Source organism: Weizmannia acidilactici (genome assembly GCF_008974185.1).
Lineage (GTDB): Bacteria > Bacillota > Bacilli > Bacillales > Bacillaceae_C > Weizmannia > Weizmannia acidilactici.
Genome location: NZ_BKZP01000001.1, coordinates 115344 through 173014, shown reverse-complemented (window position 1 = coordinate 173014; position 57671 = coordinate 115344). Strand labels below are relative to the sequence as shown.

General features: G+C 47.0%; 53 protein-coding genes (2 of these 53 cut by a window edge). 1 reads left to right on the top strand and 52 read right to left on the bottom strand.

Annotated features, from left to right (window positions below):
* The 47 genes from BpJC4_RS00845 to uppS form a co-directional block, all read right to left on the bottom strand.
* Positions 1–141 carry the 5' portion of a peptidase U32 family protein gene (locus tag BpJC4_RS00845; protein ID WP_151679205.1) on the bottom strand. It extends 1110 nt beyond the left edge of the window, so 141 of the gene's 1251 nt are visible here — the first part of the coding sequence; the start codon lies at positions 139–141; its stop codon lies beyond the left edge, outside the window.
* Between the two features lie 12 nt (positions 142–153).
* Positions 154–1062: a peptidase U32 family protein gene (locus tag BpJC4_RS00840; protein WP_253724274.1), complete on the bottom strand. Its 909-nt coding sequence runs from the start codon at positions 1060–1062 to the stop codon at positions 154–156.
* Positions 1063–1368: 306 nt separating this feature from the next.
* The gene (gene spoVS, locus BpJC4_RS00835) at positions 1369–1629 is read right to left on the bottom strand and encodes a stage V sporulation protein SpoVS (RefSeq protein ID WP_013859169.1); all 261 of its coding nucleotides are present in this window, start codon (positions 1627–1629) and stop codon (positions 1369–1371) included.
* A 386-nt stretch (positions 1630–2015) separates the two neighbouring features.
* Positions 2016–2816: a TIGR00282 family metallophosphoesterase gene (locus BpJC4_RS00830; RefSeq protein WP_151679203.1), complete on the bottom strand. Its 801-nt coding sequence runs from the start codon at positions 2814–2816 to the stop codon at positions 2016–2018.
* A gap of 189 nt (positions 2817–3005) precedes the next feature.
* Entirely contained in the window at positions 3006–4568 is a 1563-nt protein-coding gene (gene rny, locus BpJC4_RS00825; protein ID WP_151679202.1) for a ribonuclease Y, read from the bottom strand.
* Between the two features lie 461 nt (positions 4569–5029).
* Positions 5030–6076 carry a recombinase RecA gene (gene recA / locus BpJC4_RS00820; RefSeq protein WP_151679201.1) on the bottom strand — a complete coding sequence of 349 codons (1047 nt, stop codon included), beginning with the start codon at positions 6074–6076 and terminating at the stop codon, positions 5030–5032.
* 280 nt (positions 6077–6356) lie between these two features.
* The gene (locus BpJC4_RS00815) at positions 6357–7595 is read right to left on the bottom strand and encodes a competence/damage-inducible protein A (RefSeq protein WP_151679200.1); all 1239 of its coding nucleotides are present in this window, start codon (positions 7593–7595) and stop codon (positions 6357–6359) included.
* Between the two features lie 184 nt (positions 7596–7779).
* Positions 7780–8358: a CDP-diacylglycerol--glycerol-3-phosphate 3-phosphatidyltransferase gene (gene pgsA, locus BpJC4_RS00810; protein ID WP_151679199.1), complete on the bottom strand. Its 579-nt coding sequence runs from the start codon at positions 8356–8358 to the stop codon at positions 7780–7782.
* A gap of 64 nt (positions 8359–8422) precedes the next feature.
* Positions 8423–9331 carry a helix-turn-helix domain-containing protein gene (locus BpJC4_RS00805; RefSeq protein WP_151697421.1) on the bottom strand — a complete coding sequence of 303 codons (909 nt, stop codon included), beginning with the start codon at positions 9329–9331 and terminating at the stop codon, positions 8423–8425.
* 16 nt (positions 9332–9347) lie between these two features.
* On the bottom strand, positions 9348–10139 hold the full coding sequence (locus BpJC4_RS00800; protein ID WP_151697420.1) for a DUF3388 domain-containing protein: 792 nt from the start codon (positions 10137–10139) through the stop codon (positions 9348–9350).
* Positions 10140–10356: 217 nt separating this feature from the next.
* A complete protein-coding gene (locus BpJC4_RS00795) occupies positions 10357–10617 on the bottom strand; it encodes a DUF3243 domain-containing protein (RefSeq protein WP_151679196.1) in 261 nt (86 codons plus the stop codon).
* 84 nt (positions 10618–10701) lie between these two features.
* The gene (gene ymfI / locus BpJC4_RS00790; RefSeq protein ID WP_151697419.1) at positions 10702–11424 is read right to left on the bottom strand and encodes an elongation factor P 5-aminopentanone reductase; all 723 of its coding nucleotides are present in this window, start codon (positions 11422–11424) and stop codon (positions 10702–10704) included.
* A 48-nt stretch (positions 11425–11472) separates the two neighbouring features.
* Positions 11473–12759, bottom strand: coding sequence for an EF-P 5-aminopentanol modification-associated protein YfmH (gene yfmH, locus BpJC4_RS00785; RefSeq protein ID WP_151679194.1), 1287 nt, complete (start codon positions 12757–12759; stop codon positions 11473–11475).
* Positions 12759–14033, bottom strand: coding sequence for an EF-P 5-aminopentanol modification-associated protein YfmF (yfmF, locus tag BpJC4_RS00780; RefSeq protein WP_151679193.1), 1275 nt, complete (start codon positions 14031–14033; stop codon positions 12759–12761). The genes yfmH and yfmF overlap by 1 nt, the downstream gene beginning before the upstream one ends.
* A 197-nt stretch (positions 14034–14230) precedes the next feature.
* Positions 14231–15190 carry an ABC transporter permease gene (locus BpJC4_RS00775; RefSeq protein ID WP_151697418.1) on the bottom strand — a complete coding sequence of 320 codons (960 nt, stop codon included), beginning with the start codon at positions 15188–15190 and terminating at the stop codon, positions 14231–14233.
* On the bottom strand, positions 15191–16234 hold the full coding sequence (locus tag BpJC4_RS00770) for an ABC transporter permease (protein WP_151679191.1): 1044 nt from the start codon (positions 16232–16234) through the stop codon (positions 15191–15193). It abuts the gene before it with no gap.
* Positions 16227–17762 carry an ABC transporter ATP-binding protein gene (locus tag BpJC4_RS00765; RefSeq protein ID WP_151679190.1) on the bottom strand — a complete coding sequence of 512 codons (1536 nt, stop codon included), beginning with the start codon at positions 17760–17762 and terminating at the stop codon, positions 16227–16229. Before BpJC4_RS00765 ends, BpJC4_RS00770 begins: the two co-directional genes overlap by 8 nt.
* 175 nt (positions 17763–17937) lie before the next feature.
* Positions 17938–19002: a BMP family lipoprotein gene (locus tag BpJC4_RS00760; protein ID WP_151679189.1), complete on the bottom strand. Its 1065-nt coding sequence runs from the start codon at positions 19000–19002 to the stop codon at positions 17938–17940.
* Between the two features lie 184 nt (positions 19003–19186).
* A complete protein-coding gene (locus BpJC4_RS00755) occupies positions 19187–21547 on the bottom strand; it encodes a DNA translocase FtsK (protein WP_151679188.1) in 2361 nt (786 codons plus the stop codon).
* Between the two features lie 128 nt (positions 21548–21675).
* The gene (locus tag BpJC4_RS00750) at positions 21676–21888 is read right to left on the bottom strand and encodes a YlzJ-like family protein (RefSeq protein WP_151679187.1); all 213 of its coding nucleotides are present in this window, start codon (positions 21886–21888) and stop codon (positions 21676–21678) included.
* Entirely contained in the window at positions 21885–22619 is a 735-nt protein-coding gene (locus tag BpJC4_RS00745; protein ID WP_151679186.1) for a ClpP family protease, read from the bottom strand. The genes BpJC4_RS00750 and BpJC4_RS00745 overlap by 4 nt, the downstream gene beginning before the upstream one ends.
* Before the next feature lie 125 nt (positions 22620–22744).
* Positions 22745–24415, bottom strand: coding sequence for a ribonuclease J (locus tag BpJC4_RS00740; protein WP_151679185.1), 1671 nt, complete (start codon positions 24413–24415; stop codon positions 22745–22747).
* Between the two features lie 595 nt (positions 24416–25010).
* Positions 25011–25889, bottom strand: a complete 879-nt coding sequence (gene dapA, locus BpJC4_RS00735; RefSeq protein WP_151679184.1) for a 4-hydroxy-tetrahydrodipicolinate synthase — start codon at positions 25887–25889, stop codon at positions 25011–25013.
* A 73-nt stretch (positions 25890–25962) separates the two neighbouring features.
* Positions 25963–27201, bottom strand: a complete 1239-nt coding sequence (gene dapG / locus BpJC4_RS00730) for an aspartate kinase (protein WP_151679183.1) — start codon at positions 27199–27201, stop codon at positions 25963–25965.
* A gap of 290 nt (positions 27202–27491) precedes the next feature.
* Positions 27492–28538, bottom strand: a complete 1047-nt coding sequence (gene asd / locus BpJC4_RS00725) for an aspartate-semialdehyde dehydrogenase (RefSeq protein ID WP_151679182.1) — start codon at positions 28536–28538, stop codon at positions 27492–27494.
* Between the two features lie 116 nt (positions 28539–28654).
* Positions 28655–29254, bottom strand: a complete 600-nt coding sequence (locus BpJC4_RS00720) for a dipicolinate synthase subunit B (protein ID WP_151679181.1) — start codon at positions 29252–29254, stop codon at positions 28655–28657.
* On the bottom strand, positions 29254–30153 hold the full coding sequence (gene dpaA / locus BpJC4_RS00715) for a dipicolinic acid synthetase subunit A (RefSeq protein WP_151679180.1): 900 nt from the start codon (positions 30151–30153) through the stop codon (positions 29254–29256). The genes BpJC4_RS00720 and dpaA overlap by 1 nt, the downstream gene beginning before the upstream one ends.
* 124 nt (positions 30154–30277) lie before the next feature.
* Entirely contained in the window at positions 30278–30523 is a 246-nt protein-coding gene (locus BpJC4_RS00710; RefSeq protein ID WP_151679179.1) for a YlmC/YmxH family sporulation protein, read from the bottom strand.
* A 65-nt stretch (positions 30524–30588) separates the two neighbouring features.
* Positions 30589–31827 (bottom strand): M16 family metallopeptidase, encoded by a 1239-nt coding sequence (locus tag BpJC4_RS00705; RefSeq protein ID WP_151697417.1) that lies wholly within the window; start codon positions 31825–31827, stop codon positions 30589–30591.
* Between the two features lie 25 nt (positions 31828–31852).
* A complete protein-coding gene (locus BpJC4_RS00700) occupies positions 31853–32866 on the bottom strand; it encodes a polysaccharide deacetylase family protein (protein WP_151679177.1) in 1014 nt (337 codons plus the stop codon).
* A gap of 94 nt (positions 32867–32960) precedes the next feature.
* A complete protein-coding gene (gene pnp, locus BpJC4_RS00695; RefSeq protein ID WP_151679176.1) occupies positions 32961–35081 on the bottom strand; it encodes a polyribonucleotide nucleotidyltransferase in 2121 nt (706 codons plus the stop codon).
* Between the two features lie 240 nt (positions 35082–35321).
* The gene (gene rpsO, locus BpJC4_RS00690) at positions 35322–35591 is read right to left on the bottom strand and encodes a 30S ribosomal protein S15 (RefSeq protein WP_151679175.1); all 270 of its coding nucleotides are present in this window, start codon (positions 35589–35591) and stop codon (positions 35322–35324) included.
* A 130-nt stretch (positions 35592–35721) separates the two neighbouring features.
* Positions 35722–36672: a riboflavin biosynthesis protein RibF gene (gene ribF / locus BpJC4_RS00685; RefSeq protein ID WP_151697416.1), complete on the bottom strand. Its 951-nt coding sequence runs from the start codon at positions 36670–36672 to the stop codon at positions 35722–35724.
* Positions 36673–36760: 88 nt separating this feature from the next.
* Complete coding sequence (truB, locus tag BpJC4_RS00680) at positions 36761–37684, bottom strand: tRNA pseudouridine(55) synthase TruB (RefSeq protein ID WP_151679173.1); 924 nt, start codon at positions 37682–37684, stop codon at positions 36761–36763.
* Between the two features lie 157 nt (positions 37685–37841).
* Positions 37842–38189 carry a 30S ribosome-binding factor RbfA gene (gene rbfA, locus BpJC4_RS00675; RefSeq protein ID WP_151697415.1) on the bottom strand — a complete coding sequence of 116 codons (348 nt, stop codon included), beginning with the start codon at positions 38187–38189 and terminating at the stop codon, positions 37842–37844.
* A gap of 14 nt (positions 38190–38203) precedes the next feature.
* On the bottom strand, positions 38204–38482 hold the full coding sequence (locus tag BpJC4_RS00670; protein ID WP_151679171.1) for a DUF503 domain-containing protein: 279 nt from the start codon (positions 38480–38482) through the stop codon (positions 38204–38206).
* Positions 38479–40659, bottom strand: a complete 2181-nt coding sequence (infB, locus tag BpJC4_RS00665) for a translation initiation factor IF-2 (protein ID WP_151697414.1) — start codon at positions 40657–40659, stop codon at positions 38479–38481. Before infB ends, BpJC4_RS00670 begins: the two co-directional genes overlap by 4 nt.
* 14 nt (positions 40660–40673) lie before the next feature.
* Positions 40674–40982: a YlxQ family RNA-binding protein gene (locus BpJC4_RS00660; RefSeq protein WP_151679169.1), complete on the bottom strand. Its 309-nt coding sequence runs from the start codon at positions 40980–40982 to the stop codon at positions 40674–40676.
* Positions 40979–41272: an RNase P modulator RnpM gene (gene rnpM / locus BpJC4_RS00655; protein WP_151679168.1), complete on the bottom strand. Its 294-nt coding sequence runs from the start codon at positions 41270–41272 to the stop codon at positions 40979–40981. Before rnpM ends, BpJC4_RS00660 begins: the two co-directional genes overlap by 4 nt.
* A 12-nt stretch (positions 41273–41284) precedes the next feature.
* A complete protein-coding gene (nusA, locus tag BpJC4_RS00650; RefSeq protein ID WP_151679167.1) occupies positions 41285–42502 on the bottom strand; it encodes a transcription termination factor NusA in 1218 nt (405 codons plus the stop codon).
* A gap of 67 nt (positions 42503–42569) precedes the next feature.
* The gene (gene rimP / locus BpJC4_RS00645; protein WP_151679166.1) at positions 42570–43037 is read right to left on the bottom strand and encodes a ribosome maturation factor RimP; all 468 of its coding nucleotides are present in this window, start codon (positions 43035–43037) and stop codon (positions 42570–42572) included.
* A gap of 162 nt (positions 43038–43199) precedes the next feature.
* On the bottom strand, positions 43200–47528 hold the full coding sequence (locus tag BpJC4_RS00640) for a PolC-type DNA polymerase III (RefSeq protein ID WP_151679165.1): 4329 nt from the start codon (positions 47526–47528) through the stop codon (positions 43200–43202).
* Between the two features lie 152 nt (positions 47529–47680).
* Positions 47681–49387 (bottom strand): proline--tRNA ligase, encoded by a 1707-nt coding sequence (locus tag BpJC4_RS00635; RefSeq protein WP_151679164.1) that lies wholly within the window; start codon positions 49385–49387, stop codon positions 47681–47683.
* Between the two features lie 209 nt (positions 49388–49596).
* Positions 49597–50856, bottom strand: a complete 1260-nt coding sequence (rseP, locus tag BpJC4_RS00630) for an RIP metalloprotease RseP (RefSeq protein ID WP_151679163.1) — start codon at positions 50854–50856, stop codon at positions 49597–49599.
* A gap of 72 nt (positions 50857–50928) precedes the next feature.
* Positions 50929–52074 (bottom strand): 1-deoxy-D-xylulose-5-phosphate reductoisomerase, encoded by a 1146-nt coding sequence (dxr, locus tag BpJC4_RS00625; protein ID WP_151679162.1) that lies wholly within the window; start codon positions 52072–52074, stop codon positions 50929–50931.
* Between the two features lie 21 nt (positions 52075–52095).
* A complete protein-coding gene (locus BpJC4_RS00620; RefSeq protein ID WP_151679161.1) occupies positions 52096–52902 on the bottom strand; it encodes a phosphatidate cytidylyltransferase in 807 nt (268 codons plus the stop codon).
* Positions 52899–53696 (bottom strand): undecaprenyl pyrophosphate synthase, encoded by a 798-nt coding sequence (gene uppS, locus BpJC4_RS00615; protein WP_151679240.1) that lies wholly within the window; start codon positions 53694–53696, stop codon positions 52899–52901. Before uppS ends, BpJC4_RS00620 begins: the two co-directional genes overlap by 4 nt.
* A 314-nt stretch (positions 53697–54010) precedes the next feature.
* On the opposite strand from uppS, the gene BpJC4_RS15985 reads away from it, so the two are divergent.
* On the top strand, positions 54011–54148 hold the full coding sequence (locus BpJC4_RS15985) for a hypothetical protein (RefSeq protein ID WP_172967426.1): 138 nt from the start codon (positions 54011–54013) through the stop codon (positions 54146–54148).
* Positions 54149–54196: 48 nt separating this feature from the next.
* On the opposite strand, the gene frr is transcribed toward BpJC4_RS15985, so the two are convergent.
* The 5 genes from frr to BpJC4_RS00590 all read right to left on the bottom strand — a co-directional run.
* Positions 54197–54754: a ribosome recycling factor gene (gene frr, locus BpJC4_RS00610; protein ID WP_151679160.1), complete on the bottom strand. Its 558-nt coding sequence runs from the start codon at positions 54752–54754 to the stop codon at positions 54197–54199.
* Positions 54754–55479 carry a UMP kinase gene (gene pyrH / locus BpJC4_RS00605; RefSeq protein ID WP_151679159.1) on the bottom strand — a complete coding sequence of 242 codons (726 nt, stop codon included), beginning with the start codon at positions 55477–55479 and terminating at the stop codon, positions 54754–54756. The genes frr and pyrH overlap by 1 nt, the downstream gene beginning before the upstream one ends.
* Positions 55480–55627: 148 nt before the next feature.
* Complete coding sequence (tsf, locus tag BpJC4_RS00600; protein WP_151679158.1) at positions 55628–56512, bottom strand: translation elongation factor Ts; 885 nt, start codon at positions 56510–56512, stop codon at positions 55628–55630.
* Between the two features lie 136 nt (positions 56513–56648).
* Positions 56649–57413 (bottom strand): 30S ribosomal protein S2, encoded by a 765-nt coding sequence (gene rpsB, locus BpJC4_RS00595; protein WP_151679157.1) that lies wholly within the window; start codon positions 57411–57413, stop codon positions 56649–56651.
* 144 nt (positions 57414–57557) lie between these two features.
* A protein-coding gene (locus BpJC4_RS00590) for a hypothetical protein (protein ID WP_151679156.1) crosses the window boundary here: on the bottom strand, positions 57558–57671 show its final stretch. It continues 438 nt past the right edge of the window; the window shows 114 of its 552 coding nt (coding positions 439–552); the start codon falls outside the window, past its right edge; it ends in the stop codon at positions 57558–57560.

Here is a 57671-nt window from a genome sequence, read left to right as displayed (position 1 = left end):
AAAATTACCTGCCCTTGAACGCAAACCGTAAGCCTGTCCACCGATATAAACAGCATCTGCACCATAGCGGATCGCCATTTTGAGTTTTTCCAAGTTCCCGGCCGGCGCCAGAACTTCCGGTTTATTGATAATTTTCCTCATGTTGTCTCCTCCTTACTGTACTTCATCCGGCTTTCTTAAGAAAAACCCGGTGCCAAGTTTCCGTGTTTTCGGTTGCAGATCCGAAAGTTCTGCTGAAAATCGGGCCGCATCAAACATGCCGGAAAGCAGCGCTTCTTTTGCCCGGACATAAAGTGCGGCTATATCTACAAATTGCTGCCCGCAGGTTAATATCCCGTCAAGCTTCCACGTATCAAGACCCGCGTTATGCAGTTCAGGCAAATAGGCGATCAGCGCAATATCCTCTGCTGAAAAAATATGGGTCCCGTTTTCATCCTGATAGATCGGATACTGGTATTCCGGGTCTTTCATTTCCCGGATGTTTAGGCCTGCTTCCCGGGACGTTGCGGCATAGAGATGCGTAAATTGATAGTAATTCGTCAGCAGTCTCCGTTTCGAGTGATGGATGCATGTCGGCCCGTACACCTGCACTTCCACTGGTTTATCCAGTTGCGACTGGATTTCTTTTAATTCAATAAACGTACATTCTCTTGCCGCAACTGCGCCTATTGCCCCGCGCTCCAACCAAAACCTGATTTGGTTTGCAGATGTGACGAGTGTCTGCGCATCATAAATATACGGGAGGTTAAGCTCTAACTCCTTTAACAGCATAATGACGCCCGGATCTCCGGCAATGATAGCGTCCACGCACGCATTTTCAAGAAATGCCAAGTATTTTGGGAGCTCTTCAATGTGATCATTATGCATCAGCCCGTTTACGGCTGCAACTACTTTTCTATTGTATTCATGCGCAAGTTCTGCGATCTTACGGATATCTTCATTCATTAATGCTCCGGGCATGCGCAGCCCGAAACGGTTTCCCCCGATGTAGAGGGTATCAATCCCCGCATTGATCAGCGCTTCAGCCTGTTCGACTGATTCAGCGGTCGCAATGATATTAATCAACTTTATCCCTCCGTTTTAGCGCCCGTTTTCCAGGCTGTCCTCTATGTACATAAAAATAGCGCAAAAAACATAGCGCCGCAATTATACTTTACCATGTTTCCAGTATGATTTTGGTGACAAGTTATGACATTTTCCGCAATCTTGCCGGGCCGCCGAAAATACTGCAATATCGTTTGCATTACTTTGGCTGTGAAAAGGAACGAAAGGCCCGCTTTTGCTTCCCCCGCTTCCTGACCGTTTATCCCGCAGAATCATAAAAAAATCGCTGCCTGCAGCTGCAAACAGCGTACTCTTCCATCTATATCAGCGGGGTTCAACGATTAGTTTAATTGCAGTTCTTTCTTCCCCTTCAATCTGAATGTCCGTGAAAGCAGGTATGCAGATTAAATCCACGCCGCTCGGAGCCACAAATCCTCTTGCGATCGCGACCGCTTTCACGGCCTGATTGATGGCGCCTGCCCCGATTGCCTGGATTTCCGCTCCCCCTCTTTCACGAAGAACACCGGCAAGAGCACCAGCTACAGAATTAGGATTAGATTTTGCTGAAACTTTTAATATTTCCATTCCTTCTCCTCCTTGTTTACTTCCGTTAACCGAATGTCCGTTCAGAGTGACAATTCATGCCCAAACGCAAAGTTTTTCTGCTTGCCCGATGGCCATTTCAGTTGAAATGCACTCGCTGTAAACGGGGTGCTGCGCTAAAAGTGCAGCAGAACCGTCCCCGTCATGTTAGGTTGCTGATTTTCCTATGGATCCGTGCGGGCAAATGAACGTCTCTTGCTCAAGTTCTTCCCGGGGGAGATGCCGCCCGCACAGCAGGGAAAATCATTCCACTGCTACTATATTCCCCGTCTACGGGAGTTATGCAAGTAAATACAAGTACACCGTGGTTTTTCAAATGGAAGATTACGCAAATTCCACGCCTAAATAGATGTTGCAAAAAAACCCGCTTATTCTGAAATAAATGGGTGGTCTTCATTGATTAAAATATTTTTGATAGAAACTGCTTTACCGGTTTTTTTATCGAGTTCAATGACACAAGCGCTCAATATTTTTCTTCCAGATTTCGCTACTTCAAAACGGACCGGCAGCGAAGTCAGAAATTTCTTTAGCACTGCATCTTTATCCATGCCGAGGATCGCGTCATAAGGCCCCGTCATGCCGACATCCGTCATATAAGCCGTGCCGTTCGGCAATATTCTGGCATCTGCCGTTTGGACATGCGTATGCGTACCGACAACAGCGGAAACTTTTCCGTCCAAATGCCAGCCCATTGCCTGCTTTTCGCTAGTCGTCTCAGCATGGAAATCAACAAAAATGAAATGGGTCCTTTTTCTAACCATCGAAACGAGTTCTTCCGCTTTCCGGAACGGGTCATCAATCGCATTCATAAACGTTCTTCCCTGCAAATTCAAAATGGCAAATTCGGCCCCTTCCGCTTTGACAAACACCAAGCCTTTACCTGGTGTCCCGTCCGGAAAATTCGCCGGGCGCACCATCCATTTGGCATCCTCGATAAATTCAAAAATTTCTTTATTGTCCCAGGCATGATTGCCGAGCGTAACGGCATCCGCCCCGGCTTCCAGCAGCCCACGGTAAATTTTTTGGGTGATTCCCCGCCCTCCGGCTGCATTTTCACCGTTTACAATGGTCAGCTGCGGCTTGTATTTCGCTTTTAATTTTTGCAAATACTCATTGACCATATCGCGTCCCGGAGACCCGACAACATCCCCTATAAATAAAATCTTCATGTATATCCCTTTCTTTGCTGTGTAAGTGGATTTCATCTTTTAGATGTTAAGCATGTCCGATGATCAGGAAATCCGGCTGGCCCCGGTGATTTCGCTCAGCCCTCGTTTTCCGCAGGAGCCCCGTAATTTGTGATCATCAATGGTAAATAATTACAGATTTAAAAAAATAAGCGGTGAGCACGTCACCGCTTATTTTGCATATTCAACAGCCCGCGTTTCCCGAATGACCGTTACCTTAATATGGCCGGGATAATCCAGCTCATTTTCGATTTTTTTGCGGATATCACGCGCAAGACGATGGGCTTCCAAGTCGTCGATCTGTTCCGGTTTCACCATGATCCGGACTTCTCTCCCCGCCTGGATGGCAAAAGATTTTTCAACGCCTTCATACGACTCGGCAATTTCCTCCAGCTTTTCGAGGCGCCGGATGTAATGTTCGAGCGTTTCACTGCGCGCCCCCGGCCGTGCCGCCGACAACGCATCGGCCGCTGCAACGAGCACGGCAATGACCGACGTTGGTTCTGTATCGCCGTGGTGGGAAGCAATACTATTGATGACAACCGGGTGTTCTTTATATTTGGTTGCCAATTCCACGCCGATTTCTACATGACTCCCTTCCACTTCATGATCGACTGCTTTGCCGATATCATGGAGCAGACCGGCACGGCGGGCAAGCATTTCGTCTTCTCCGAGTTCGGCTGCCAGCAAACCGGAAAGGAACGCCACCTCAATCGAGTGTTTCAGGACGTTTTGCCCGTAGCTGGTACGGAATTTCAACCGGCCCAGTATTTTGATTAAATCAGGATGAAGACCGTGGACACCGACTTCAAAAGTGGTTTGTTCACCAACTTCGCGTATATGTTCATCCACCTCGCGCCTTGCTTTTTCAACCATTTCTTCAATGCGGGCCGGATGGATGCGGCCGTCTTGAACCAGTTTTTCCAGTGCAATGCGTGCCGTTTCCCGGCGCACCGGATCGAATCCCGAAAGAATAACCGCTTCCGGCGTATCATCGATAATCAGGTCAATACCTGTCAATGTTTCCAACGTCCGGATATTGCGCCCTTCCCTTCCAATAATGCGCCCCTTCATTTCATCGTTCGGCAGATTGACAACCGATACCGTCGTTTCGGCAACATGCTCGGCTGCGCATCTTTGGATTGCCAATGAAAGGATATTTTTTGCCTTTTTGTCGGCTTCTTCCTTCGCCCGCGTTTCAGCTTCTTTTACCATTAAGGCCAAATCATGCGAAAGCTCCTTCTCCAGTTTTTCGATGATGATGGCTTTTGCCTGCTCGCGGTTCAGGCCCGAGATTCTTTCCAGTTCAGACTCCTGCTTTTTAACCATCTCCTCCAATTTGCTTTCCATCTCTTCAATATGTTGTTGTCTCAGGTTTAAAGAATCCTCTTTCTTTTCCAGCATCGATTCGCGCTTGTCCAGCGATTCATCTTTGCGGTCGAGGTTCTCTTCCTTTTGCAATAAGCGATTTTCCTGTCTTTGCAATTCATTTCTTCGTTCGCGCAGTTCCCGTTCCACATCTGTACGAAGTTTATGATTTTCATCCTTCGCTTCAAGCAGGGCTTCTTTTTTCAGACGGTCGGCTTCACGTTTTGCGTCACCCACAATTTGATCGGCCGTATTTTTAGCCGCTGCGATCTTTGCTTCGTAAATCGATCTTCGGATGAAATAGCCAACAACGACACCGACGATAAGGACAAGCAAAAGGGAGATGATCCATATGAGAGACTCCATCAATCTCACCTCCTCTTGCTATGAACTTTTTCTACGCTAAAAGATGTCGGCTTTACGTTAATCCATAAGGTTTACAGTATACAACGCTCAGCTTAAAAAGTAAAACGTCCATCCCGGAGAAAATCCCCACACCGATGTATATGCATTAAAACCAAATCATGAGTTTCCTCCCTGTGCGGTTTAAATGCCGCACGGCGGAATGATTCTTCCAGCCGTTCGCAAAAAGGCAATCCGGTAAGATATCCGAACCCCTTTCCGGAATCTGTCCGGAAACGGAGTAAGCTTTTCGCGCAGGAGAAAGTCATTTTTAGAAAATAAAATATACACATTAATTTTAAAGGTGGGAATATTTATTGTCAAGTGGAGCACATGGAATAAATTAGTAAATTTTTCTAAGTGGGCTACAGCCGCAAAAAAAGCGCCGGAATGCGTTCTGCATTTTAGGCGCTCTTTTTTGCGTATTATTCCAAATGGAATTCTTCCTGTTCTTCCGTATTTTCTTCGGCGGCCGGCTGGCTGTTTTCCGCCAGGCCGTAGTGCTCGCGGATTTTCATGGCAATCTCGTTGCGCAGATCCGGATTCTCTTTTAAAAAGAGTTTTGCATTTTCGCGGCCCTGGCCCAGCCTTTCATCATTATACGAGTACCAAGCGCCGCTTTTTTGGATAATATCGAGTTCGCTGCCCATATCAATGATTTCGCCTTCTTTTGATATGCCTTCCCCGTACATAATATCCACTTCGGCTGTTTTAAACGGCGGCGCAACTTTGTTTTTAACAACTTTAATTTTCGTTTTGTTCCCGACAATGTCGTTGCCCTGCTTGATTTGCTCGGCGCGGCGCACTTCAAGGCGCACGGACGAGTAAAATTTCAGCGCGCGGCCGCCCGGCGTTGTTTCCGGGTTTCCGAACATTACGCCTACTTTTTCGCGGATTTGGTTGATGAAGATAGCGATGGTGTTGGATTTATTGATGACGCCTGATAATTTGCGCAAAGCCTGGGACATGAGGCGCGCCTGGAGGCCTACATGGGAGTCCCCCATTTCCCCTTCAATTTCCGCTTTTGGCACGAGTGCAGCAACCGAGTCAATCACAATAATGTCGACAGCACCGCTGCGGACGAGCGCTTCGGCAATTTCCAACGCCTGTTCGCCCGTATCCGGCTGGGACAGGAGTAGTTCATCAATATTGACGCCGAGCTTTTGGGCATAAACCGGATCAAGCGCGTGTTCCGCATCGATAAAAGCGGCTTGTCCGCCCCTTGCCTGAACTTCCGCAATCGCATGGAGGGCAACAGTTGTTTTACCCGAACTTTCAGGCCCGTAAATTTCGATCACGCGGCCGCGCGGATAACCACCGACGCCCAGTGCAATATCAAGCGCAAGAGAACCGCTCGGGATCGTGAATACGGCCCTGTCCGTCTGTTCGCCCAATCTCATGATGGAACCTTTTCCGAATTGTTTTTCTATTTGTTTCAGAGCCTGGTCTAAGGCTTGTTGACGATCATTCACAAAATTTCCTCCTTTTTATTCATCACGGACTCTCGCAAGCAATGAACCTATACATATACTATACCCGTTTTTTATCCGTTTGCCAAGAAAAATATCGAACGTCCATTCGTGATTTTTTTGCTCCAAAACTTTAAAAAAAATCATTTTTCCCCTGCGGAAAATCGAATTTTTCAAAGAAAAAGCCGCCAAAAATTAAAATTTTGCCGACATGGCTAAAAAAGCCTCTTCCGTGAAAAACCCGGTTGCCTTGCGGAAGAGGCCTTTATGGGCAAACCCGATATTATTTGCCCAGCATCTGCAAAAGATAGTAACAGCCGTATTTCACCGTCCTGCGGCGGACATTGTTGCGGGAGCCGGCAAGTTCCAAAAGATGGGCCCCGGTTTCTTTTCCCTTGACCGTAATGCCGATCCAAACCGTGCCAGGGGGATGGCCTTCAAGCGAATCCGGGCCGGCTACACCGGTAAAACTGATTCCGATATCCGCGCTCAGCAGCCTGCGGACATTTTCCGCCAGCTCTATCGCACATTCTTTGCTTACGGCGCCGTATTGGTCGAGCGTTTCCTTCTTCACATTTGCCAGTTTCATTTTCGCTTCATTTGAATAAACAACAATGCCGCCTTTCAACATTGTGCTCACTCCCTGAATGGCGGCCATTTCCGATTCAAACATGCCGGCTGTGAGGCTTTCCGCGCATGCGAGCGTCAGCTGTTTTTCGGACAGTTTTTTCAACAGTGCCTCCATTAGTGTCGTTTCATTGTAGCCGTAAAAATATTGCCCGACAATTTGCAGGATTTCTTTCTCTTTTTCATCGATCATTTTGTTCGCGATTTCGGCTGATTCGTGTTTTGCCGTAATCCTGAGCGTCACTTCCCCTTCCGATGCGAGCGGCGCGACCGTCGGGTTCGATTGGCTGTCAATGATGTGCTGTACCTCTGTTTCCAGCTGCGATTCTCCGATCCCGAAAAAACGAAGCACACGTGACTCGATTCTTTCAATCGTTTCAAGTTCTTCCTGGATCGCCGGGCTGCCGTAATTGATAAACATCGGCTCCATTTCATGCGGCGGCCCCGGCAGAAGCATATAATAATGGTTTCCTTGTTTGGCGAACATCCCGGGCGCCATCCCGTGGTCATTCGGAAGCACTTTTGACCCTTCAATAACCAACGCCTGTTTTTTGTTGTTTTCGGTCATGTTCCGTTTTGTGCGGGCAAAGAATTGCTTAATGGAACGCATCGCAACTTCATCCGTCACGAGCTTTTTCCCGATATGGAAAGCGATCGTTTCTTTCGTCAAATCATCCTTTGTCGGCCCCAGCCCGCCGGTAAAAATGAGCAAATCGGCGCGTGCCTCGGCGGTTTTAATTGCCTCTTCAAGCCGCCCCGGATTATCGCCGACAACCGTCTGGTAGTAGACATCCACCCCGATTTCTGCCAAATGCTCCGCAATAAACTTCGCGTTCGTGTTGACGATCTGGCCAAGCAGCAGCTCTGAACCGACCGCAATAATCTCAGCATTCATTCCAATTCCTCCCTTTGATAAGCAGCAGAAAGATTATGTAGTCCTGTCGCCTCGGAACTTTGTGGCTGTTAAATGTCATAAGCGTGCAGCCAACTGGCAGGAACCGCGCAAAAAAAGGTGCTCTTTTCCTTTATCCAAAAATATATGCAAAAAAACAGTGAAAGGCGGACTTTCACTGAATTGTTCATTTTGAGTGGGCGAATACTTTCCGGTTTAAATAAAAATAATCAATGCCGGACCAGATTGTAAAGACAAGCGCCACCCACAAAGCAACGAGATCCATGCGGAAGGACAACGCCGCAAACGGGAAATTATGCAGAAGCAATAAAAGGATGGCAATAATCTGCGTCCATGTTTTAATTTTGCCAAGCATATTGGCTGCCACAACTTCACCGCCCTCGGCCAGAATCAGCCTTAAGCCTGTCACGGCAAATTCGCGGGCGATGATAATAATCACAATCCATGCCGGCGCAAGCTGTAGGCCGACAAGCAAAATAAACGCCGTGGAAACAAGCAGTTTATCGGCAAGCGGATCGAGAAACTTGCCAAAATTCGTGACAAGATTCATTTTGCGCGCATAATGTCCGTCAATCCAATCCGTCATCGAAGCAACCGCAAAAATCACCGCACCGACAAAATGGGTGACAGGGATTTTGGTATCCAGCCATTCGAGTGTGCCCCAATGGAAAGGCACCGCCATCACCATTAAAAAAATAGGAATTAAACATACGCGAGAAACAGTAATTTTATTCGGCAAATTCACTGAACTTTTCCTCCAACTGATCTATATATATATTTTCCGCAGAGAAAGCCCCCATTATATAAGCTTATTCCGTTTGTGTTGCATGAAACTGGATCACAATAACCTGGCGTACTTCTTTGGAAGCAGGAATATCGTATTTTAATTTTTTGCCGTTAATGTAGACTTCCGTGTTCACGGTATTTCCGATCGTAATCGTTACTTGTTTTTGTTTCGTGAGGTCGGCATTCTGGCTGTCGCCGTCATTCAATAATTTTTGGAAATTGGTTGAGCCGTCGCTGTTTTTCACCTGTATCCACGACTGCCCGCCTTTGGCTTTTAACTCGAGCTTAAATTGACCGGTACCGCTCAGCTTGTAAGTCGATGTATAGCCGCTTGATGAAATAGCTTTCAATTTCTGCCCCGTTTGCTGGTTTGCATTTTTTTTCGTTTCCGTAGAAATTGTTTTCGTACTTTTTGCCGTATTTTTTGTGCCTGTGGTGTTTTCGGATGTTGCCTTGTCAGAAGATTTCACATCACCTTGCTGCACGCTCACATTGCCCGAATTGCCGCTGCTTAATTTTTCCTTGCTGTTGTTTCCAGCAAAACTGGAAACAATAAACCACAGCAAAAACAAAATCCCGATAATCACAACGACTACAATGATCCTCGGCAGCACGTTCATCAATTTTACCGTATCCGGAGCCGCCGTTTTTCTCGTCTGTACACGGGTAATCTGCTCCGGAAATTCTTCATGTTCGATGCTCGGAATTTCGTTTTTAAACTCCTCAAATAGCTCTTCCGGCTGAAGCCCGACTGCCTCGGCATACTGCTTAATAAATGCCCGGACGTAAAATTTTCCAGGCATTGAATCATATTTTCCTTCTTCGATATTTTTTAAATACCTTTTTTGGATTTTGGTCATCTCCTGCAGATCATCCAGGCTGATGCCCTTTTCTTTTCTTACTTCCTTTAAACGATTCCCTAATTCCGTCATGGTAACACCTGCCAATCTAGTAATCAAATCCGCCAAATCCGCTTTGAAACATCCGGTTATTTTGCAGCATGTCGTATGTAATCTCCTGTGACGGATCTTCTCTCAGCTCAATAATATAGTCGAAATCGTCCAATGAGTATTCCGAGTGCTGCACAAAAATATCAGGGTGTTCCACCACTTTTACAGCCGACAGGCGCATAATTTCGCGAATGAGCTGCCAGTGCTGTTCGTTTGCCCTTTCGGCGGATACGATCCCATCCATAATAAATATATTATTGACGTTGTATTCATCATCGATCAGGCTGCTTCTGACTGTCTGCTTGATCATCGTGGAGGAAAGAAAAATCCATTTTTTATTAGCGCACACGCTTGCCGCCACAATTGACTCGGTTTTTCCGACGCGGGGCATGCCGCGGATTCCGATCAGTTTATGGCCTTCTTGTTTAAAATGCTCAGCCATAAAATCAACAAGGATACCGAGATCATCACGCACAAACCGGAATGTTTTCCTGTCGTCGTGGTCCCGCTGAATATACCTGCCATGGCGCACTGCAAGCCTGTCCCGAAGTTTGGATTCCCTGATTTTCGTTACTTTTATCGTTTCCACTGTTTGCAAGATCGATTCGAGGCGGCCGACCTGTTCCTCATTTTTTACAAGAAGAAGCAGGCCGCGCTTTCTATCGTCAACGCCATTAATGCTTTTGATGTTAATCGCCAACATACCCAAGAGAGAAGATATATCGCCAAGAAGCCCCGGGCGGTTGATTTTAATTTCATATTCCAAATACCATTCTTTCCTGTCCTCCACCTGGACCCCTCCCGCAACCGGATACTCACTAACTATATCTAGGTTATATGATATATGATTTTATATCAATAAGAAAGTGATAGCTCCAAAAATCACAAAAAAACATGAATTTTGTCGAGGTGCGTGCAAATCCTGCAAAAAAAACCGGCGGCATCTAAACAATTTACGGCTTTGGAGAAAAGCCGTAAATTGTTTTGATATGGCACCGGCACCTTTTTTATGATTGGGATTCGTCATTTTGGACGAGTTTGACCATGACATTGGCAATCGCTTGTTGCTCTTCCTGTGATGCTACCGACCAGAGATCGGCCAGGACACGTTCTTGCTCATTTTTCGGCTCCACTTGCGCAGCAAGGTAATCCCCGACCTGTTCCGCAAGCTTGCCGATCGTTTCTTGGGACATGCCTTGCTGCTGTGCCTGGTGAAGGCGGTCCCCCAAAAAGTTCTTCCATTGGTCCCAGTTTTCTAATACACTCATTGCGCATCCTCCTTTCAAATGGTTCAGCATTAGTTTGCGACCTGGCGCGGAGGCTATGCATGGAAATATCAGCCGCCCGAATTTTTATATATACCAGCCCCCGTTTACAGCAATCGTTTGCCCTGTAATGTAGGCAGCTTTATCGGAGAGAAGGAAGGAGATCGTTTGGGCGATTTCTGCCGGTTTGGCGAGGCGGCCGAGAGGAATTTCTTCCTCTACGCCGGCAATTTCTTCTTCCGAAAATAGCCTGAGCATATTCGTATCGACTGCGCCGGGTGCAACAGCATTGACGCGCACGCCGCTTCTTGCCGTTTCTTTGGCCAGCGCTTTGGCAAAAGCAATTTGCGCACCTTTCATTGCAGAATAGACGGATTCACACGCAGCCCCCGTCTGCCCCCATATCGAACTGACAAGGATGATGTGCGAAGTTTCATTCTGCATCAGTTTCGGAAGCAGCAATTTTGACAAAAGCAGCGGCGATTTCACGTGAATACGATATTGTTCATCAATTGCGTTTTCTTCCATATCCGTTAATAAACCGTATTGGGACGTGCCGCTCGCATATACAATCGCATCGAGGTGGAAAATATTATCCACTATCGTTTGCACGCCGCCGTCTACAGCAAGATCGGCGCGGATCGGAATCGCTTCAACACCCCGCGCGGCGCAAATGTCCAACAGTTCTTTTACCGCTTCCTGATTTTGATGGTAATGCAAATAAAGATTCCAGCCTTCTTCTGCAAGCATTTTTGCAACCGCTTTTCCAATTCCTCCGCTTGCGCCGGTAATTAAAGCAAATTTCTTCATTCTTTATTTTCCCCCATTGAAAAACCCGGGCATTCCCCGGGTTTGTAGTTATTTCGGCAATACTTGGCAAACCGTAAACCGGTCTTCGCCAAAAAATTGTTCCGCCGTTTTCCGCAAATCGTTGAATTGGATTTGCTCAAGAACAGGAACAACATCAAATAAATTCATGCCGTTAAAAGCATATCTTGTAAATTGGTTTGCAATAAATTCAGGTGAGTTCAACTGTCGCAGAAACGCCCCGATTTTTTTCTTTTTCGTCCTTTCAAGCCCTTCTTCCGTCAGGACTTTTCCTTCTTTTGCCGCAAACATCACATCATGCAGCCGTTCCGCCAAAAGATCGGGATTTTCCGTATCTCCGCCGGCCATTGCAAATCCAAACCCCTGTTCCTGGGAATAATCAAAAGAAAAACTCGTGTCGATCAGGCCGTCGTTGTACAACCCGCTGTACGCTTCCGAACTGCGGCCAAACAGCATATCGAGCATTAAATTTACTGTAAGTTCGTTTTTTAGCATCTCAGTGCCGCTTTGGCTGGTGTGGAGCGCCTTCATCCCTACAAGGCATTTCGGGATTTGCACATTCATATGCATTTTCTGCTCTTTTTTGGCTGCTTCAATCGGCTCTTCCGGAAAACGCCTTTTAATTTCAGGCACTTTTTCATATTTTTTCTTCTCCTGGTTTTTTTTGAGAAAAGAAATCACTTCTTCAGGAGAAACATTTCCGACCGCTAACAGCAGCATATTGCTCGGGTGGTAGAATGTGCGGTAGCATTCATATAACTGTTCGGCCGTAATTTTTGCAATGGATTCGACCGTCCCCGCGATATCGATTTTCACCGGATGGTTTTTGTACAAATTTTCAATCACTCCGTAATAAAGCCGCCAATCCGGATTATCGTTGTACATCATAATTTCCTGCCCGATAATCCCTTTTTCTTTTTCAACCATCTGCTCTGTAAAATACGGGGTTTGCACCATATCAACTAAAGTTTCCAGATTTTTCATAACTTGATCGGTACTGGAAAATAAATAAGCGGTACGGTTAAAACTCGTGAATGCATTGGCTGAAGCACCCTGCCTGCTGAACTGCTGGAATACATCGCCATCTTCCTTTTCAAACATTTTATGCTCGAGAAAATGGGCAATCCCGTCCGGCACCCGCACAAACTCGTTTTTCCCCAACGGGACGAATTCGTTGTCAACAGAACCGTATTTTGTCGTAAACGTAACAAACGTTTTATTGAAACCCTGCTTAGGCAGGATATATACTTTCAAACCGTTGTCGAGCGTTTCAAAATAGAGTGTTTCATCGAGCTGGCTAAAACGTTGTGTATCCATTATTTCCCCTCCGATCCGGATAAGAAGTAAATTGTATCCAATTCGATCTTCGCCGCCACTTTTACAATTTCCCCTTTTTCAACCGCTTCAATTTCCCGGATCCAGTCATCTACGCCGATCTGTTTTTTGGCAATGACATTATGATACAAAATTTCAACGAGCCCGCGGGATGTATCTGTCGCCTCAAGCAGCTGATTACGGATGACGGCTTTAGTCTGTTCCATTTCCTGTACGCTGAAATCGCCGTTTTTCATTGCTTCCATTTGCTTTTCAATAATGGAAACCGCCTTTTCATAATTGACGGATTCAATCCCGCTCATGACCATCATTAACCCTTTATGGCTCTCGATCTGGCTGGACACATAATAACAAAGGCTAGCTTTTTCGCGGACGTTTAAGAAAAGCTTGGAATGGGAAAAACCGCCGAATATGCCGTTAAACATTTGCATCGCGAAATAATCCCTGTTGCCAAACACAATATTGGTGCGGTAGCCGATGTTCAGTTTCCCTTGGCGGATGTCCTGGGATTCTTTTATTTTCCGGACTTCAGCTACTTTTCTCAGCGTCCTTGCCGCAGCGGTTGTGGCTTCGCGGTCCGGGAAGATGAGCGCTTCGCAAAAAGCGGCTAGGCGGCCTTCATCGACATCGCCTGTTACAAATAAATCCATTTCATCTTCCTGTATCGCTCGTTGGTAATAAGCAAACAGCGACTCAGGCGTAATGGCGTCCACTTCATCAATAATGCCGTTAGCCTGCAGGGCAAACGGTTCGCCCTTGCACATTTCTTCAATGAGCCGCATGTTCGCATACCGCATTTTATCATCATAAACTGCCTGCAGCCTCTGTTTCAGCACCCGTTTCTCCTTTTCCACCACGGCCTGGTCAAACTGGCCGCCGTCCGCATTCGGATTCAGCAGCACTTCCGCCAGAAACTGGATGCCCTTTTGCAACAGCGGTTCAGCATTGTGCAGAAATTTTTCATTTGCGATTTCAACTGTGAAAGAGATAATATGATATTCGCCTTTTTTCGCTGTATCGACATAAAAACTCGCACCGTACAATTCGTCGAGATATGTTCTTAGCTTTGCTGTCGTATCATACCGCTTTGTGCTGCTCTGCAGGACATTCAGAAGCAGGGCGCGCAATGTTACCGTGTCCTTATCAAGCGGCGCTTTCATTTTCCATACAAGCGTATTCGTTTTGTATTTGTCCGTTTTAATCGTATGTAATGTGTACCCTTTCATTTTTCGAATCGTCTCTTTTGCAATGGCCATATTGATCCTCCTTCAGCAGGCAGCCTGTATTTAATCCGTGATAAAAGTATGCCCTTTTGCCAGCCATCTCTTACCCGCAAGTGGCATTAATTTTACTATACAGGTACCGTGCCCGTCCCGGCAAGCTTTTTCGCGTATAAAAAATCGGCAACCGTTACGGCAAAACTTTTGCCGCAACGGTTGCCGGTTTTGAAGCACTAACGCTCCCCCTTGATATACGGGACGCCGTCCGCTTTCGGAGCTTCGGCACGCCCGATAAATCCGGCCAACGCCAGGATTGTAAGCACATAAGGGGCAATAAGCAGGAAAACACTTGGTATTTCTTTCAAGTAAGGAATATTGGAACCGATAATGCTGAGACTCTGCGCAAAGCCGAAAAACAAAGCTGCACCCATCGCGCCAAGCGGATTCCATTTTCCAAAAATCATAGCAGCGAGCGCCATATAGCCCTGTCCGGAGATCGTGGATGAACTAAAATTTAATGTGATCGACTGCGCATATACCGCGCCGCCGATCCCGCCGAATACACCGGATAAAAAGACGGCCAGATAACGCATTTTGGTGACATTAATCCCCATCGTATCGGCGGCCATTGGATGTTCCCCGACTGAACGGAGGCGCAGGCCGAACGGCGTTTTGTAAATAATAAACCATACCGCAAAGGCGACGAGAATAGCGATATACGAAGGATAGGTGACACCTTGGAAAAACAGCTTGCCGATCAGCGGAATATGGTTCAGACCAGGAATGTCGACCTGGCGGAAATATTCTCGGATCGTATCCGTCTGACCCTTTCCGTATATTTTTTTAATCAGAAACATCGCCAGTCCGAGCGCCAAAAAATTAATGGCAACGCCGCTGACAGTCTGATCCGCACGAAAAGAAATGGATGCTACGGCATGGATAAGCGCGAATAAACCGCCGATGGCCATCGCAGCAAGCAACGCAAGCCACGGCGTCCATGCCCCGAATGTTTTTGCAAACGTCAAGTTAAACACAATCGAGGTAAAGGCCCCCATAATCATTAAACCTTCCAAACCGATATTCACAACGCCGGAGCGTTCGGAAAAAACGCCCCCTAAAGCGGTGAAAATAAGTGGTGCCGCAGAGAGTAAAGATGCTGATATGATAATTTCCAATGCTGTTAAAAAATCCACTTATTTCGCCTCCTTTTTCAGCCGGGTCAGTATCCATTTGATCATATAGCCGGATGCAACAAAGAGAATGATCAGGGCAATGACAATATTAACGAGTTCATTCGGTACGCCTGCATCAATCGGCATATTCAGCGACCCCACCTTCAATGCGCCGAATAAAACGGCCGCAATCAAAACACCGAGTGCCGTATTTCCGCCGAGCAGCGCCACGGCAATTCCGTCAAAACCAATTCCTGAAAAAGATGATTGCAAAAAGGCAAAACCGTAATTGCCAAGCCCCTCCATTGCGCCTCCCAGACCGGCGAATGCTCCGGATATGACCATTGACAGGATGATGCTACGGCCGACATTCATACCGGCATATTCGGACGCGTTTGGGTTAAACCCGACAGATTTTAATTCAAAGCCAAGCGCTGTTTTCTCGATGATAAACCACATTACAACTACTGCCAGCAAAGCCAAATAGATGCCGTTATGTAGAGTGGAATAATCCGTGATTTTCTGGAAAAACGGTGATGCCAATGATGCCGAATGATGGATATGCGGCGTTGTATCCTGCTGTTTTGACAGCACATTCCGGATTAAATAATTGGAACTATACAGCGCAATATAGTTCATCATAATCGTAACGATGACTTCATGGACCCTGAGCCGCGCTTTTAAAAGCCCCGGGATGAAGCCCCATAAGGCGCCTGCGGCTGCAGCGGCAAGGATGGCAAGGGGCAGATGGATCGCTTTTGGCAGATCGAAAGCAATGCCTACCCAGACGGCGGCAATCCACCCTACAATCAGCTGGCCCTCGGCCCCGATATTAAACAGCCCGGTGCGGAAAGCAAACGCAATCGCCAAACCAGCAAAAATATACGGGGTTGCAAGCCTCAATGTTTCCCCGATGTAAAAGACCTGGCCGAAAGCGCCGTTCCAAAGCGCAATATAACCGTTCACAGGGTTATAGCCGCTGACAAGCATAATGAGAGCCCCGGCAAGAAGGCCGAGTATTACAGAAATAACAGGTATAAGAAGGTTCAGGGTTCGGTTAGACATTGGATTGTTCACCTACTTTTTCTTTTCTGTGCCCCGCCATCAGGAGCCCCAACTCCTGTTCTGTCGTTTTCTTCGGATCCACAATATCGATAAAGGCACCTTCATATATCACTGCAATCCGGTCACTAAGGTTCATGATTTCATCCAGTTCAAACGACACAAGCAATACGGCTTTTCCATGGTCCCTCTGCTCGACCAGCCGTTTATGAATAAACTCGATCGCCCCGACATCCAGCCCGCGAGTCGGCTGGGCCGCAATCAAAAGATCCGGGTCACGGTCAATTTCACGTCCGATGATAGCTTTCTGCTGGTTCCCGCCTGAAAGGGCCCGGACTTTTGTATATTCACTCGGTGTCCGTACATCAAATTCAGAAATAATGGACTTCGCTTTTTTGTAAATTTCTTTATAATTTAAAATCCCTTTATTTGATACCGGCATTTTGTAATACGTTTGCAGCACCATGTTTTCCCCGATTGTAAAGTCGAGGACAAGCCCGTATTTATGCCTGTCTTCAGGAATGTGGCCGACGCCGGCTTCTGTTACTTTCCGTGGCCGTAAATTTGTAATATCCTTGCCGTTCAGCCGGATCACGCCGCTTTCCGCTTTCTTCAGGCCTGTGATTGCTTCAATGAGCTCCGATTGCCCGTTTCCGTCGACACCCGCAATGCCGACAATTTCACCGGCTCTTACCTGCAGGTTTAAACCTTTTACAGCTTCAACGCCGCGCGAATCTTTCACATGCAAATTTTCAATCTCTAACACAGCTTGTTTCGGATGGCCTTCTGTTTTCTCTGTCGTAAAAATAACATCACGTCCGACCATTAAATGCGCCAGCTCCTGGGGATTCGTATCTTTTACATTTAATGTGGCAATTCCTTTCCCTTTGCGGATCACCGTGACGCGGTCGCATACTTCCATGATCTCTTTCAATTTATGGGTAATTAAAATAATGGATTTCCCTTCTTTGATCAACGTCTTCATGATCCCGATCAATTCACGGATTTCCTGCGGCGTCAACACGGCCGTCGGTTCATCAAAGATAATAATATCGGCGCCTCGGTACAGCGTTTTTAAAATTTCTACGCGTTGCTGCATGCCGACGGATATATCGGATATTTTTGCACGGGGATCCACTTTCAGCCCGTAACGGTCTGAAATTTCCCGCACTTGCTGTTCTGCTTTTTTGATGTCAATTACGCCTTTTTTTCTCGGTTCTTTACCGAGGATAATATTTTCGGTAACCGAAAACTTGTCAATGAGCATAAAATGCTGGTGCACCATCCCGATCCCAAGGTCATTGGCCACATTCGGGTCAGTGATTTCCACTTTTTTTCCGTTCACACGAATTTCGCCTTTTTCAGGCTGGTAAAGACCGAAAAGCACATTCATTAATGTCGACTTCCCGGCACCGTTTTCTCCAAGCAGTGCATGGATTTCTCCCTTTTTCAACTGGAGGGTGATGTCATCGTTCGCAACAATTCCGGGGAACTCTTTGCGAATATGAAGCATTTCTATTACGTAATCCACCCTTTATCACTCCTTATTTGGGTTGTACAAAGAATGGCAGCAAGGTTGCTGCGGCAAGGTAATTGTTGCGGGGGAATCAATCCTTGATATGCAGATAAAATGTGATTATTTTTAATTTTACTAAAATTTTTAATACAGGACCGGTTATTAAACCGGTCCCGTGGGCTTAGCAAAATTATTTTAATTTGGATGGAATGGTAACATCCCCATTAATGATTTTTTGTGTCCATTTTTTTACTGCGGCTTTCATTTCAGGCGTCAAATTGTCCTGTGTCGGCGCAATACCAACACCATCTTCTTTCAAACCGTAGACAATTGTTTTTCCGCCAGGGAATTTACCGTTTTTCGCCTTTGTCGATAAATCGATCACGGCTTTATCTACTCGTTTTACCATCGAGGTCAACGTTACATTGTAATCTTTGCCTTTCACTGTAACCTGGCCTTCGTCAGCCTGGTCACGGTCAACGCCGATGACCCAGACATTTTTGCTCGGATCGTCCTGCTTAATGTTTTTTGCTTCTGTGAATACGCCTTTGCCACTTCCGCCGGCTGCATGGTAAATGACATCGACGCCGGATTTATACATCGCGGAAGCAATCGATTGCCCTTTGCTGGCATCATCAAAAGAACCGACATACTGGATTTGCACGTCCGCTTTTGGATTGGCGGCTTTTACGCCGGCTTTGAAGCCCGCTGCAAACTTATTGATCAAGTCGCTGTCAGTACCGCCGATAAATCCGATCTTATTGGATTTTGTCGCCATGCCGGCCACAACCCCGACAAGGAAAGAGCCTTCTTCCTCTTTAAATGTAATGCTTGCAACATTTTTCTTGCCGGTGATAACACTGTCGATAATCGCAAAATTTGTATTTTTGCGCTGATCGGCAATTTTTTCAATCGCAGGCTGGAGTTTATAGCCAACCCCGTAAACAAGGTCAAAACCGTTACGGACCGCTGTGTTTAAGTTCGTCGTGTAATCCGCATCCGATTTGGATTGCAGATAGTCGTAACCGTTTTTCCCTTGCGTCATGTTGTTATCCTTGCCGAATTGCTGAAGGCCTTCCCATGCAGACTGGTTAAAAGAACGGTCGTCAATGCCGCCCGTGTCTGTTACCAGGGCAACGGTGAACTTGTCCTTATTTCCGCTGCCTGAATTGCCGCTGTTCGAACCGCACGCAGCGAGAAGCGTCCCTACTGCCAGTACGATAGCGAGAGCTAAACCAAATTTGCGCGTTTTCACTTGAGTCCCCCCTGGGATAATTTTTTGCGGATAACTGCGTAAGCTTTTCTTCCCGTTATCCTACTTAACGAAATTAATATATCATTTTTTATTGGTGAAATAAACATAAATTTGTTTTTTTGTCGAAAAAAGTCACGCTGCCTTTTTATCATTCGGATAGCGTCCGGATAGGGAATAAAATGCATCACGAGCTTTGTTCTTCCGACGGTTTTGGGATTAAAACGGCACGTGGTTTGCTCCCTTCATACGGCCCGACTACACCTCTCGCTTCCATCGCATCGATCAGCCTTGCCGCCCTTGTATAGCCGATCCGGAAACGCCTTTGCAGCATAGAAACGGATGCGGTCTGCATTTCCGAGATTAAGAGGACGGCATCATCATACAGCTCATCTTCAAAATCATCCGGCTGATCCTGGTTCTCTTCCGGAATCATTTCTTCCTGGTACTGGGCTTTTTGTTGGGATATAACAAAATCAACGACCTCTTCAACTTCCTCGTCGGAAAGGAATGCGCCCTGCACGCGGATCGGCTTGGAAGCGCCCACCGGGAGGAAAAGCATATCGCCCCTTCCGAGCAGTTTTTCGGCACCGCCCATATCCAAAATCGTCCTCGAGTCAGTTGCTGATGAAACCGCAAAGGCAATCCTGGACGGAATATTGGCTTTGATGACGCCAGTAATGACGTCAACGGACGGCCGCTGGGTTGCAATAATGAGATGGATGCCGGCAGCCCGCGCCATTTGTGAAAGTCTTGTGATCGAGTCTTCGACATCGCCTGATGCCACCATCATCAAGTCGGCCAGTTCGTCAATAATCACGACGATATATGGCAGAAGCGGCTGCTTGTCCCCGGTTTCGATATTGATTTTTTTCATATGGTCGTTGTACCCTTCAATATTGCGCGTTCCTGTATGCGAAAACAGCTCATACCTGCGCTCCATTTCATTGACGACTTTCTTCAGCGCCTGGGAAGCCCGTTTCGGGTTCGTGACAACAGGCGCCAGCAAATGCGGGACGCCGTTGTATACATTCAGCTCCACCATCTTCGGGTCAATCATCATCAGCTTTACTTCATGCGGTTTGGCACGCATTAAAATGCTGGTAATAATGCCGTTGATGCACACGCTTTTCCCGCTTCCTGTAGCGCCCGCAACAAGCAGGTGGGGCATTTTGTTCAATTCGGCCAAAACCGCCTGTCCCGTGATGTCGCGCCCTAAAGCAATTTGAAGTTTTAATGCCGGATTGTTTTCTTTTCCTTCTAGCACTTCCCTTAACGACACGACGGCAACTTCCCTGTTCGGCACTTCGATCCCGATCGCCGATTTCCCAGGGATCGGCGCTTCCATGCGGATATCTTTTGCAGCAAGGGCCAAAGCGATATCGTCGCTCAGGCTGACAATTTTGCTTACTTTTACACCCACATCTGGATGCACTTCGTATTTTGTAACGGCAGGACCCAAATGTACCTGTGTGACACGCGCTTTTACCCCGAAGCTTTGGAACGTTCGCTCAAGTTTTGCCGCGTTTGCATGGATGGCTTTATACTCGCTGCTTTGGTCCGCAGCCCGCGGCCTTTTTAATAACGTAATAGGCGGCAATTGGTAGTCTTCATTTTCATATTCCGTAAACTTTATAGGAGGGGAATGATCCTCATCCGTTTCTTCAATAGGCGCTTCATGAACCTGCTGATCCGGCTGCCCGGTTTCCCCTTCATATTGTTCCGTAAAACTTGAAATAATCGGCGGGGGGGTTTCTTCAATGACCGCAGCCTGCTGCCCGTTTCCTCCCTCTTGTATTTTGGAAGGGACAGAACCGCTTTGTTGCGCCTGCTCTTTCTGCCGCTTTTTCTCTTTCTTTTTCCTTTTTCCATCCTTCCAATTTGAAAATTCCTCTTTAGATTGTGCCCATTGTTTCCTGAAAAATGCATAGAGATTTTCCAGCGATTTTTCCAATAACGGGCTGAGCGGTTTGCCGGTCAAGAACATGAAGGCAATCATTACAAGCACAACACAGAGGATTTTTGTCCCGAGTGCATCGAATAAAAAATGCGATGCCGCGTATAAAACCGCGCCCGTCATGCCGCCGCCAAGCCGGGTGCCGAAGAGATTGCCGTGCACATCCCTCCCGAGCACAATTTGCCACCAAACTTGTTCATCTTTATGCCATATGCCGAGCGTATTCATGATCACACTGTTTCCGGATAATTCATGCGCATTGGCTAAAGCTTCGATGAGCCGCACGTGAAAATAAAGGAGGGTGCCGGCAAATAATAGATAAAACCCGGTTATGCGGACGCAGAAAAATTTCGGCCACTCCCTTTTAATCATCAAATAACCGGAAAGAACCATCAGGCCGCAAACGGCAATCCAGTACAGCTGGCCGAAAAAAAAGCGGAACAACAGGATGAAAGTGGTCCCTGTTTTGCCGATGTCATACAGCGTAAAAATGCCCAGCACGAAGATAATGAGACCGATTAACTCAAACTTTAAATCTATTTTTATTTGTTCAGCCGCTTTTTTCCTTCTGCGCCTCTTCTTTTTTGCCATTTCATCACCTTCAACAAGTCAAACGAAATTTTTCCGTAAAAAAATACCCGGATACCTATGGTAAGAAAGCAGCCAATGGCGGCTGCTTTTCTTGTACATATTATAGCATATCCCATATCAGTTTTGTTTTAAAACCCAGCATGCCGGACCACATTTCCAGGGGCCAATCCCGGCCGCAGGAAATCATACGGATTCGTGCTGAGGATTCTGACAATCCGGTACCCTTCATCCAGCTGCTCGGCCAAAACCGGAACGCCTTGGACATTTAACGTTTCAAAATGGCTAAAGCCCGCTTCTTCCGGAAACATGAGTTCATGTGGCATCATCGTATGGAGAATCATTGGATCAGCCCCTCTTTTTTGTTCCGCATTGTTTCAATGAGGCTGTTTAATTTTTCCAAAGCTTTGCCGATGCCGCCCACTTCATCAATCAGCCCGTACTTGACCGCCTCCTGGCCGACAATATTCGTTCCAATATCCCTTGTCAGGTTTCCTTTTGCAAACATTAAATCTTTAAAAACTTCTTCGTCCACTTTTGAATGACGCGTGACAAACTTAATGACCCTTTCCTGCATTTTATCCAAATATTCGAATGTTTGCGGAACACCGATGACAAGGCCGGTCAGCCGGATCGGGTGAATGGTCATCGTGGCGGTTTCCGCGATGAAAGAATACCGGCACGATACGGCGATCGGGACGCCGATCGAATGCCCACCGCCCAGCACGATGGATACAGTCGGTTTCGACATGGAAGCGAGCATTTCGGAAATCGCCAGCCCTGCTTCCACATCCCCACCAACTGTATTGAGGATCACCAAAAGCCCTTCAATTTTCGGGTTTTGTTCAATGGCTACAAGCTGGGGAATGATGTGTTCATATTTTGTCGTTTTATTTTGGGGCGGAAGCTGCAGATGCCCTTCAATCTGGCCGACAATGGTCAGGCAGTGGATATTAGAATCCTGCGGCAGCTGCGGAACATTTGTCTGGCCGAGCTGCTGGATTTTTTCAACAAGCGTGGAAGATTGGTTTTCTTCTTTCCGTTCTTCTTTATTCGGCAATTGCTCATCGCTCATTTTTTTAACCCCTTTAATTATTAATGTAAGGGCATAAACGCCTTTCCGCCTTATTATTTGCTTCTGAAGAATTTTCATTCAACAAAACAGCCCCGCATCGGTTTCTTGAAAGCGGGGCCGGCCCTTCAGACTTCCATAATAATCGGCAAAATCATCGGGCGCCTTTTCGTTTGTTCGTACAAAAATGAGCTGAGATGGTCGCGGATATCCTGTTTAATACTCGTCCAGTCAAACGAATCTTTGGATGTATTTTGTTCCACCACTTCTTTTACGAGGCTTGCCGAGTCGCTGATTAATTTCTCGGATTCGCGTACATATACAAACCCGCGCGAAATAATTTCAGGCCCGGCGGCAATTTTTTTATGTTTATTATCAAGTGTGACGACGACTATTAAAATGCCGTCCTGGGACAATAAGCGGCGATCGCGCAGCACAATATTGCCGACATCGCCGACGCCGATCCCGTCAATTAAAATATTGCCAGAAGCAACCCGCCCGCTGGCCGAAAATTTTCCGTGCTTATATTCCAGCACTTCACCATTGCTTGAAATCATGACTGATTCTTTCGGAATGCCGATTTGATGCGCCAGTTTTGCATGGGCGTACAAGCTTCTGTATTCCCCCTGGATCGGCACAAAAAATTTCGGCTTCATCAGATTCAGCATCAGTTTTAAATCTTCCTGGCAGCCGTGCCCTGTCACATGGATTTTCCGTTTGCTCGAGTAAACTTCGGCGCCGGCGCGGTACAGCATATCAATCGTTTTTGTCATAAATAGTTCCAATCCCGGGGAAGGTGTTGTCGCCAATAATACGGTATCCCCTTTTTGGATGTTAATCTGCTTATGGGCTTTCTTCGCCATTTTCTGCAGTACCAAAAACGGCTCGCCCTGGCTGCCCGTCGTCAATATCGCGAGCTCATCATCACGGTATTTCGAAATATCTTGCACAGGAATAATGAGGTCTTCTGTCTGCGTTTTTAAATATCCTAATTTTAAAGCAATTTTATATATTTTTTCTAAATAATTTCCTACAAAAGCGACTTTACGGCCCGTGATATGCGCCGCATCCAGGATTTGCTGAACCCTGATTAAGTTTGAAGCAAAGCTGGCTACAATGATTCTGCCTTTCGCTTCATAGAAAGCATTTGTAATTTCTTCAGCAACAGCCGACTCATGGGTGGTAAAACCTGGATGTTCCGCTTCAGTGCTGTCTGACAACAAAAGCAGCACACCCTCTTCGCCGATTTTCGCCATTTTCCCGATATCCGAACGGTAATGGCCGGTAACTTCCTGGTCAAATTTAAAATCGCCCGTGTAGACGATATTCCCTTCCGGTGTTGAAATACAAATCCCGACAGAATCCGGAATGCTGTGCGTAGTTTTGAAAAAGCGGATATCCGCCGAATCAAAATGCAAGACGCTGTCCGCATCGACTTCCGTAAATAGGATATTCTTTTTCAATCTGACTTCTTTTACTTTTTCTCTCGCAAGCGCGATGGTCAGCTTCGTTGCATAAACAGGCACATGCAGTTTCATCAGGATGTAAGGAAGGGCCCCGATGGCATCTTCGTGGCCGTGCGTCAAAAAAATGCCTTTGATGCGGTGCTTATTTTCAAGTAAATAGCTAAAATCCGGAATGACGATGTCAATGCCGAGCATTTCATCCTCCGGAAACATCAGGCCCGCATCGAGCACAAAAATATCATGGCCGATTTCCACCACATACAAATTCTTTCCGACTTCTCCAATTCCTCCTAAAGGAATAACCTTTATTGGATCATTTTTTCCTTTAAACAAATCACTATTCCTCCCATGTTGTCCAAAAAAATTGCAGAGCAGGAATCATCTTCTATTACCGATAGATTATAGGATTACCGGGCCTGTTTATTCGTCCGCGCCACTTTCGGCTCTATTTTACGGCATAAAAAAATAAGCGACTGGCTCTGCGCCATCTTCCGTTTCAAAAAAGCCCAATGGCCGTCCGTATAAAAGCTAGCACCGATTATTCAATTGTACCGTCCCAAAACCTATCCAAACGGGCGCTGTTGCCCAATCATAAAATACTGTCCGTTCCTTTCTCTTATGTATAGCTTAACCGAAAAGGGCATATTTGGTCAATGAACAGGAGAGGATATTTCAATCGACAAATTATTCACAAGCTCGACATTTGGCAGCGAAACATTTTTACATCATAGAACGATATCTAGACATGAAATTCGCTTAGCACGATTTCCGCGGCATCCGCGAGCTCTCTCTCGTTAGTTATCCCGGCACGGGGAGGCTCGCCTGGCTTACTATTCCCGCTGGAGTCTCGCGAATGTCACGTTATCTCAATGCATAAAAAAAGGGACGCCCCCAGTCAATTACTGACTTTTGGGACAACCCTGTACTTCTACCGCCGGAGATCATCCAGCAGGCGGTGGATTTGCTCCCGCTCTTCTTTTGTCAACGGGACAAGCGGCAGGCGTACACCGCCAACATCCAGCCCTTTGATTTGCAGGGCTGTTTTTACCGGCACCGGATTCGGCGCCTTAAATAAGCCGCGCATCAGCGGAAGCAGCTTTTGATGCAATTGGGCGGCTTTTCGCACATTCCCGGCCAAAAAGGCCTGCACCATCTCCTGCATTTCCGGCCCAGCAACATGGGAAGCAACAGAAATGACCCCGGAACCGCCGATTGAAAGCACCGGAATTGTCAGGCCGTCATCCCCGCTGTACAAATCAAAATCATCCGGAGTGTGGGCAATGATTTGCGCCATCGCATCCAAATTCCCGCTCGCCTCTTTTACCGCAACGATATTTGGAATTTGGGAAAGCTCAATGATGGTTTCCGGTTCAATATTGACAACCGACCTGCCCGGGATATTGTAAATGACGACAGGAAGGCTTGTGGACTCGGCAATCGCTTTGAAATGCGCATACATACCGGCCTGATTCGGTTTATTGTAATACGGGCCCACAGCCATCACGGCGTCCACACCGCATTCTTCCGCCCTTTTTGTCAATTCGATCGAAGCATATGTGTTGTTGCTTCCTGTCCCCGCAATCACCGGTACACGGCCGCCTGCAGCTTTCACAACCTGCTTGAAAAGCGCAATTTTTTCTTCAGGGGACAATGTCGGAGATTCTCCCGTTGTCCCGGCAACGACAAGTGATTCTGTCCCGTTTTCAATCAAATAATTGACAAGCTGGGCTGCCTTCTGCAAATCCAGATTCCCCTTATGGTCAAAAGGCGTAACCATTGCGGTTGAAACTCTTCCGAAACGACTCATACTTACACTCCTTCATCCGGCTGCAATCGCCGCAGCCTTTGAAACTGTATCGGCAAGGAAACTTGCCAAAATTTTACGCTTGGATATTGTATGTTTCACTTTCCAAATTAAATGCATCATGAAGGGCGTTTACAGCAGCGACGAGATCTTTCTGCATCACGAGCACCCAAATCGTTGTATGGCTGTCGGCGGACTGCAAAATACGGATCCCTTTTTCGGACAGTGCCGAAACAATCTTATACGTTACGCCCGGCACTCCTGCGATACCTGCGCCGACAATCGACACCTTGGCACAGTTCCGCTCAATGATCGGCTTGTGCCCCAATTTTTTTAACACCGCTTCGGCACGATCTGCCACATCCTCCGAAATCGTATAAACGACGCTGTTTGGAGAAATATTGATAAAATCGACGCTGATATTTTCCGCCGCCATCGCTTTGAATACAACCGTCTGCAGGTCGTACTGGCCGTCTTTGGCAAAGACTTTCACCTGTGAGATATTTGATACGTGCGCAATCCCTGTAACCGTCCGCTCCCTTATATCAGTTCCGACTTTCTGGCGGTGGTTTAAAGATGTTACAAGCGTTCCGACATCATCAGAATAGGTGGAGCGGATGCGGATCGGTACTTTTGACTGCATCGCGATTTCAACAGCGCGCGGGTGGATCACTTTCGCCCCCTGATACGCCATATTGCAAACTTCGTTATAGGTAACAACCGGAAGTTTTCGCGCGTTTTCGGCAATGCGCGGATCGGCTGTCATAATGCCTTCCACATCGGTAAAGATATCAATCCACTCAGCATGGAGCGCCGCCCCAAGCGCAGCTGCGGATGTATCGCTGCCTCCGCGTCCGAGCGTTGTAACATCACCGTTTTTTGCCGCCCCCTGGAACCCGGCAACCACAACTACATCATGATCCTCCAATTCACGCAGCACACGGTCACACTTCATGTCAATGATCTTTGCATTTGTGTGCTCGGCGTTTGTGCGAAAGCCTGCTTGGGCACCGGTCAGGGCGCAGGCTTTTATGCCGTGCGCCTTTAACATATTGGTAAACACAAGGCTTGAGATAATTTCGCCGGTGGACAAAAGCAAATCCTGTTCGCGCCTGTTTAAAAGCGTTTCGGATGCGCCGACGAGAGACAGAAGCGTGTCTGTTGCATACGGCTCGCCTTTACGGCCCATCGCGGAAACAACAACGACCACTTTATAGCCTTCTTCAAGCGCCTTTTCCACATGGTGTTTGGCATGCATTCTTGCATCATGGTCCCGTACGGATGTACCGCCGAATTTTTGGACAATTAATTTCAATTATGAACACCTCTATCGTCAACTTAAGAATAAGAGCAACTATTCCAGCATATAGCGGGTGTGATTTACTTGGCAAATCGCCCGGTTTTATGGCCCCGTGCAGTTTACTGCTCTGCCGGCAAAGCGCAGAATCCTACCCCACACTCTTTAACAGGGAATGTCTTGCCTGCTTTTTATGGAATACCCGGCAAACTGGGCCTTATGCAAAAAACCCGGCATCATTCGGAAACTTTGCTTCCTCTTTATCTTATCACCTAAGCCGCAAAATGGTTAGCCTAACTTGCGTACAATTAAATGAGTCCAAGCTTGATGAGGCTTTCCGCAATTTGCACGGAATTCCAGGCGGCCCCTTTCAGCAGATTGTCCGAAACAACCCACATGTGGAATCCGTTGCTTTCATCCGGATCTTTGCGGATCCGCCCGACAAAAGTGTCATATTTGCCAACCGCATTGATCGCCATTGGATAAATTTGCTCTTCCGGTTTGTCTTCCAGCACAACACCCGGTGCCGGCTCCAGTACTTCCTGGATATGCTTTACCGTTACGCCTTCTTTTTCGGTTTCAAAATAAACAGATTCCGAATGGCCGGTAGCGACCGGAATGCGCACACATGTTGCGGATACTTTTAACTCCGGCATATGCATAATTTTTTTCGTTTCGTTGATCATTTTCATTTCTTCAAATGTAAAGCCGTTCTCCGTAAACACGTCAATTTGTGGAATGGCATTAAAAGCAATTTGGAAATGCTTTTTATCGCCTTTAACCGGCAGCACCTGCGGCTCATAATACCCGCCTTCGAGCAATGTTTTCGTCTGCTCATTCAGTTCCCTGACCGCGGCCGCCCCCGAGCCGGATACCGCCTGATAAGTGGAAACGATGACCCGTTTCAGGCCAAACTGTTTGCGGATCGGTTCCAGCGCCACGACCATCTGGATCGTTGAACAATTTGGGTTGGCAATGATGCCGTTATGTTTTTTAATATCTTCTTCGTTTACTTCCGGTACGACGAGTGGCACATCTTTTTCCATACGGAATGCACTCGTGTTATCTATGACAATGGCACCGCGCTTTACAGCTTCAGGCGCAAATTTTTTCGAGACGCTTCCCCCCGCGCTGAATAGGGCGATGTCCACTCCTTCAAAGCTTTCAGGCACCGCTTCCTGTACTGTAATTTCTTCACCTTTAAAGGCCATTTTTTTACCGGCGGAGCGTGAGGAAGATAAAAGCGTTAATTTTTTAATTGGAAAATTCCTGTTTTCCAATGTTTGGACCATTTGCTGGCCGACTGCACCGGTTGCACCGACAACTGCTACGTGATAACCTGCTGTATTCGCCATTCAGCATTCCCCTTCCAGATACAAAACCTAATTCATCTTTATAGCTTTTATTGTATCACATGTCTTGCTGTGCCGTGTTAATTTTTTTATTTTTCCGCTCAGTTTCCGTACATTGATCATTTCCCGTCGCGGAAGCGCTCGATAATGACGGGCTGGATTTGTTTGCCCTCAAGCGCCAGCGAAACGGTGTCAAGCAGGCTCGACATCCTCGCAACCATCGAGTTCGGCTTTTTGTCGGGGTCATCCTGGCCGTAAGGAATAAAATAGATGTTTTTCGTTGCCATCAGCCGCATCAAATTGACACCGTTTAATCCCAATGCATCATTTGTCGATATGCCGAGCACGACAGGCTTCAAATTTCTGAGCGCAGCTTTTGCGGCCATCAATACGGGCGAATCCGTCAAGGCATTGGCGAGTTTGCTCATTGTAAAACCGGTCAGCGGCGCAATGACCATACAGTCGAGCGGAATGCTTGGCCCGAGCGGCTCAGCCTCAACGATTGAATCAATTGCTTTACGGCCGGTTATCTTTTCGATTTTTTCCACCCATTCCGATCCCTTGCCGAATCTCGTGTCCGTTGTTTTGACTGTGTGCGTCACAACTGGAATGACTTCCGCCCCTGCCGCCACGAGTTTCTCTATTTCCGGGAAAACGGCCTGGTAAGTGCAGTGGGAACCGGTTAATCCAAACCCGATTCTTTTTCCTTTCAAACCCATCATAAAGACTCCTTTCTTTTTAATACATCTTCTTCAATCAGCTGCGCAAGGACATTTCCGAGAATCCGGCCGGCTGTTTTCGGCGCAACAATCCCCGGCAGGCTCGGCGCGAGCAATGCTTTAATACCGCGCTTTTCGGCATATCGGAAATCCGTGCCCCCCGGTTTTGAAGCAATATCAAGAATGAGCGTATGCGCCGGCATTTTTTGAATCACCGAAGCATTGACGATAAGGTGCGGAATCGTATTGATACAGATGTCGATATCTTTCACTTCCTGCTCCAGCTGTTTCAAATGGAACGGTTTAAGCCCCATTTCCGTAATCCTGGCCAAATTCTCGCTTTTTCTCGCACCGACTTTGACACGGGCCCCGAGGTGATGAAAAGCTCTCGCAATGCTCATGCCGACCCTTCCCAGACCAAGGACGGCGACATTGGAGCCGTGAATCGTGAATTCGGTATGCCGGATCGCCATCATGATTGTCCCTTCAACAGTAGGGATGGAGTTGTAAATCGCGACATCATCCCGCTCGAACAATTTGACGAGGCGGCGATCCGCTTTTTTGGCAAGCTGATTCAAATATTCATTGCTGATGCCGGTATATATCGTGAAATACGGTGGTGTTTCCACCAAAATATCTTCCGTCAAAACGACCTCTTCGTTCGAAAAAATTAATTCTATTTTCCCGTCGCCGGCAGTTCCAGTAATCGGTAAAATGATACAGTCCATTTCGGCAAAATTGATGTCTTTAAATTTCTCTTTTGTGACGCCGGAATATACAAAATCCAGCTGTTCAAAACCGATTAGTGAGATTCTCGCGTCCAGATCCGCCAGTTTACGGATCACTTCCAGTTGGCGCGCATCCCCGCCAATAATCGCAATTTGCAGTCCTGTCAACAACGGCTTCACCTTCTTTTGTGAATGATCATTGGGTGATTTCCCCATATCTTATGACACGGGCATGGTTTCTGTGAAAAAAGGCAAAGAAAAAAGCCGGGAAAACCCCGGCGCTTTTCTTTGCCTTTTAATAACTGTATTGGTTTTCAGGAACCTCCAAAATAATCATGTCCGCGCCGATTGTCCGGATCCGGTTCCACGGAACACGGATTTCGTACGCCTGTTTCCTAAAACGCCTTCCGACCGGAATAATCAGGGTCTCGACTTTCCCGGATTTTTCATCAATTTCCAGGTCGGTCTGCCCCAATACCCCGAGCCGCTCCGCTTTTTTAAAATCGACCATTTCCTTGCCGCTTAGTTCGCTGAGCCGCATATTTCCCCTTCTTTCTAGATGGACTGTTTCCATTTTATGTCCAACAGGGAAGGGATATGCCGGTTTTAAGAAAGGCGGCCCGGCAATTTTCCGTCCGGACTGATGAGTGACGCCGAATAGCGGTCCGAGAAAATTTGCCGCGCGCAGGCATTCACTTTTTCCACCGTCACGCGGTCAATCTGCTCAATCATTTCATCAAGCGAGCGGTGCTTTTTCAGGAGCAGTTCATTTTTCCCGTTGCGACTCATCCTGCTGTTTGTGCTTTCCAGGCTGAGCATCAGGCTCCCCTTTAACTGTTCTTTGCTGTTCTGCACTTCTTTTTCCGTTACTCCTTTTGTTTTCAGCGTCTTGAGCGTTTCCAGTACAGTGTCAAAAAGTTCGTCCAGCTGAGATGCGCCTGTTCCGCCGTAAATCGTTAAAATGCCGCTGTCTTTATAAGCAGTGTGGTAAGAGTATACGGAATATGCAAGCCCCCGCTGTTCGCGCACATTTTGGAAAAGCCTGGAGGACATGCTGCCGCCCAGAATATTATTCAATACGATCAAATCGTAAATATCTTCACTGCCGATCGCCTTTCCTTCAAACCCTAAACATAAATGGGCCTGTTCCGTTTCCTTTTTGCGCGCAAGGTCATTCGTATGGAATACTGCCGCCTCGCCCCGGCGTTTCACATTTCCGCCCTCGTATGATCCGAAAAGCGCTTCGATGTCTTTGATAAACGACGGACCGACATTCCCGGCAACCGATATGACAACACGGTCAGGCGTGTACATATCATAAACGTATTGGTGGAGGTCATCGCTCGTAAACAATGCCAGCGTCTCTTCCGTCCCTAAAATCGGATAGCCAAGCGGGTGGTCCCCGTATACAGCCTTGCCGAGCAAATCATGGACAATATCATCCGGCGTATCTTCATACATTTTGATTTCTTCATTGACGACACTTTTTTCGCGTTCCATTTCCTTTTCCGAAAAGGTGGAGTGGAAGAACATATCCGCCAATAAATCGAGCGCAATCGGCGCATGCGTATCAAGTACTTTTGCATAATAGCAGGTATATTCTTTCGAGGTAAAAGCATTCACCTGGCCGCCGATCGAATCGAAGGCTTCTGCAATGTCCTTCGCGCTTCTTTTTTCTGTCCCTTTGAAAAACATATGCTCAAGGAAATGGGAAATCCCGTTGTTTTTTTCATTTTCATTTCTCGAGCCCGTGCCGATCCAAATGCCGATTGCAACCGAACGGACGGTTGGAATCTCTTCAAGCACAATCCTTAAGCCGTTTTTGCAAGTGTATTTCTGGATCATGTATGTGCCTCCCTGCTCATGCATTTCAGTCGCTGTCAAAATTTCCAGAACTGGAGCGGCGTTCATTTTCACCGCTTATAAATTTTCCATCTTCACTTTTAATGATTCTTTCTTCGTCAAGCACTTTTGAAACGGTGCTGATTTTTAAATTTTTCTTTTTTAACTGCAATATCATCGGTTCCAGCGCTTTTGCCGTTGAAGCGGTTGGATGCATTAAGATCAGCGAACCGCCGCGCGCTTCGGAAATAACGCGCTGGACAATCACATCGGGAGCCGGTTTTTGCCAATCGATCGTATCGACCGTCCACATGATCGTCCCCATATCCATAGACTTTGCGAGCTTCACGACTTCATCCCGGTAACTCCCGCTTGGCGGTGCAAACCATTTCACTTTTTCTCCTGTTATCGCTTCAATGACGCGGTTCGTCTGTTCCAACTGTTTTCTGACCTGGGCTGCCGATAAAGTTTTTAAATCGGGGTGGGTATAGGAATGGTTTCCGATTTCATGCCCCCCGCTTACAATCATATTGGCAAGATGCGGATTTTCTTTTGCCCATCTTCCCTCTAAGAAAAAAGTAGCATGGACATTGTACTTTTTTAAAGTTTTTAGCATATCCGGCAAATATTCGTTTCCCCAGGCAACATTGATCAAAAATGCGACCATCGGTTTGTCCGGGTTTCCCGTATAGACAGGGGCGGCGTCCAGGTCTTTTAAGTGGATGGCCGGGGGAATCTGCTTAAACACCAACTTACGTTCATCATAACGCCCGTCTTTCTTCATTTTTTCGTAAGATGCCCTTTTATCCACTTCTACTCCGTTGTAGCCGGGAATCGCCTTCCAAACCGGATCAATCCGCGCATTTTCAGGAGGGCGGGAATAACGTTTTGCGGCTTGTTCAATTTTTGCATATAACTGATTTTGCTGTGCCGTAATGGCAGGGCGTTCACGTATGTATTGGTCCGACAGCGGATTTTCCACAAGCAACAATGCTAGAATAGCAATCAAGGCAACTGCAATCAAGTGTTTTGCTTTATTCACGTTATTTTCCCCCTTCTTTTAAAAAATATGAAAAAAAAGGGAGACGTAGAACGGAGGCGCAGCACAAATAAAAAAAGCCAGGGTTCCCTGACTTTCATCGCGGTTTATGCTCTTTTTTCTCGCGCTGTTCTTTTAATACCGCTTTGCGGGATAAGTTGATGCGGCCGTGACTGTCAATTTCCGTCACTTTCACCAAAATTTCATCGCCGATTTTGACGACGTCTTCCACTCTGCGCACGCGTTCTTCCGCAAGTTCCGAAATATGGACAAGGCCGTCTTTCCCATTAAAAATTTCAACAAACGCACCAAATTTTTCGATCCGTTTCACTTTGCCAAGGTAAACCTGGCCGACAACCACTTCGCGGACGATGTCTTCGATGATTTTCTTCGCTTTGTTGTTTGCTTCTTCGTCCGTTGACGATATAAAGATCGTGCCATCCTGTTCAATATCGATTTTGACGCCTGTCTCGTCGATAATCTTATTGATTTGTTTGCCGCTCGGCCCAATGACATCCCTGATTTTATCCGGATTGATCGTCATCGTTAAAATTTTCGGTGCATAGATGGACAGATGGTCACGCGTTTCCGATATTGTCGACATCATATGATCGAGAATCTGCATCCTGCCTTTTCTGGCTTGCTGCAGCGCCTCTTCCAAAATTTTCCTTGACAATCCGTCGATTTTAATATCCATTTGTAGCGCAGTAACGCCTTTTGCGGTCCCGGCAACTTTAAAGTCCATGTCCCCAAGATGGTCTTCCATACCCTGGATATCCGTTAGAATCGTATAATGCTCCCCATTTTTGACAAGCCCCATTGCAATCCCGGCAACAGGTGCTTTAATCGGAATCCCGGCATCCATCATTGCAAGGGTGGAAGCGCAGATGCTTGCCTGCGAAGTGGAACCGTTCGACTCCAAAACTTCAGAAACAAGCCGGATCGTGTACGGGAACTCTTTTTCATCCGGAATGACCGGTTCCAAGGCGCGTTCTCCCAATGCCCCGTGCCCGATTTCGCGACGTCCCGGCCCTCTCATCGGCCCGGTTTCTCCTACACTGAACGGCGGGAAATTGTAATGGTGCATAAAGCGCTTCGATTCTTCAATGCCAAGTCCGTCCAAAATTTGCACATCACCTAAAGCGCCCAATGTACAAACACTTAAAGCCTGCGTCTGTCCGCGGGTAAACAGCCCCGAGCCGTGCGTGCGCGGCAAAACGCCCACTTCGGAGGAAAGCGGCCGGATTTCATCGATTTTGCGGCCGTCCGGGCGGATTTTATCGACAGTGATCAGCTTACGGACTTCCTCTTTTTCGATATCATGCAGAATCTGCTTAATCTGTTTTATCGTCTCTTCGTCGGCTTCCTCAGCCTCAAACTGCTCAAGCACCCGGTCATTGACCGCTTTGATCGCCTCTTCGCGGGCCTGCTTTTCATGCACCTGGATCGCTTTCACCATGTCTTCCCGGCACATGGAGCTGACCTTTTCCACCAGTTCCGGATCGAGTTCAAACAGTTCCACAGCCATTTTTTCTTTTCCGACTTCGGCAATAATTTTTTCTTGGAATTCAATCAGGCGTTTAATTTCTTCATGGCCGAACATGATCGCTTCCAACATCACTTCTTCCGGCACTTCCTTGGCGCCGGCTTCAACCATGTTGATGGCATCTTTTGTACCAGCAACGGTTAAATTGATGTCGCTTTTTTCCATCTGTTCAACCGTCGGATTAATGACGAACCGGCCGTCAACCCTTCCTACAATGACGCCGGCAATCGGGCCTTCAAACGGAATATCCGAGCAGCTCAGCGCAAGAGAGGAACCAAGCATAGCCGCCATTTCCGGCGTGCAATCTTGGTCGACGCTCATCACCATGCTGACGACCTGCACTTCATTACGGAAACCATCGGCGAACAGCGGGCGGATCGGCCTGTCAATCAAACGGCTTGAAAGGATCGCCTTTTCACTCGGGCGCCCTTCCCGTTTAATGAAACCGCCCGGGATTTTCCCGACAGCGTATAAGCGTTCCTCATAGTTTACCGTCAACGGAAAAAAATCTACATTTTTCGGTTCTTTTGAGGCGGTTGCCGTACTGAGGACAGCGGTTTCGCCATAGCGGACAAGTGCGGCGCCGTTCGCCTGTTTCGCGAGCTGGCCGATTTCCACAGTGAGCGGACGACCGGCCCAGTCTATCGTATATATGTGTTTGTCCTGTGCCATATAGAAAAAATTCTCCTTTCTTATTTCTTACTATTGTTTCACATTCAATCTAAAGATAAGCATGGGGTGATGATTCATATTAGAGAATCAAATCGTATTGCTATGTATGTACAGGCCGCACCAGGATGGGAAGGAGAAACCAGGCGGCGCTTCGGATACATCCGGCGGCGGAGAAAAGGGGAGATATAAACATTGCAAAAAAGCGGGAATGATCCCGCTTTTTTGCAACCTGCATTTTATTTATCGGCGCAAGCCTAACCGGTTAATCAATTCACGGTAACGCTGCACATCTTTATTGCGCAGATAAGTCAACAAATTACGCCGTCTCCCAACCATTTTCATCAAACCGCGGCGGGAATGATGGTCTTTTTTATGGACACGCAAATGATCGTTTAATTTGTTGATTTCTTCCGTCAATACAGCAATTTGCACTTCCGGAGAACCGGTATCGTTCTCGTGGATTTTAAATTGGTTGATGATTTCATTTTTACGTTCTTTTGAAATCGCCATACTGTTCACCTCCTCAACTTCAATCCCCTTGTGCCGAGCAGGCGTCGGTGGGTCGCACTGCCAAGCATAGGTTCCTGTTACTGTTACTGTAATAGAATACTACTTTTTAAACCAAAACACAAGTGGAAGTTCAATATTTTTCAAAGTAGCTTCTTGCGGCTTGCTCATCCCTTTTCATTTCCTCAATCAAATCCTCCACGCGGTCAAATTTCTTCTCTTCACGGATCCGTCGAAGCCACCTGACAATAACTTCTTCCCCGTAAATCGTCTCGGAAAAATCCAGCAAATACACTTCAGTCGTTTTTTCGTATTCGTCCGGATTTTTGAAAGTCGGGTTGTACCCGACGCTGCATAAGCCGTTATGCCAGACATCCCCGACCATCATTTGCACAATATAAACGCCGTTCGGGGGAAGCATATACGGATCGGGCAATTGGATGTTTGCGGTCGGAAAGCCGAGCTGACGGCCCCTTTTTTCCCCGTGGACGACGACCCCCTTGATTTCATAATAGCGCCCAAGCAAGCGTTCCACGTCCCTGACTTTTCCTTCTCTTATTTTTGTCCGAATTAAAGTCGAGCTGACCTTTTCTTCCGAATTTTCAAGTACGACTTTCCCGACTGTTGTAATCGTGAAACGTCCGTTTGCGTATTCCGGCAGGTTTCCCATATTCCCTTTGCCAAACTTGCCGTATGTATAGTCAAAACCGGCCACAACATGTTTGGCCCCCAGCACGGCCAAATATTGATCGACAAATTGCTGCGGCAAAAGATTTGCAAAGCTGGAGGTAAACCGTACGATAAATAAATAGTCTATGCCGAGTGCCTCTATCAATTTGATTTTATCCCCGAGCGGTGTGATCAATTCGATTCCTTCTTTTTTTTTCCCAAGTACAACAGAAGGATGGGGCTCGAATGTCATTACCGCGCTTTTCCAGCCGTTCTGCTCCGCAATTTCCCTCGCTGTCCTGATCACTTTTTGGTGGCCAAGGTGGATACCGTCAAAATAGCCCAAAGCGATTGCAAGCGGGGGAAAATCGCCGGGGCGGAAGGAATGGGGATGATGAACCGTCAATACTTTCAATGTTTCTCACCTTTTCCCTTTTCAGTTTGGCTCTGTTAAATTTTTTGTACCCGCGAAATCCGGATTCACACAAGGGAATGCGGGAATATTAAAAATTTGAAAGATCATTTCTGATCACTTTTACCGGTTTGATAAAGCCGGGCCGCTTGGGATGGGGTTGATAAATTGCCATAATTTTATGGCGGTGAAATAATGCCATGATGCCGCCGCCATTTTGCCAATGTGCACCTTTTTCCAATACTGCGCCGTTTTTTACTTTCTCTGCTAATGTATCACTTATTTCCCATTTCGGCAAATGGTTCAGCCCCGCTTCCATCGGGAAAAGCAATTTTTCCGCCATACCGGCTTCTGCATACTTACCGACCTCTTCAAGTGTGAAGCACTGTTCCTTTGAAAAACTCCCCGCCATCGTTCTTGAAAGCTTCGACATATGGGCGGGATAGCCGAGCTTTTCGCCCATCATGACAGCAAGGGTACGGATATAAGTCCCTTTGCTGCAGGATGCGCGAAATCGGAAAGACACGAGCGGGCCTTCAAAGATTTCTCGCTGGTCCAATAATTCGAGGCTGTAAATTTCAACTTCCCTTGAAGGCCGCTCCACTTCGATCCCCTGCCTTGCATACTCATAAAGCCTTTTCCCGTTCACTTTTACCGCCGAAAACATTGGGGGCGTTTGCGTTATGCGGCCGGTTAGCGATGCGAAAACCGCCAAAATTTCTTCACGGGGGATCGGGCGGGTGATTTCTTTTCTTTCTACCGTCTCTCCGGATGCGTCTTCCGTCGTGGTTGAAAAACCGATTGTTGCTTCTCCTTCATACGTTTTGCCGGCATCTGTGAGAAATTCGGCAATTTTCGTTGCTCGTCCGATGCAGACCGGCAGCACCCCTTCCACATCCGGGTCGAGCGTGCCGGTGTGGCCTACTTTTTTTATTTTTAATCGTTTCCGGATTTTAAAAACGCAGTCATGCGAAGTCATCCCTGCCGGTTTCCACAGCGGTAGAATCCCATCCATGATTTCACTTCCTTCCTGATACTTATCGCAGCTATGCAAGGGCTGCTTTTACCATGTGGCTCCTTAACTCCGTGATGGAAAAATATTCCCCAAACAAAGCTTAAAAAAAGGAAACCGATTGAACCCGTTTTCGGCTGCAATCAGTTTCCAACAATGGTCACTCTTCACTGTCATGAATCTTTTTAATCAATGTTTCAATGCGGTTGCCGTATTCAATGGATTCATCGATTTCAAAAAACAGTTCAGGCGTTTTGCGCAGCCGGATCCTGTTGCCCACTTCCGACCGGATAAATCCCTTTGCTTTTTCCAAGCCGGCAAGTGTTTCTTTCTTTTTCTCATCATCGCCCAAAACGGTGATGAACACTTTTGCCTGCTGCAGATCGCCTGTGACCTCCACATCGGTGACTGTCACAAAGCCGACGCGCGGGTCTTTTAATTTTCTGCCGATGATATCGCTCAGCTCTTTTTTCATTTGCTCGCCAACCCTGCTCGCACGAAGACTCATCACTCACACCTCATTTATAGCCATTCAAAATTCGTTTCAAGCCGCTCCCACTCCGGGCAAGAGTCGAGAAACTTGATCGCCCTCTGCAATTCTTTTTCTGCCTTGGCCTGGCTTGATGCGACCGTTACTACCTCAATCATGGTCCGCTGCCATACATCCTGGAAATCCATTTCACCAGCCGCGACATTGTATTTTTGCTTCAGACGTGTCAGCATCCTTTGCAAAACCGCCCGTTTTTCTTTCAGCGAATGGGCATCATGGATGTGAAATTCGCACCGGACGCTGCCAATCATGCCCTTTCTACTTCTTCCATGATAAAGGACTCGAGGACATCTCCTTCTTTGATGTCATTAAAGTTTTTAATGGTGATGCCGCATTCGTACCCCTGATTGACTTCTTTCACATCATCTTTAAACCGTTTCAGCGTATCGATTTCGCCTTCGTAAATGACGACGCCGTCGCGGATGACGCGGACGCCGCTGTCGCGGGTAATTTTCCCGTCGGTTACATAGCCGCCGGCAATTGTGCCGATTCTGGATACTTTAAACGTCTGCCGTACTTCGACCTGACCGATGATTTTTTCTTCGTATTCAGGATCGAGCATCCCTTTCATCGCCGATTCAATTTCTTCGATCGCCTTATAAATGATGCGGTGCAGGCGGATATCGACTTTTTCCGTTTCGGCCGCACGTTTTGCATTGGCATCCGGGCGGACGTTAAACCCGATAATAATCGCGTTGGACGCAGAGGCGAGCGCCACATCGGATTCAGTGATCGCACCGACCCCTGTATGGATGACTTTAATATTGACGCCCTCCACATCAATTTTTTGCAGGGCTGCGGTCAGCGCTTCAACAGAACCTTGCACATCCGCTTTTACGATGACATTTAATTCTTTCATTTCCCCTTGTTTCATTTGTTCAAACAAGGTGTCAAGGCTGATGCGGGCCGTTTCGTTGCGGTGCGCCTGGACAGCCTGCTGTTTTCTGGCTTCCCCAATTTGGCGCGCGGTTTTCTCGTCTTCGAATACGACAAAACGGTCGCCCGCTTCAGGGACATCATTCAAGCCGGTGATTTCGACCGGCGTGGACGGGCCGGCTTCTTTTACACGGCGTCCGAGGTCATTGACCATTGCGCGGACACGCCCGTAAGTATGGCCGACAACGATCGGATCGCCAACATGCAGCGTGCCATTTTGCACGAGCAATGTTGCAACAGGGCCGCGGCCTTTATCAAGGCGCGCTTCAATGACTGAGCCGAGCGCACGCCGGTTCGGGTTGGCTTTCAGTTCTTCCACTTCGCTGACAAGTAAAATCATTTCAAGCAGGTTATCGATTCCTTCCCCCGTTAAAGCGGAAATCGGGACATAAATCGTATCGCCGCCCCAATCTTCCGGAATCAGTCCGTATTCTGTCAATTCCTGCATGACCCGCTCCGGATTAGCCGTCGGTTTGTCAATTTTATTGACAGCAACAATAATTGGCACATCTGCTGCTTTTGCGTGGTTGATTGCTTCCACAGTCTGCGGCTTCACGCCGTCATCAGCCGCGACGACAAGAACCGTAATATCAGTTACCTGCGCCCCGCGCGCCCGCATCGTCGTAAATGCTTCATGACCGGGCGTATCCAAAAACGTAATTTTTTTACCATCAATTTTGACCTGGTACGCACCGATATGCTGTGTAATGCCGCCTGCTTCCCCTGCAGTGACCTTCGTGTGGCGGATGGAATCAAGTGTCGTTGTTTTCCCATGGTCGACATGGCCCATAATGGTGACAACCGGCGGGCGGACTTCAAGGTCTTCTTCACGGTCTTCCGTAAAATACGTTTCCAAATCCGTCTGGTCGATGACAACTTCTTCTTCGACTTTCACGCCGTATTCCGAGGCAATCAACTCGATTGCGTCTTTGTCGAGCTGCTGGTTGATCGTTGCCACAACGCCCAATAGGAACAATTTTTTAATAATTTCGGACGGCTCACGGTTCAGCTTTTTCGCCAGTTCCGCCACTGTCAGCGATTCGGTGAACGTAATTTTTTCAGGCAGTTCCTTTTTCTTTTGGGCAGGCTGTGGCTGTTGTTTGGCATTTTTATTTTTCTTGTTTTTCTTTTGCTTGTTGAAAGGTTTCACATTGTTTTCACGCGCTTGCTTTTTCATATTGCCGTTTCCGTGATTCCCGTTTTTCTGCCTTTGTTTTCCGCTCTTTTCATGGTGTTCGCGGCCTTCAGGCTGTGCTTTCTCGGCTTTTTCATTCCTTTCACGTTTTGCAGGCGCTTTTTGTACGTTTTGTTTTTTCCCGTCCGAATGTTGCTTCTTTCCGCTGTAGAAAGCATCCAGCTTACTTACAGTTTCCCCATCGATCATCGACATATGATTGGATACCTCTATATTCATTTGTTTTAATTTCGATATGACTTCCTTGCTTGAAGTATGATGAGCTTTCGCATACTCGTAAATACGTATTTTGCTCATGTCGTCACCCCCACCTATGATTCATCGAGCAGTTCGGCAAGTTTTTCCGCAAAACCGCGGTCGCAAACCGCCACTGTAACCCTTGCCTCTTTCCCGATGGCTTTCCCAAGTGTTTCTCTCGTTTCAACAAAATGTACAGGCACATTGTAGAAACGGCATTTATCTAAAACCTTTTTCGACGTGTTGGATGAGGCATCTTTTGACAATAATACAAGCTTTGCCCGGCCCGACCGAACCTCTTTCAGAACGAGCTCCTCTCCCGAAACGGCTTTTCCTGCCCGGTTGGCAAGGCCTAAAAAGGACATCGCCCGGTTTCCGTTCATAGTTTTTGTTTATTCTCCTTTTTTTCTTTTTGGATAAACGCCAATATTTCATCGTAAAAGGAATCTTCTATCGCAGCGCCGAGATGGCTTGCGAGAATATTTTTTTTCTTTGCCAAAAGCACGGCTTCCTCATCTTTTGAAAGATAGGCGCCTCTTCCGGATTTTTTCCCGGTCGGGTCGATTGAAATCTCCCCTTCTTTGGAACGGACAATACGGAGCATTTCCTTTTTCGGTTTCATTTCTCCCGTTGCAACGCATTTTCTCATCGGAATTTTCTTACGTGTCGCCATCGTCCTCACTCCTTATTCGATTTCATCATCTTTTTCATCAAATTCAGGCACTTTTTCCTCTTTCGCATGGAGTCCGGTTTCTTCTTCCGCAGCAAGGAATTCGGCCGTTTCTTTATTTAGAACGGGATCCAGCGTTTCTTCCGTTTCAGCCGGCATTTCTCCTTCAAAAGTTTCCGGGCGCGGATAAATGCCTGTTTCCCTTGCGTCCGTTTCGCTCTTAATATCAATTTTCCATCCTGTCAGTTTCGCCGCCAGTCTTGCATTCTGGCCGCGTTTCCCGATTGCAAGCGATAACTGGTAATCCGGGACGATGACAGTCGTCGCTTTATTTTTTTCATCCACAATGACATCAAGCACTTTTGAAGGGCTTAATGCATTTGCGACAAACTCAACCGGATCGTCCGACCATTTTACGATATCGATTTTTTCGCCATGAAGTTCGTTAACGATCGCTTGCACGCGCGCCCCTTTAGGACCGACGCATGCCCCGACGGGATCGACATCCGGACGGTCAGTATAAACGGAAATTTTCGAGCGGTCTCCTGCTTCGCGGGCCACGGAGCGGATTTCAACTGTCCCGTCGTATATTTCCGGGACTTCCAATTCAAACAACCGTTTTAATAGACCCGGGTGCGTCCGTGAAACGAAAATCTGCGGACCTTTCGTGGTTTTTTCGACTTTTGTGATATACACTTTGATCCTGTCGTGCGGATTGTACGCTTCATTCGGCGACTGTTCGCCCGGCGGCAGCAATGCTTCGGCTTTTCCAAGGCTGACATACGTAAAACGCGCGTCTTTCCGCTGTACAATCCCTGTCATAATATCGTCTTCGCGGTCGATGAACTCGTTGTAAATGATTCCCCGTTCCGCTTCCCTGACACGCTGCGTCACAACCTGTTTCGCGGTTTGTGCCGCAATCCGGCCGAAATCTTTCGGTGTCACTTCGATTTCGACAACATCCCCGATTTCATACGATGGATTAATTTTTTTGGCGTCTTCAAGCGATATTTCAAGCCTTGAATCGAAAACTTCTTCTACAACATCTTTACGGGCAAAAACGCGGATTGTGCCGTTTGCAAGGTTCAAATCCGTCCTTACATTCTGCGCCTGGTTAAAGTTGCGGCGGTATGCCGAGACAAGGGCGGCTTCAATCGCTTCGACAAGCAATTCCCGCGAAATCCCTTTTTCTTTTTCAAGCATTGTAAGAGCATCTACCAATTCTGAGCTCATGGAAATTTGGTCCCCCTTCATTTTTTGGAGCTTTTACTGCTGATGAACCGCTTCTTTCATTTACGCTTTAAAATTCAACGGCCAGTCGCGCCTGGGCCACTTTTTCAAACGGGATTTCCTTTTCGACTTTTCTTGTTTTCACCTTACATTCTAATGTTAATAAATCAGGCTGAAAAGCGATCAGTTTTCCCTGGAATATTTTCTCCCCGTCAATCGGCTCATAAGTTTTGACGAGAACGCTCCGGCCGACAGCGCGTTCAAAATCCCGCTGTTTTTTTAATGGGCGTTCGGCACCCGGTGATGAAACCTCAAGAAAATAATTGTGGGGAATCGGGTCAACTTCATCCAGCTTTTCGCTGAGGCGTTCGCTTACAAGCCCGCACTCCTCGATATCCACACCTTCTTCTTTATCAATATAGACACGAAGGAACCAGCTTTTTCCTTCTTTTACATATTCGATATCAACCAGTTCAAGGCCGAGTTCTTCCGCAATCGGGGATGCAAGTTCTTCCACCACTTCAACGACTTTACTCATGCTGACCTCCTGAAAAGTTCCGATTTAAAACACGAAAGAGCGGGGTTACGCCCCACTCTTTTACACGAGAGTTTATCAGTAGTATTTCCATAAAAGACTATACCATAACATACTTGAAAATGCAAATTTGAAAAAGATTATACTTTTTTCGAATAAAGTCTATTAAAACAGGGATAATTGGTTTTGCTCCGGAAGCGATTCTAGGCAGCCGTGCTGGTCAAGGTATTCCATAATCGTTTTCGATACTTTCCCGCGCCTTTGCAAATCTTCTTTTGACAGGAATTCGCCTTCTTCACGCGCTTTTACAATATTGACAGCCGCGTTTGTGCCTAGGCCCGGAATGGCGTTGAAAGGCGGAATAAGCGAGTCGCCGTCGATGACAAACTTGTCCGCTTCCGAACGGTACAAATCAATCGGCTGGAAGCGGAAGCCGCGCTCGCACATTTCAAGCGCCAGTTCCAATACCGTCAGCAGGCTTTTCTCTTTTGCCGACGCATCCATCCCTTTTGCGTTGATCTCGTTAATTTTCGCCCGGATCGAGTTTGAACCGTGGATCATCGCGTCCAAATCAAAATCTTCCGCCCGAACCGTAAAGTAAGTTGCATAGTATAAAAGCGGATAGTACACCTTAAAATAAGCAATCCGGACCGCCATCAGGACGTATGCGGTGGCGTGGGCTTTCGGAAACATATATTTGATCTTTTTGCACGATTCAATATACCATTTCGGCACATTCTGCTTGATCATCTCTTCTTCCATCTCCGGCTGCAGCCCTTTCCCTTTCCGCACCGATTCCATTATTTTAAAGGCAAGGGAAGACTCAAGGCCCTGATAAATCAAGTACACCATAATATCGTCCCGGCAGCCGATCACTTCCGGAAGGGTGCATGTCCCGTTTTGGATCAGTTCCTGCGCATTGCCGAGCCATACATCCGTGCCGTGCGAAAGCCCCGAAATCTGGACGAGTTCGGAAAACGTCGTCGGCTTTGTATCTTCGAGCATCTGCCGCACAAACTTTGTTCCAAATTCCGGAATGCCGAGTGTGCCGGTTTTACACATGATTTGCTCCTCCGTCACCCCGAGCGATTCCGTTCCGCTGAAAATTTTCATGACTTCCGGATCATCGGTCGGAATTGTTTTCGGGTCGATACCGCTTAAATCCTGTAGCATGCGGATGACGGTCGGATCATCGTGCCCGAGTATATCGAGCTTTAAAATGTTATCGTGGATCGAGTGGAAGTCAAAATGCGTCGTCCGCCAATCAGAGCTGCTGTCATCGGCCGGATACTGGATCGGCGTGAAATCATAAATGTCCATATAATCAGGAACAACGATGATGCCGCCCGGGTGCTGGCCGGTTGTCCGTTTGACGCCGGTGCAGCCTTGGACAAGCCGGTCGACTTCAGCACCCCTGAAGGTGATATTATGGTCCTGTGCGTACCCTTTTACATAACCGTATGCCGTTTTTTCGGCAACGGTGCCGATCGTCCCCGCCCGGTATACGAAGTCTTCGCCAAACAAAACTTTTGTGTAAGCATGGGCGCGCGGCTGGTAATCGCCGGAAAAGTTCAGATCAATATCCGGGACTTTATCCCCTTTAAAGCCGAGGAACGTTTCAAACGGGATATCATGGCCGTCTTTTTTGTATTTTGCCCCGCAGTTCGGGCAGTTTTTATCCGGCAGGTCAAAGCCGGAACCGATGGAACCGTCATCGAAAAACTCGGAATGCTTGCAGTTCGGGCAGACATAATGTGGCGGGAGCGGATTGACCTCGGTAATTTCCGTCATGGTTGCGACCAATGAGGAACCGACCGACCCCCGCGAACCGACAAGGTATCCGTCGTCCAAAGATTTTTTTACAAGCTTATGGGCAATCAGATAAATGACCGCAAACCCGTGGCCGATAATGCTTTTCAGCTCTTTTTCAAGTCTGTCCTCGACAATCTCCGGCAGCGGATCACCGTATATGCTTTTTGCTCGCTTATAACTCTGCTCGCGGATTTCTTCTTCCGCCCCTTCAATTTTCGGCGTGTACAAATCATCTTTAATCGGTTTGACATCCCCGATTAAATCCGCGATTTTCTGCGTATTATAAACGACGATTTCCTTCGCTTTTTCTTCGCCGAGAAAAGCAAAGCATTCCAGCATTTCATCCGTTGTACGGAAATGGACATCCGGCAGCTCATACCGGTTGAGCGGATTCGCGCCGCCCTGGGAGCTGATCAGGATTTTCCGGTAGATTTTATCTTCCGGATTCAAATAATGGACATTGCCTGTCGCAACGACAGGCAAATTTAATTTTTCGCCAAGTTTCACGATCTTTGCAATGATTTCTTCGAGCGCTTTTTCATCGCGGACAAGTTCCTGTTCAATAAGGGGCGCATACACTTCTTTCGGATGCACTTCCAGAAAGTCATAAAAGCGTGCCAGTTCCTCAACTTCTGCCGGGTCTTTCTGCATCATCCCTTCGAAAACTTCGCCTTTGTCGCAGCCGGACCCGACAAGAATTCCGTCGCGGTACTTTTGCAGCTGTGAACGCGGAATCCGCGGCACGCGGTAAAAGTAATCGATATGCGATAACGAAATCAGTTTAAATAAGTTTTTCAGGCCTTCCTGCGTCTGCACAAGCAGGGTGCAGTGGGACGGGCGCGCCCGTTTAAATGCGCCGCCTTCGCCCATATACTGGTTAAACTGGTCATGGTATTCGATATTCCTTTCGCGTGCGTCTTTCAGCATCTTCAGGAAAATCTGCCCGGTTGCTTCCGTATCGTAAATCGCGCGGTGATGCTGGGTCAGTTCGACATTGAATTTTTTCGCGAGCGTATTCAGCCGGTAGTTTTTAAAATCCGGGTATAAAAACCGGCCAAGTTCGAGCGTATCAATAACCGGGTTGTTCGATTTCGGCAAACCGATTTTCTGCAGGCCCACATTTAAAAAGCCGACATCAAACGAAGCGTTATGGGCAACCAAAATGGCATCGCCGATCCACTCGTGATATTCTTTCAGCACTACCGAAATATCCGGCGCATCTTTTAACATCTCATCGGTAATGTTCGTCAGCTCAATGATCGTATTTGAGAGCGGGTGCCCAGGGTTGGCAAACCGTTCAAAACGGTCAATCACTTCCCCGTTTTTAATTTTAATGGCTGCCACTTCAATAATGGTGTCGTAGACGGCGGAAAGCCCTGTCGTTTCGACGTCAAACACAACATATGTCGCCTCATCAAGATTCACATGGGCATCGTTATAAGCGATCGGCACCCCGTCGTCAACGAGGTTGGCTTCAAGGCCGAAAATCACTTTAATACCGTTCTTTTTGCCGGCGCTGTAAGCTTCCGGGAAACTTTGCGCTACGGCATGGTCCGTGACCGCTATGGCCGGATGCCCCCATTTTTTCGCCTGAGCCACAAGGTCGCTGACAGAAGTAACGGCGTCCATCTGGCTCATCGGCGTATGGAGATGGAGTTCGACGCGCTTTTCATTTTCCGAGGCTGTATCTTTGCGTACATGCGGGGCAATTTCACAAATGTCATTCGCAATCATGACCAAATCGCGCACAAATGTATCGTTTTGGATGCTGCCGCGCGCCCTGAGCCACATGCCTTTTTTCAGGCGGGCAAACTGGGCGGCATCTTCTTTATCGCGCGAGAACATTTTCACAAGGATAGAGCTCGTATAGTCTGTCATTTTCAGCTGCAAAAGCGTCCGGCCGCTGCGCAGTTCTTTTGTTTCAACGTCAAAAACATATCCTTCCACCGTAATGCGCCTTTCTTCATCCACAATTTCCGAAATGCTGCGGATTTCGTCATCATCCGGGATTTTCAGCCCGATCATCAGCGGGCCTTCATCTTCAGGCGCATCCTGCTTACGGTCTTCGGACATGCTTTTCTGCATTTCCAGAACCGCCTGCCTCGCCCGTTCCTCATCTTCTTTTTTCTTTTCTTCCATAAATTTTGCATATTCTTCGGAAGACTGCGGTACAGGTGCGGTTTCCACATCAAACATTAACTTCGGGAAGCCTGCCCGTTCGTAAAAACCGGTAATCAGCCCCCCGTATTTTTGTTTTAATGTCCTCGCTTCCGGATCATTCCGGCCGGTTAAGGTAAATTTATTGCCAGTTACTTTCGGCACCTGCTCCGACAATAAAGACAAGAGCATCGGCGACATGCCTTCAAACTCCCGAAGGCAGGCGTTCCAATAGTCTGCTACAAGCCCAGGCTTGAAAGATGCATCTTTCGTCCGGATAGAAAAACTGACCTTTGCAATATGCTGAAAAGCTTGGCACAGCCGGGTTGAAAACTGTAAATACGCTTCAATAGGAAGGATTTTTTCCAATAAAAAATAAAAGTGCCATCGTTTCGACTGGCGTTCCACGACAAGCTTTTCAATTTCCCCGTTTTGAAAATGGCTGTAAAGCCCGTCGTCCGTCAGTTTCAACTGCTGCAGCAAAATTTGAAACCTTTCTTTCTTTTCGGCGGGATTTTCAATCATGTTTTCCTCTCCCATCCATTAAAGTTAGCCTCGTAAACATCTTAAAAAAACTATAACGATAATTCAACGATTCTAGCATGTATAAATCTTGCCAGCCGCGAATATAAACAGAGAAGCACCGGCCGGAAAGCCGATGCCCCAGATCAATTCCATTACGCAAGTTTTGCAAGAATATTGGCAATGGTGCCGGACAAATCTTCCTGTTTTACTTCCAGCACTTCGCCGGTTTTTCTAACCTTGATTTCTACAATCCCTTCCGATGCTTTTTTCCCGACCGTTACACGGGTCGGCAGCCCGATCAAATCGGAATCTGCAAATTTAACACCCGGTCGTTCATTTCTGTCATCCATTAAAACCGTAAACTGCTTTTGCAATTCCGTATAGAGCTTTTCAGTAAGCCCGGCTTGTTTTTCATCTTTCATATTGACCGGCACTAGATGGACTTCAAACGGTGCAAGATTGACAGGCCATACCAAACCTTTATCATCGTTATGCTGTTCGCAGACTGCCATTAATGTGCGGGAAACGCCGATCCCGTAACAGCCCATCAGTATCACCTGTTCCCTGCCATTTTCGTCCAAAAAGGCGGCGTGCATCGCTTCGCTGTATTTTGTGCCGAGTTTGAAAATATGACCGACTTCAATGCCGCGGGCAAAACGGATCGTTCCTTTTCCGTCCGGCGACGGATCCCCTTCCTGGATATTGCGGAGGTCGCCGTACAAATCAACACGGTAATCGCGCCCCGGGTTGGCATTGATGTAATGGTAGTCGTTTTCGTTGGCGCCGCAAATCCCGTTTACAACATACTGGACGGCATTGTCCGCAAGAATACGGATGTTTTCCGGGGCGCCGACTGGGCCGAGTGAACCAATATCCGCCCCCATCAACGTTTTGATGATTTCCGGATCGGCCATCTCAATTGTTTCGGCTCCGAGGAGGTTTTTCACTTTGATTTCATTCACTTCATGGTCGCCGCGCACAAGCACGATGACATATTCGTCATCCGCTTTCAGCACTAACGTTTTCAGGCATTGTACAGGATCTGCTTTCAGGAAATCCACGATCTGGGCGATTGTCTTTTGCCCGGGTGTCGGGATTTTTTCAAGCGGCTTTTCCGGTTTGTCCGGCTTCGTATAAACCGTTTTTACTTCCGCCATTTCGATATTGGCCGCATAATCGGATGCATCGGAATACGCAATTGTGTCTTCCCCGATTTCAGAAAGCACCATAAACTCCTGCGTATCTTTCCCACCGATTGCCCCCGAGTCGGCCAATACGGCGCGGAAATCGAGTTTACACCTAGAGAAAATATTCGAATAGGCACGGTACATATCGTTATACGTTTCATCTAGGCTTTCTTGATCGGCATGAAAAGAATACGCATCTTTCATGACGAATTCGCGGCCCCGCAATAAACCGAAACGCGGCCTTTTTTCATCGCGGAATTTCGTTTGGATCTGGTATAAAGAAAGCGGCAGCCGTTTGTACGATTTGATTTCGCCGCGAATGAGACTTGTAATGACTTCTTCATGCGTCGGACCGAGCGCAAAGTCACGTTCGTGGCGATCCTTCAGCCGCATCAGTTCAGGGCCGTACGAATACCAACGCCCCGATTCCTGCCATAATTCCGCAGGCTGCAGCGCCGGCATGAGCAGTTCCATCGAGCCAATTGCTTCCATTTCTTCGCGGATAATTGTTTCAATTTTATGTAATACATTTCTAGCCAGCGGCAAATACGTATAAACGCCGCTTGCAACCTGCCGTATGTATCCGGCACGAAGAAGCAGCTGGTGGCTTTTAATTTCGGCATCAGCAGGCACATCCCGCAGTGTCGGAATAAACATCTTACTTTGTCTCATACAATCGCACTCCTATATTCAGTTTTCAATAAGATTCAGGCAATCAACTATAGGCGATTGCCCGATTGGAAAATTTTATCATTTTTACGGATGACAATGGCAGTCATGTTTTATCCGCGGCATTCGCGATGATCCATGGAATAGCGTAAGCCGTGCACCAGGAAAGTGAAACGAAAACGGCGATGGCCATCAACAGCCCGCATAAGATTCTAGAGGAAAAACCTTTGGATATCGTTCCAGGTGACGATAATCATCAACAGCATTAAAAGCGCAAAGCCGATAAAATGGACAATCCCTTCTTTTTGCCGGTCAATCGGTTTGCCCCTTAAAGCTTCAATCCCGAAAAACAGTAGCCTTCCGCCGTCCAAAGCCGGCAGCGGGAGCAGGTTCATGATCCCGATATTGATGCTTAAAAGCCCGGCCCATTTAAAGAGATAAATCAAGCCAGATTTGGCAACTGTCTCCGTAGATTTGTAAATGCCGACCGGCCCTGACAACGCGTCAATCGAAAATCCGCCTGTAATCAGGTGGCCGAGCAATTTAAAAATTTCCACCGTCCATACATACGTCTGCGTAATGCCGTAAGTGGCGACTTTCAACGGAGAATGGTCAACCGGGCTGTTTACCCCGATCCTGCCGATCAATTTGCCATCCACCGTCACACTTTTCGGCGTTACCGGAATATCCATCGTTTTACCGCCGCGTTCAATTGTAAAGGTGATTTCTTCATCCGGATGCTTCTGGATCACTTCTACAATATCATTCCAAGTGGAAATTTCCGCTCCGTCAATGCTAATCACCGTATCCCCTTTGTGGAGGCCGGCCTGAGCGGCTGCACTATTCTTTACTACAGTCCCAAGTACCGGATCGGAAACCGGAACGCCCTGAACAATCGCCATCATCGTAAACACAATCGCCGCCAACACAAAATTCATAAACGGCCCTGCAAAAATCGTCAGTGCCCGTTTTCCCAAAGATTTGGATGCAAACTGGCGGTCCCACGGCGCAATCTGCATTTCCGTACGGTCTTCCACAAACACGGCATCCCTTTTTATTTTAAACGTTTGAAGGTTCTCGTCGTCCCCTTCTTCATAGCCTTTTATCACAAGTGCATGCTCCAAATCAGCCGATTCCGTCTCGATCATGCGCAGCCCGGTATACCGGTCTTTCCCGTTTACCACGATTTTTTCGACCGTTTCATTATCATCGAGCAAAAGCCCGATCCGCTGCCCGGGTTTCAATTCCGGTATGTCAGGATCTTCCCCTGCCATCCTGACATATCCGCCGATCGGGAGCAGACGGATCGTATACTGCGTTTCGTTTTTCTTAAAGGAAAGGATCTTCGGGCCAAAGCCGATGGCAAATTCGCGACACAAAATTCCGGCTCTTTTTGCTACGAAGAAATGCCCGGCTTCATGGAAAATGACAAGCGAACTAAAAATCAAAATAAAGGCTATTACTGTTGTCAAATGAATACCACCTTACTTTAAAAATAATTTCTGCCTCTGGCCGGAAGATCAACATGCATAACAATCCGCAGTTTAAATAAGCGAACTTACATAGGCGCGCGTTTCAGCATCAACCGCACGGATCGTTTCCAAATCAGGGTGTTTAATTACATTATGCCTTGCAAGTGCCTTTTCAATCAACTGATCAATCTGTAAAAACGGAATTTTTTCTTGCAAAAAGGCATTTACAGCCGTTTCATTGGCCGCATTCAGCACAGCCGGCATTGATCCGCCTATCCTGCCGGCTTCATAAGCCAGCTTCAGGCAGTAAAAACGATCCTCGTCCATTTTTTCAAAATGAAGCCGGCCGATTTCCGCCAAATCAAGGCGCTTTGCATCCGGAAGCTCCATCCTGTTCGGGTAACTGAGGGCGTATTGGATCGGAATCCGCATATCGGGCGTGCCGAGCTGCGCCTTCACGCTAAAATCCTGGAATTCCACCAAAGAATGCACAATGCTTTCGCGGTGGAGCACCGTGTCAATTTTTTCATAAGGAAGGCCGAACAGCCAATGCGCCTCAATGACTTCAAGGCCCTTATTCATCATTGTTGCCGAATCGATCGTAATTTTTGCACCCATTGACCAATTTGGGTGGTTCAGCGCATCCTTGACGGTCACATGCATCAGCTGTTCCCTTGTATAGTCTCGGAAACTGCCGCCGGACGCCGTGATAATGAGACGCTCGATTTCATTTCTATTTTCCCCTTGCAAACATTGGAATATAGCCGAATGTTCGCTGTCGATCGGAAGAATTTCCGTCTTGGCCTTTTCGGCTGCTTCCAACACAAGGTGGCCGGCTGTCACAAGCGTTTCTTTGTTGGCGATAGCAACCGTTTTCCCTGCTTCGATCGCTTTAAGCGTCGGTAAAAGGCCGACACTCCCGAGAACCGCATTTACAAGCAGATCGGCTCCCTTATAAACAGCCGCTTCGATTAGCCCTTCTTCCCCGTATGAAAAAGCGGCAGCATCCCCAAATTCATTTTTCAACCGTACGCAGTCTTCTCTTCCAGCAACTGAGACGAATTCAGGCTGAAATTCCAAAATGATTTTCCTTGTTAAATTTATATTGCTTCCTGCCGAAAAAGAAACCAGTTTAAATTCATTTGGGTGATTCCGGATGACATCCAGCGTTTGCGTGCCGATGGAGCCGGTTGCCCCTAAAAGACTAATCCGTTTCATATTTATACGCCCCCTCGTATATCACCTTGCTGCAATCATTTTTAAAAAATGGATGAGCGGCAACACAAATAATAAGCTGTCAAAACGATCCAGAATACCACCGTGCCCCGGAAGAATATTCCCGGCATCCTTTACGCCATAATGCCGCTTATAAGCGGATTCCACCAAATCGCCAATCTGGCCGAAAATAGACAGCACGACCGTAGAGGCGACCATCCGCCCGAGGCTGATACCGATATCGGTAAAAAAGAAAAACAGGACTGAGACAATAACAGCGCACAGCACACCGCCAAACGCGCCTTCGACCGTTTTATTCGGGCTGATTTCCGGCCACAGCTTATGCCTGCCGAAAGCCCGTCCGATAAAATAAGCGCCCGAATCCGTCGCCCAAATTAAGAAAAGGGCGTATAAAATATATGTGATGCCTAAATCCGCCGTATTTCTAGTTTCAATAAAATAGTAAAAGCCGATGCCCACGTAAATGGCGGAAAGAATATGGAAACCCGCTTTTTCAAACGTAAGCCGGTTTTTCGTCAGCACTGTATATGCCAAAAAAAGCAGCACAATCATGTAAGTATATTCGAGTTTTGCAAACCCGAACCGTTCAATGAAATGCACGTATTTGGAAGGGAACAATATGATCCACAACAGCAGTACGGAAAGGAGCCCTTCAAAAGAAAAAAATCTCTGCTTCCCCATCCTCAGCAGTTCATACAAAGCAATGGTCGCCATTGCATAGACAAGCAAAATAAACGGCAATTTCCCGTAAATCACAAAAGGAATAAAAAAGGCTGCTGCTACGACAGCGGTTATGATTCTCTGTTTCATCTAGTCTGCTCCTCACTTTTTAAACCACCAAACCGTCTGGAACGTTTCTGGTACTCCTCGATGGCGTCCAGAAAATGTTCCTCATTAAAATCCGGCCATAATACATCCGTAAAGACAAATTCCGTGTAAGCAAGCTGCCACAACATGAAATTGCTGAGGCGGATTTCCCCGCTCGTCCGGATTAATAGGTCGGGATCCTGTAGGCCGTTCGTCATTAAATAACGGTGGAAAACTTCTTCGGTCAGCTCATTTTCATCCATTATACCATTTTTGACATCATTTAAAATATTTTTCACGGCACGCATAATTTCGTCCCGGCTGCCGTAATTCAGCGCAAAATTCAAGATAAGGCCGTTATTTCCTTCCGTTTCCCGAATCGCTTTATTAATCGCCCTTTGTGTGTGCAGCGGAATTTGTTCCTTGTGGCCCATCATCTGGACCTTTACATTTTGTTCTTTCAACTCTGGAAGATATGTGGATAAAAATTCTTCCGGCAATTTCATTAAGTAATCGACTTCCGCTTTCGGCCTTTTCCAATTTTCAGTTGAAAATGCATACAGTGTCAGCACTTTGATCCCAAGCTCATTGGCGACTCGGGTAATTTTGCGGATGGTTTTCATTCCTTCATGGTGTCCGGCAACCCTCGGCAAATGGCGCTTTTTCGCCCACCTGCCGTTTCCGTCCATAATGATTGCAACATGCCGGGGGACTTCGTCTGCTTTGACCTTTTCCCCGCGTGTGCTGTATCCGGGCACCCTTTCTTTATTGAAAGATTTCCATCTTTTTATATTCATAAGCACATTTGCCCTCCAAATGGAATCCGCCTGCATATTGCACGGCGCATCAGCCATACAGGTATTGCGGTTTACGATTTGGCAAAATTTGTATGGCTATCATATTTTAAATTTGCCATTCTCTATTATAGAGAAAATAGATGCGTTTGTGTAGTCGTGATTGTTGTTAAACATGTTTCAAAAGCTGAAAAATCCTAATGGAAAAGAACCCTTCTGTTGCTTATTCGTATAGCAGCTTAATACAGTGGGGAGGATCGGGTGCCATGAAATTCTTCTCATTTTCCGGCCTTTGCATTTTTGGAGGGCATGGGCAGGTGGGGACCGGCAAAGGGCAAATGATTTTTTTAGAAACAAAAGAGCAACGGGAAAGCCGCACGAAAATTTCATTGTACAGTGGACTTGCGGCCATCATCTGTTTTGCTGCTACCGGCGTGCTTTTGGCAGTGGTATGAACAAAAAACTTCCACCGGCGAAGCGCCAATGGAAGTTTTTGCCTGATTTCAGACTTCCATGATTTCCTGTTCTTTTGTTTTTGTGATTTTATCAATTTTTTTGATATGTTGGTCCGTAATTTTTTGCACATCATCCGCAAATCCGCGGTGTTCATCTTCCGTAATTTCACCGTTTTTCTCGAGTTTTTTCAGCTCATCGTTTGCATCACGGCGGATATTGCGGACCGCGACTTTCGCTTCTTCCGCTTCTTTTTTAACCAATTTGACCAGTTCTTTTCTTCTCTCTTCCGTCAGTGGAGGGATCGTAAGCCGGATGACAGATCCGTCATTGTTCGGTGTCAGGCCGAGGTCCGATTTTAAGATTGCTTTTTCGATTTCGCCGAGTACAGTCTTATCGTACGGCTGCACCACCATAAGGCGTGCTTCCGGAACGGAAATGGACGCAAGCTGGTTAACAGGCGTCTGGGCTCCGTAGTAAGCTATCGTGATTTTATCGAGCAGCGATGCGTTTGCCCGGCCAGCACGGATTGAACTGAGTTCGCGATGAAAAGCTTGAATTGCTTTTGTCATTTTATCATTTGCCGTATCAATGACCTGCTTTGTCATTATGCTTTCCCCCTAACGATTGTCCCGATGGTTTCACCCATGACGGCGCGTTTTATATTTCCTTCTTCCATAATTGAGAATACTATAAGTGGGATGTCATTGTCCATACATAGAGATGAAGCAGTTGAATCCATAACGGCCAGCCCTTCTTTGATGACGTCCAGGTAGGATAGCTCATCATATTTTACGGCATTTTTATCCAATTTCGGATCGGCAGAATATACCCCATCCACATTATTTTTTGCCATTAATATGACGTCGGCTTCAATTTCGGCTGCCCGCAGTGCAGCGGTCGTATCCGTCGAAAAATAAGGGTTGCCCGTACCTGCAGCAAAAATGACAACGCGCCCTTTTTCCAAATGCCGGATTGCCCGCCTTCTGATATAAGGCTCGGCCACCTGGCGCATATCAATGGAAGTTTGCACACGCGTTTCAACGCCGCTTTGTTCGAGACTGTCCTGCAGTGCCAACGCGTTCATGACAGTTGCCAGCATGCCCATATAATCAGCAGTCGCCCTGTCCATGCCCATTTGACTGCCGATCTTGCCGCGCCAAATATTGCCGCCACCGACAACGACCGCCACTTCAACGCCTAGTTCTACGATTTCCTTTACCTGCTGCGCAACAGATTGGATGACAGTCGGATGTATTCCAAACCCCTGCTCTCCGGCCAAAGCCTCACCACTTAATTTTAAAACAACACGTTTGTATTTAGGGGTAAGCATTTTAAACCTCCAGTTCATTTTGTATGTATAATGCATGTATTTCCCATGTTGCCCGCTTTTCCCACATAAGTGAGGAAAACTTTCGCAAGCACAAACAGTTAAATTTTTTAAAAAGAGGAACACTGTGTGTCCCCCTTTTTCCATTGTTTTAGTTTTTCTTAATTTGGTTCATGACTTCTTCGGCAAAGTTTTCCTGGCGTTTTTCAATGCCTTCGCCCACTTCATAGCGCACAAATTCCGCGATTTTTGCATTGTGGGAAGCAACATATTGGCCTACAGTTTGATCCGGATTTTTAACAAATGCCTGGTCGACAACACAAATTTCTTCGAAGTATTTTTTCAGGCGGCCTTCCACCATCTTTTCGACAATTTTTTCCGGCTTGCCTTCATTTAATGCCTGCTGCTTCAATACTTCCCGTTCATGAGCAACTTCCTCTTCCGAAACCTGGTTGCGGGAAACATATTTCGGGTTCATCGCGGCAACGTGAAGGGCAACGTCTTTTGCGACTCCGGCATCTGTAGTGCCTTCAAGAACAACAAGCACGCCGATTCGGCCACCCATATGGAGGTATTCACCAAATGCGCCGTTATCCGATTTTGCTTTAAAGGCAAAGCGGCGAAGGGAGATTTTTTCGCCAATTTTGGAAATCGCCTGTGTTATGAATTCGTTGACAGTAGAACCGTTAGCCATTTTGGAATTCAAAGCCGCATCCAAATCGGCCGGTTTGGTTGCCAGCAAATGCGCAGCGATTTCTTTTACAAGGTTTTGGAATTCTGCGTTTTTCGCCACAAAGTCCGTTTCTGCGTTCACTTCCAAAATAACGGCATCATTGCCTTGGCTCAATACATATGTGGTTCCTTCTGCAGCGATACGATCCGCTTTTTTCGCAGCTTTTGCGATCCCTTTCTCACGGAGATAGTCGATGGCTTTTTCCATATCGCCGTTTGTTTCTGTCAGCGCTTTTTTGCAGTCCATCATGCCGGCGCCGGTTTTTTCACGAAGTTCTTTAACCATTTGAGCAGTAATTGCCATGGGATTTCCTCCTTAAATATTATGTAATTCGTTCCCTTAAAAAAAGGTGATAAGCACGAAACCTCCTTATCACCTTTCTTTAGGATGTTATAGATAAGATGCGGCTTTATAATGGCCCGCGATCGGGATACTAATTTTAGGCTTCAACAGTCGATTCTTCAGTTTCTGCCGTTTCGGCCGACTCTGCTGTTTCAACCGGAACTTCACCGGCATCTTCTTCACCCTGCCTTGCTTCAACGATGGCATCTGCCATTTTGCTTGTCAGCAGTTTCACCGCACGGATCGCATCATCGTTTGCCGGAATGACATAATCAATTTCATCAGGGTCGCAGTTTGTGTCAACAATCCCGATAATCGGAATGTTTAATTTTCTTGCTTCCGCAACCGCGATGCGTTCTTTGCGCGGATCGATCACGAACAAAGCATCCGGCAGGTTCTTCATATCTTTAATGCCGCCGAGGAATTTTACCAAACGGTCATGTTCTTTTTTCAGCTGGACAACTTCTTTTTTCGGAAGGACATCAAAAGTGCCGTCTTCTTCCATTTTTTCGATTTGTTTTAAACGGTCAATGCGTTTTTGGATCGTTTCGAAGTTTGTCAACGTTCCGCCTAACCAGCGGTGGTTTACATAGTACATACCGGAACGTTCCGCTTCATCCTTCACGGATTCCTGGGCTTGTTTTTTTGTCCCGACGAAAAGAATGGTTCCACCATTTTCGGCAAGTTCTTTTACAAAGTTGTAGGCCTCTTCAACTTTCTTTACCGTTTTTTGAAGGTCGATAATGTAGATGCCGTTGCGCTCAGTGAAAATATACTTCTTCATTTTCGGGTTCCAACGGCGCGTTTGGTGACCAAAGTGTACACCAGCTTCAAGTAATTGTTTCATTGAAATGACTGACATTTGTTTTCCTCCTATGGTTTTATTTTCCTCCGCCTCAATCCTTTTCAAAAGGAGACTGCAAATGCAGCACCGTCCTTCAAATCATGAAGCGTGTGTGATAACACCGACAATTACTATAACATAAATAAAAATGCCTATCAAGCTTTATTCCAGGCCGGAGTGAAATTTTAACAGCAATTCAATTTCCGTCCTGCCTATATTTAATTTTTGGGCAATTTCTTCTACGTTATACCCGATCTTTTGCAATTCATTCACTTT

What these genes read in the sequence shown, in the direction of transcription:
- spoVS (WP_013859169.1), bottom strand. Translation starts at nt 1,629, where the DNA reads ATGGAAATATTAAAAGTTTCAGCAAAATCTAATCCTAATTCTGTAGCT.
- BpJC4_RS00830 (WP_151679203.1), bottom strand. Translation starts at nt 2,816, where the DNA reads ATGAAGATTTTATTTATAGGGGATGTTGTCGGGTCTCCGGGACGCGAT.
- rny (WP_151679202.1), bottom strand. Translation starts at nt 4,568, where the DNA reads ATGGAGTCTCTCATATGGATCATCTCCCTTTTGCTTGTCCTTATCGTC.
- BpJC4_RS00815 (WP_151679200.1), bottom strand. Translation starts at nt 7,595, where the DNA reads ATGAATGCTGAGATTATTGCGGTCGGTTCAGAGCTGCTGCTTGGCCAG.
- BpJC4_RS00805 (WP_151697421.1), bottom strand. Translation starts at nt 9,331, where the DNA reads ATGACGGAATTAGGGAATCGTTTAAAGGAAGTAAGAAAAGAAAAGGGC.
- BpJC4_RS00795 (WP_151679196.1), bottom strand. Translation starts at nt 10,617, where the DNA reads ATGAGTGTATTAGAAAACTGGGACCAATGGAAGAACTTTTTGGGGGAC.
- ymfI (WP_151697419.1), bottom strand. Translation starts at nt 11,424, where the DNA reads ATGAAGAAATTTGCTTTAATTACCGGCGCAAGCGGAGGAATTGGAAAA.
- yfmH (WP_151679194.1), bottom strand. Translation starts at nt 12,759, where the DNA reads ATGGATACACAACGTTTTAGCCAGCTCGATGAAACACTCTATTTTGAA.
- yfmF (WP_151679193.1), bottom strand. Translation starts at nt 14,033, where the DNA reads ATGGCCATTGCAAAAGAGACGATTCGAAAAATGAAAGGGTACACATTA.
- BpJC4_RS00770 (WP_151679191.1), bottom strand. Translation starts at nt 16,234, where the DNA reads ATGTCTAACCGAACCCTGAACCTTCTTATACCTGTTATTTCTGTAATA.
- BpJC4_RS00755 (WP_151679188.1), bottom strand. Translation starts at nt 21,547, where the DNA reads ATGGCAAAAAAGAAGAGGCGCAGAAGGAAAAAAGCGGCTGAACAAATA.
- BpJC4_RS00750 (WP_151679187.1), bottom strand. Translation starts at nt 21,888, where the DNA reads ATGATTCTCCATACGATGATGCCACATGAACTCATGTTTCCGGAAGAA.
- BpJC4_RS00745 (WP_151679186.1), bottom strand. Translation starts at nt 22,619, where the DNA reads ATGAGCGATGAGCAATTGCCGAATAAAGAAGAACGGAAAGAAGAAAAC.
- dapA (WP_151679184.1), bottom strand. Translation starts at nt 25,889, where the DNA reads ATGAGTCGTTTCGGAAGAGTTTCAACCGCAATGGTTACGCCTTTTGAC.
- asd (WP_151679182.1), bottom strand. Translation starts at nt 28,538, where the DNA reads ATGGCGAATACAGCAGGTTATCACGTAGCAGTTGTCGGTGCAACCGGT.
- BpJC4_RS00720 (WP_151679181.1), bottom strand. Translation starts at nt 29,254, where the DNA reads ATGGGTTTGAAAGGAAAAAGAATCGGGTTTGGATTAACCGGTTCCCAC.
- BpJC4_RS00710 (WP_151679179.1), bottom strand. Translation starts at nt 30,523, where the DNA reads ATGCGGCTCAGCGAACTAAGCGGCAAGGAAATGGTCGATTTTAAAAAA.
- BpJC4_RS00705 (WP_151697417.1), bottom strand. Translation starts at nt 31,827, where the DNA reads ATGATCCAGAAATACACTTGCAAAAACGGCTTAAGGATTGTGCTTGAA.
- pnp (WP_151679176.1), bottom strand. Translation starts at nt 35,081, where the DNA reads ATGGCACAGGACAAACACATATATACGATAGACTGGGCCGGTCGTCCG.
- rpsO (WP_151679175.1), bottom strand. Translation starts at nt 35,591, where the DNA reads ATGGCGATTTCAAAAGAACGTAAAAATGAAATCATCAACCAATTTAAA.
- truB (WP_151679173.1), bottom strand. Translation starts at nt 37,684, where the DNA reads ATGGATGGGATTCTACCGCTGTGGAAACCGGCAGGGATGACTTCGCAT.
- rbfA (WP_151697415.1), bottom strand. Translation starts at nt 38,189, where the DNA reads ATGAGTCTTCGTGCGAGCAGGGTTGGCGAGCAAATGAAAAAAGAGCTG.
- BpJC4_RS00670 (WP_151679171.1), bottom strand. Translation starts at nt 38,482, where the DNA reads ATGATTGGCAGCGTCCGGTGCGAATTTCACATCCATGATGCCCATTCG.
- infB (WP_151697414.1), bottom strand. Translation starts at nt 40,659, where the DNA reads ATGAGCAAAATACGTATTTACGAGTATGCGAAAGCTCATCATACTTCA.
- BpJC4_RS00660 (WP_151679169.1), bottom strand. Translation starts at nt 40,982, where the DNA reads ATGAACGGAAACCGGGCGATGTCCTTTTTAGGCCTTGCCAACCGGGCA.
- rnpM (WP_151679168.1), bottom strand. Translation starts at nt 41,272, where the DNA reads ATGGCGACACGTAAGAAAATTCCGATGAGAAAATGCGTTGCAACGGGA.
- nusA (WP_151679167.1), bottom strand. Translation starts at nt 42,502, where the DNA reads ATGAGCTCAGAATTGGTAGATGCTCTTACAATGCTTGAAAAAGAAAAA.
- rimP (WP_151679166.1), bottom strand. Translation starts at nt 43,037, where the DNA reads ATGAGTAAAGTCGTTGAAGTGGTGGAAGAACTTGCATCCCCGATTGCG.
- BpJC4_RS00640 (WP_151679165.1), bottom strand. Translation starts at nt 47,528, where the DNA reads ATGATTGAAAATCCCGCCGAAAAGAAAGAAAGGTTTCAAATTTTGCTG.
- BpJC4_RS00635 (WP_151679164.1), bottom strand. Translation starts at nt 49,387, where the DNA reads ATGAGACAAAGTAAGATGTTTATTCCGACACTGCGGGATGTGCCTGCT.
- dxr (WP_151679162.1), bottom strand. Translation starts at nt 52,074, where the DNA reads ATGAAACGGATTAGTCTTTTAGGGGCAACCGGCTCCATCGGCACGCAA.
- BpJC4_RS00620 (WP_151679161.1), bottom strand. Translation starts at nt 52,902, where the DNA reads ATGAAACAGAGAATCATAACCGCTGTCGTAGCAGCAGCCTTTTTTATT.
- uppS (WP_151679240.1), bottom strand. Translation starts at nt 53,696, where the DNA reads ATGAATATAAAAAGATGGAAATCTTTCAATAAAGAAAGGGTGCCCGGA.
- frr (WP_151679160.1), bottom strand. Translation starts at nt 54,754, where the DNA reads ATGACAAAGCAGGTCATTGATACGGCAAATGATAAAATGACAAAAGCA.
- pyrH (WP_151679159.1), bottom strand. Translation starts at nt 55,479, where the DNA reads ATGCTTACCCCTAAATACAAACGTGTTGTTTTAAAATTAAGTGGTGAG.
- tsf (WP_151679158.1), bottom strand. Translation starts at nt 56,512, where the DNA reads ATGGCAATTACTGCTCAAATGGTTAAAGAACTTCGTGAAAAAACCGGC.
- rpsB (WP_151679157.1), bottom strand. Translation starts at nt 57,413, where the DNA reads ATGTCAGTCATTTCAATGAAACAATTACTTGAAGCTGGTGTACACTTT.